Genomic DNA, 56,762 nt, shown 5'->3' on the forward strand with positions numbered 1-56,762 from the left:
TTCCTATGCCCCAACTTTGCAACAGCACCAATAAACTGGCGCCCCGGTTATAAGTTGGGGCGCCAAGTCGATGTGCTCGAGTCGGGGGATGTTAGTGGCCGGTGCCAAGCCGGCCAGACAGTCGGTTCAGCCGGTCCTGACTGGGACCGTCGAGCCCGATAATGGACACGGTTTTGCCTCTGTCCTGGAACTTCTGCGTAATCGCGTCAAAGGTCGCGACCGTGGAGGCATCCCAGATCTCCGCCTCAGTGAGATCAATAGTGATATGACGGGCAGAATCGGTGTAATCAAAGCGATAAACCAGGTCATTGCTTGATGCCCAAAACAACTGGCCATGCACCCGGTAGGTACGAGTATCAATCTGGCCATCGCCATCGCCGTCGATCTCGGAGACCTTTTCAATGGAAACGATATGTGCCACCCGACGGGCGAACATGATCATCGCGGTGACCACACCCAGCACCACACCGATGGCCAGGTTGTGGGTGGCTAGGGTGGCAATAATCGTCACGGCCATAACAATGGTCTCAGGGACCGGCATGAGTTTAAGGGTGCGTGGATGCACCGAGTGCCAGTCGATCGTGCCGACCGAGACCATGATCATGATTGCCACCAGCGCAGCCATCGGGATCATGCCAACGATATCGCCCAGTGTCAGGACCAGGACCAGCAGGAACACGCCGGCTAGCAGGGTGGATAGGCGGGTACGTGCCCCGGATTCGCGGACGTTGATCATGGTTTGACCGATCATCGCGCAGCCACCCATGCCGCCGAAGAAACCGGAGGCAATATTAGCCACCCCCTGTCCCCAGGATTCGCGAGTTTTATCGGAATGAGTGTCGGTGATGTCATCGACGAGCTTGGCGGTCATCAACGATTCCATGAGACCGACCACGGCCATGGCCAGGGCATAAGGCGCGATGATCTGCAGGGTCTCCAACGTCCACGGCACGTTCGGAATAAACAGGGACGGTAAGGTCTCCGGCATCTTGCCCATGTCCGAGACCGTCGGGACAGTCAAACCGGCGGCAATGACCAAACCGGTGAGCACGATAATCGTGACCAGCGGGGCGGGGATCACACTGGTGAGCTTGGGGAAGAAAATCATGATCACCACACCCAAGCCGACGAGTGGGTAGACCATCCAAGGCACGTCAATGAGGTGTTCGAGTTGGGCGGTGAAAATCATAATGCCCAGTGCATTGACGAAACCCAGCATCACCGATCGGGGGATAAAACGCTGAAGTTTCGCCACACCGAGGGCGCCGAGCACGATTTGTAGGACACCGCCCAACAGGACGGTGGCGATGAAATAATCCATCCCGTAATCACGCGCCACAGGAGCAATGACTAGGGCAATAGCCCCGGTGGCGGCGGTGATCATTGCCGGGCGGCCACCGGTAAAGGCGATCGCAATGGCCATGACTACCGAGGAAAACAGACCCACGGCTGGGTCAACACCGGCAAGGATGGAAAAGGCAATGGCCTCAGGGATCAGCGCCAGGGATACCGCCAGTCCGGCCAGAATCTCTATACGGATACGGGCGGGGGAAGAAAATGCGTAACGGAAGGATGCGATGATCCCGGTAGGGGCATCAGCGCCGTCTGGACTCAGGAGGGGGTGGGGGGCCTCCGTGCTAGTTTCAGTCATAGATGTCCAATCTTTGAGGGGATAGGTAACTGGGCGAACGCCCAAAAGGAATCCAACCCTCTAGTAGCTTTAGGGTTGGTGATGGTGGTTATGGTAGCGGGAGTTTTACTCAACCGCCAACCCAGGCACAGGAACCCGTGGGTAACATCACCGTGAAGGAGAACAGGCAATGCAAAACAGTAATTTCAAGATCGGCGAGGTCGTTGACCAGACGGGGTTGTCGATTCCCACCTTGCGTCATTATGACAACGTCGGCCTGATTAGCCCATCGGGGCGTAGCCCTGGTGGGTTCAGGCTTTATAGTGAGGCTGATGTACGTCGTGTTTTGCTGGTGCGACGGATGAAACCGCTGGGGTTTACTCTGGATCAGATGCGGGAATTCCTGGAAGCTGCGGAGATTCTTCATAGTTCAGATGGCGGGCAGGACAGTGATCCCGCGCAGCAGGCACGGAGTAATGCCAAGGCCACCCTTGCCGACATTCGTGAGGAGACGCGCACCCGCTATGAAAAGCTACGCAAGCAAATTACCTACGCTGAGGAATTCCTCGATCTGGTCAACACCCTGGCACCCTAAACTGCCCCCATCCTTCGCAGGGAGAAAAAGACCATCCTATTGGATGTGCTCTGTCGAGTCGCGTTCCAGATGAAGTGGACGAACGCCCGCGGCCTCTCCGGAGTGGATGGCGATAGTGCAGAGGACTGGTGCTGTTGCAAAGTTGGGGGGGAGAGCAGTCGGCATCTGGAATTTGATCTTCAAAAATATTTTGCACTTTTCTCCGCGCAGGAGCTGACGTGATATTCGTGATCATTAGAGACTCATCATGGCACATACCCTTATTCTAAAAATGGGCTGTGCACTTTCCTGGCACTCATGGAATAGCTCCTGCAAAATAAGGATTACTGATGGAAAACTCTGCCCACCAAGCAATCGACAACACGCACGTTCACTACGTATTTATCATCGCCTGCGCACGCACACGCGACTATGCAGACGCAAAGGACGCGGCAGACAACGCCGCACGAACCCTCACCGAACTCGCGGAACTCCTACCGTCCACTTCCCCACTCTTCTCGGAAATGCGCCAATTGCGTTCTATCATTTACGCCGCCCAGCAAAGTCTCGCCCGACAGCAACAGCCCCAGGACTTGGAAAAAGGTCTAGACCTCATCACCACAATTGAAAAGCGCCTAAGTCCAGGCAAATAACACACACCATGGTTGCAATAATTATTGCAACCATGGCGTAGCGATAAGAATCTGTACCCCAACCCCTTTTGTCCACTGTGTCAATCATTATCCAAAGGAGCGGTTAGGTCGAACTACGGCAGGGCGCGCATCATCCAATGAAGCTCACGCACAATTAAAAAAGCCCCTAGGCATCCCCAGGGGCTAAGCCTCAGGCATCCCCGAGACTGGGGGGGTAACCCACAAGGACTACCACCGACCAACCTAATTATAACGCGACATGCAAGGCAAAGGCAATGAACAGACACTACTCGCACACTGCGGTGAAGGCCTTAACCATGGTTGCAATAATTATTGCAACCATGGTAGGGTGATGGGACAGCTTAAAACAGCTGGACAACCACCGAACCAAGCCAGACATGGCCAAAGGAGAATCGCAATGCCAACCGTGAGTATTTTGAACGCGAAAGGCGGAGTAGGTAAGTCAATGACTACCATGTGGCTCGCCGCAGCCGCAGTCTATTCCGACAAAATCACCATGCCCGTCAATATTGTCGATGCCGACGTAAACCAAGGCGATCTAAGCATCTGGTACGAAGATGCCGTTGCCGAGCACAACGAAGATCCAAACAAGCCCTACCTTGATATGCAGCTTCACTCCGGCAACCACGCACAAATCCTCCGCAAGCTACGCGCACTACCTAAAGACCAATTCACCATCGTGGACGGCCCGCCAAGCGATCACTCCATGATTTCGGAAGTCGCCCGACTCTCCGACCTTGTCCTTGTGCCCACGCCTGGTAGCCCTGGTGAAATCGAAAACGTCATGAATACCACCGACATGCTCAAAGCGGAAAAAGTTCCCTATCAGATCATGTTCACGCGCTGGCAAAAATCAGCCAATGTCATCCCCAACACTCGCGCAGTATTTGACGAAATGAATGAGCCATCACTGTGGCCACCCATTGCTCAAAGTACCTACCTACAAAGCGCCAAAGGTACGTGGCCACGCAACCACTTCAATGACCTACGTGGGCACGACGTACTACTTAATCAAGTCCTGGAGCTGCTCAATGGTTAACAAGAGTAACCGTGCTAGTGCTGCCGCCCGGCGACTGGCAGAACGTCGAAACAGACAAGAACAAGAACAAAAACAAGACAAAAAAGTCTCACCAACCGCCGCAGACATCCCTGACTCTCGAAACCGACTTTTAAGCACCACGGCAAAAAGAAGTCCGCACGACTACGCGCAACTTCGTGCCATGTCGGTTACCACCGTGCAACTGCCAGGGGACATCTACGAAGCAATGCAAGAAATCAAAGCTGAGACAGGTGTAGCGCCAGGACGCCAGCTACTTAATGCCCTACGTGTTGACCCGCAAGGCGGTGAAATCTACACACCCGACAAGCACGCCCCGATAGTACGTAAGGGGGCAAAGAGTATTCTCAACCCGCAACGGGTGCAGATCCGAATTCCTACCGAAGAATTCCTCAACGTCCGAGAGATGAGCTTTAGGAAAAACATATCCGTGACACAAATGTTTACCAACGCCTGGAAACGCCAACATAAATGGCGAACCAAAAAGCAAGAAGACTGACTACCAGTAATAAAGCACTCCAGTATGGTTGCAATAATTATTGCAACCATACTTACAAACGCACTCCCTGCTAACTCGACATAGCAGGGAGTGCGACTTTTTATCTTCCCTGAAAACTACACGAACAAAAAGTAAAACAGGAGTACTGATAGCAGTAGAAAACTAGTTAGCAGTGTTCCAATTTCCTCGCATCCGCTGCGGGAATTTCCACACACAATCATTGCCTGACCGCACCAGCGGTACTCGTGGATAACTCCCGTGGAACACAACCCCCAAGATGTGCAGGAAAGCCTTTTTAGTCTTAATAAGCCCTGCGGGCATTGTAGCTGCCACCTCCCTACAGGCAAGCACTTTCGCGGCATAAACCGCTGCGCTATTTATTCCACGATTACTTGCCCTCCAGTCGGCGGCAGCAATGGTGCAAAGCACCTTATTAAGCCAAAAAAGACCAGGAGAGAAACCAGTGCGGAGCCGACGCACGAAGTGCGCTAATTGTGTCATTACCTGCGAAAATGACCAAACGAATGGTTGCAATAATTATTGCAACCATGGTAGGATAAAGGTATCGCACACAGCGGGGGACACCCCACAAGCGATAACCGCCGACCACGTGGAAAGACATTTCCACACCAATCACAAAGGAGCCAGACATGGCCACCGGATTTAACGTCCACGACATAATCCACAACAGCATCCACCAAGGATTGGCTGACATCAGCGCCCAAATGAAAGCGCAAGAAACCGCCGACAAAGAAGGCTGCATCTGCAAACGCTGTCACAAACCAGCTCCCCTCGGTGTCGGTTACATCAGCCACGACCCCAGCATCACCTACGCCGACTCAAAGGCCCGCACCAACTGCCCATGCGGATACTCCCAAAAAATCTAACCCACACCCACCGAAAGGACATCACAATGGAACTCGTTACCGGAACGTTCACCGTCAGCGCTGCACAAAAAGCAGTCATCGACACCATGTGCGCCCCACACTTCTCCCTGACACACTTCAATAACGGGACTATCGGAGTGGTAGACGTTATTGATGACCACACCGTACGTAACTACTCCATCAATCCAGACGGCAGCCACGTCATCGAAGAGCTAGAAGAACTAGGCGGAGGCTGGAAACAAGTAGCCACCAGTTAAACCCCATGCCCCGGACAAAGTCCGGGGCAATACCTTTAATATACTGGCAAAATAGGCAAAACCATGGTTGCAATAATTATTGCAACCATGGTAGGATAAAGGTATCGCACACAGCGGGGGACACCCCACAAGCGATAACCACCGACCACGTGGAAAGACATTTCCACACCAATCACAAAGGAGCCAGACATGGCCACCAAAGAACACCCCTCCATGGCAGAAGCACTAGCCCTCCTAGAAGCAGAACTCGGCGCACGGCCACTCGCCCAGCCCCAGGCGCGGCACGCACACTAAACCTGCCGGGAGGGGCGCGCATTCCCCCACACCACGCGCACTACCAACCGACCACGGCCAGACATGGCCACCACAACATAAACCCACCCCATCGACCTAGACGAAATCACCACCCACACCCACGACATCACCGCCATACAAACCGTGATTACAGACGATCTACAAGGCGCGACGGCACTCGATATAAACGGCCACCCAGTATCGCTACTCGATACCACTGGAGACACCCTCAAAGAAGCCGCACTTGAAATGCAAAACTATTTCAACCTATACGTCCAAGATGTCGTGCGCGACTTTCTCATTGAAGATGTCACCATCGAACAAGACACCATCGTCGTAGTTCTCACAGGAAAAATTTCCCACAGCACCGGGAGCCAATACATCAAAGACCCACAACTATGGAGTCAAGTCGTAATCGCCGCCACACCACGACACCACTAGGGCAGACGAGCACAACGCAAACCAACGCCCTGGAGCAGCTGGTCGCCAACAAGCGAGCAGCTGCTCCAGGGCTATAAAGGCGTGACAGCAAAAGCAATCCGCGAACTTGTACCTGCCGAAGAATGGAAAGCTAGACGAAAAAACGCAACACAACCGCGAACCGCGCGCGGCAGCATCTCATGGAAGGAATGGAGCGGGGGAGCGCGTTCAAGAACTTTCACCGAGCACACCTATAGCGGCGAGTATGAAGTGAAAGGCGACTGGCTCACCTTTACCTAACAAGGAAAACAAATAAGAAAGAAAGCCAGCGAAAACTCCATCACCGTAATTGAGGACAACGCCTAACGCCGAAAACAATCGTTGGCTAAGACTGCACAACTGGCTTAGCCGCCAGATTGAATACCTACAAGACGGACAGGCGGACAAGATACTTATCAGGTGTACGAAGCCAACGCACTTGAAGAGTTAAAAGGCGGCTGCTACTACATTGAGCGCTTAGAAGGGAGTCAGAGGAAATCGGGGAACAATAGCTACCACCGAAAAAATAAGCTGCGCCCGGACACGACGTGTCCGGGCGCTTACTTGTAGTTCGGCTACCAGAGTCGCGACTGATTGTCGTCGAGCACGTTGAAATCGCGCGCAGCCTGCAAGGAATCCTCGTCCCAACCGTCACGCACAGCGTCTCGCACTAACTGCGAACGCAAGGCACGACCGGCACTTCCCGATCCCGGAGAGCTACCAGCATGCCTGCCACGGTCAACTGCCCAAGAAATATTTTCAGCCTGCGTAGCCAAACGAACGTGATACGAACCAGCGCGCACGCACAGCGGCTCGCAGCAGAAATGCTCGCCTACTAAGCCTTGGGGAATTTCTTTACCAGTGGCAATCATCAACGCGAATCGGTGGGCAGAGACTGTTCGCCGGTGTCCGCCAACTTGCCACGAAAAACGGCCGTACCCGTCAGGCGTTGAAATTGGGCCGACCCACAGCCAACACGCTGATCCAGGGCCGCGAACCACGTTCGACCAAAACCGGCGAATAGATTTCTCATCGGGACGCAAGGAAGAATCAAAGGTAACGCCACGACGCACACGGGGGAGAGGAGTCGCGGTGCGTTCTTCTCCTGCGAGTTCGAATAACGGAATGTATTTACCAGACACAAGCTAGATATTTTCCGAAGAATTATCCAACATATTTGACTCCGATGAATCGTCCTCGTCCTCCAGGCGCTCCAATTCCTCTGCCCGTTTGATGATCGCCCGCAGGCGATTAACGCTTAGACCCGTGGAGTCTGCCGCTTCGTCCATTGTTACGCCGCTGTCTTGAAGTTTCCGGATAGCTTTCGCGGACTCAATCGTCGCCAACTCAATTGCTTCTTCTTGTGCGGCAATCTCGGTGAATTGCTCCACTTTCAATTTGAGGACTGCCTGAACCTTCTGGTTCATTTGCTTACGAATGGATGCACGAGAATTTCTTTTTACTGTAGCCATGACCCCACACTACAACGCAACACAACCTAACTCGAGGCCGATATTCTTTTCTCCATTAGTTGATGTTCATCCTAGGCTAAGTCTCCAAAATTCTCACGCCTGGACTTTTTCTCTTTCTCTCACTAAGCCGTTGTTTTTCTCCCGTTGTTTGTCTGGCAGACAAACTCGTTTCCGTCGTTGTTTCGCTTAGCGACGCCCACTTCGGTGTTACACACCTATTGCAGATAATCTGACTTTCGGTTTTTGCCGCTCACAGGCTCGCGAATGGTGGTAGCTGGATTGCTTTGTTTTTGACGCATAAGATGATTGTCATGTTGTCTATGAGGGTCGTTCATGCGGGGGAAGGCTATGCCTACCTGATGAATTCTGTGGCGTCTCATGACGATGAAACTGCGCCGGAAATACGCCTGGGGGATTACTACAATGCCAACGGTACTCCGCCTGGTCGTTGGTTCGGCAAGGGACTAAAAGGTCTTGGAAATACTACGGCAATTGCTGGAACTACGGTTGTTGATGAGCAGATGGCTGCGTTGTATGGCGAGGGTATGCACCCGGATGCTGACGCAATGATCGATGATGGAGCGGAGCTTAAAGACGTACAACTTGGTCGCACTTATCCGTACTTTACGGGCAATGAACCGGTCTTAGATGCGGTGAAAAAAGCTGAGAAGTCTTTTAGAAATGAGAACGGTCGACGCGCTAATTCTGAGGAAAGAAACCGTATTGCTTTCAAGATTTCGACACCTTTTTACTTAGAAGAAACCGGTGCGATTGAAGCACCCGAGCGTGATGTTTTGGCGTGGTTGAATGAGAAGAAGAACCGGGTTAAGCAGCCTACCTCTGGTGTCGATTTAACTTTTTCTCCGGCAAAGTCGGTGTCTTTAGTGTGGGCTTTAGCGGATGATGACACTCGGAAAACTATCGAGAATGTTCATCAAAAAGCTGTGGAAGAAACGCTCGCCGAGGTAGAAGAAGAGTTTCTTTTTACCCGCACTGGTGCCCGTGGCGAGAGGGTTATTAAAGCTCGTGGCATGATTGCTTCGACGTTTATGCACTATGACACTCGTGCTGGTGATCCCGATTTGCACACGCACTGTTTGATTTCTAATAAGGTGCAAGCAGAGCGCGGGCAGCAAGGTTTAGATGATGATCAGGCGGATAAGTGGCGGTCGCTTGATGCTCGTTATCTGTTGAAAAACTCCGCTCGTATCGGTCAGCGCTATCAAGTAAAGATGGCTCAAGCGTTAGGGCGTGAGCTTGATTTAGAGTTCTACGAGCGCGCTTCTGACGATGGAAAAGCACCCGTGTGGGAGATTGCAGGCATTGATGAAGAACTGATTAACAGTGCTTCCCAACGTCGCGCAGGGGCACGTCCGGTGTATGAAGAATACGCCGAAAAGTACCGCACCACCCATGGTCACTTTCCAGATATGCGTACCCGCAACAAGCTGTGGCAAGCGGCAATTTTGGAAACCCGCGACGCGAAAAAGCCCGCCCAGTCACTGGCGGATCACCGTAAACAATGGCTTGAAACGCTTGGCAATGGTGAACAAATTGACCTTGATAGATTGCGTAAGAAGAGCCAGGATTACGCCGTTCGGAGTGAGTTTCCTGTCGATATTTCATCAGAGGACTACGCAATTGCCATTGCTGAACTAGCAGACAATGCCGTCGAAGATACCCGCCAGCGACGTGCAGAATTTAACATCCGCCACCTAGAAACCAGTGTCTCCATGCACCTGACGAAGTGGAAATTTGCCGACGATAGCCATGCTGAACGGGTGCGTTATGAGGTTATTGACCATGCAAAGAAGCATCATTTAACCCAGCTAGGTGTAGTTGATTCTTCTCATCTTCCTGCCGCTCTAGTGCGCGAAGATGGACAATTGATCACCGCCGAGCACAACGGTATTACCTATACCGCGCATGCTACTTTGGCCGAAGAGAATAAGGTTCTGGCAGGTCTTAATGAGCTAACCGGTTACACCATAAGTGATGAAGCAGTCGACCAGGCGCTGCAACGAAATGTGGAAAAGCACGGCTTTGCGCTTAATGATGGACAGGCAAAGATGGCACATTCTTTGCTTGTTACTGGCGAGAAATTAGCGTGTGCGGTTGGTCCTGCTGGTACTGGTAAGACTGCATCAATGGCGGTTGTGGCTGACGCTTGGAAGAATCAGAACCGTCAGGTGATAGGTCTAGCACCATCCGCACGCGCTGCCCGACAGCTTGGACAAGACGCGGATATTACCGCACAAACCTTAGCCGCGTTAACCTATCGCTGGCGCGGAATCATCGGAGATAGCCCCCGAGATACATCGAAGTTGGGCATAGAAATTAACCCTGGGGACATGCTGCTGGTTGATGAAGCGGGCATGGCCACGACCGCAGATCTGGCGGCATTGACGGAAATTGCCGATGAAACAGGCGCAGTGATCCGCATGGTGGGCGACCCACACCAGCTCGACGCAGTAGAAACTGGTGGACTCTTCCGTACGCTGGTGCGCCAATCTAATGCGGTCGAACTCGACACTGTAATGCGCATGGGTGCCGATGTTGAGCAGGCAGATACCTCCACACGGCTGCGTCACGGTGACGTAACTGCACTGGATCTCTACCGTCAACGCGGTTGGGTTCATGGTGGTGCTCGCCAGGACATGATCGCTGATGCTGTTGAAGCACACCTTGGTGACCTTGGTGCCGAGATTGACTCCGTCGTGATTGCTAGTCGCAAAGAAGATGTCGCAACCGCGAATAACTTGATTCAATCCGAGCTAATAAAACGTGGCGTTGTCCGTGCTTTATCTTCTGGAATTGCACTGGCTGATGATGCCCGCGCGCACCTAGGCGATACGATTTTAACCCGCAAAAATGACACGCTGCCAAGCGGTCGCCGCGTGCTCAATGGTGAGCGTTTCGAAGTTGCAGGCCTTTTAGATGATGGTTCTTTGGCGGTTAAAGAGCTAAACGGCAAGAACAAAACCATGGTGTTGCCTGCTGATTACGTTCGGGAACACGTGCAATTAGGCTATGCCTCTACTGTGTATCGCGCGCAGGGCATTACGGTGGAAAATGCTCGGGCGATTGTGGGAGCAGAAACCGATCGCCGCGCGCTGTATGTGGCTATGACGCGCGCCAAGTGGCAAAACCACGTCTATGTGGCCGATGATCTTCCCTTTGATTTCGACGCAGAACAAGCTCACTGGCATATGTCTGGTGAGGATAAGCCGGACTACAACGATATTTTAGAGCGCATTGTGCTGCGCGATTCTGGCCAGCGAAGCGCTAGTGATCAGCATCGAGAACTGGTTAACAAGGCAGAAAGCACGCAGCAGCGACGCGAGCTATTTGCTACCGCCGCAGATATGCTGCACACCGATTACCGACGCGAAGTAGTCGAACCTGCCGTTATCCGTGCGCTAGGTGAGTTGCCTGCAACTATGACCAATGGTCTAGATCATGACCAGGCCGTGGAACGTATTTCTACCTCGATTCAGCGGTTGAACCAGGCCGGTGTCAACGGTCTGCGCGAGCTATCTTTTGCCACCGATGGCTTAGAAGGTGCTGAGGATGTCGGGGCAGTTATCCAGCATCGACTAGAACAACAACGCCCAGAAGCTACTCCTGAACTGGTTGTATTGCCGCCACGTCACGATAATGATGATGGGCAGCTCTATGACTGGGCAGAAGCCGCACGCATTGACCTTGCTGAGGACAAACCACGTCAGCTACGTCCAGTAGACCCACCACTTCCCGAAAGTGGCGAAATCCGCGGTAGAGATTTGCGCTTTGCAGATTTGCGCGGAGTCGAGATAGACCGCTTGAAGTTTGTGGACTGTGATCTGTCTGGAGCAGTCTTTGATGATGCCGATATTCACCGCACCATGTTTGAGGACTGCGACTTGAGTTCCACGTCCTGGCGCAACGTAGGAATCGGTGTTGGTGACTCACCATTTGCCGTCAATCAAATTGTCGGTTGTGAACTGACAGGCGCTGATTTCACCAAGGCTCAAGTTCGTAACTTGCGCTTGGTCAATTCCACTGCGGATAAGACTCAGTTCGGATTATCCGAGCTTGCTGGGCTACACCTAGAGCGGACAGCATTGACCAACACTGACTGGAGTGGCGCTGATATTAAGTCGGCCACGGTTGTAGATTGTCAGCTTGACGCAACGGTACCGGAAGAACTAGCAACAGTAGCGGGCGAGCTAAACGCTCAACGCGAAAAGCGCGCCGAAGCATCCCGACGCGCTCACTACGCAGGGGCCGATAACATTTGGCCAGAAGAACAAGTCACCAGCCAAGAAGCAGAGCCTAGTGTTGGAGAAAGTCCTGAGCTATAGCTCTGCGGAATCAGCCTGTTCTGCCTCAGCAAGTTCATCTAGCACCGCTGCGGAGACGAGTTCTGACTCCACTTCATCAGCGCCAGGAACCATGGCTTCTTCGGGGTTCTCGCCGTTGATACCGGCAGAATAATCCGCTGCTATTAACTTTTCTTCATCTGCGTCGATTTCTTCGAGGTCGGCGGAGTATTCGCTGTGATTTAGCGGGTTAGTTTCTCGGGCTTCTTTCACGATGGACGCTACAGATATCAATGCCCCTGAGCTTTAACCAAATCGAGGGGAATCTACTACACATCCGATTTTCAAAGCACAGCTGACTCTATGCTATCGGCCTTATCCAGCAACTATGATCTGCGCATTGTAAGACTCAACGCCACACCGAGCCGCATAATAGAAGCTGAAAATAACACTGCTGTGATTTAATGGGGAGAAAGAAGCGCGAAAGGCATACATCCCGTGTTCGAGTCCGGGGCGCGCACGTTACCCAAGAAATGGGTAACCCCCCGCATCATAGAGCTGGCACTCTAGCGAGGGGTTCATACAACGGTTCCACCGTTTGACTATAAGCATACACCACAAGCAGGTGTGCAAGTAGTTAAACGGTGGCACCAAGAAAGGACTTCCCTTATGGCACTGCCACCAGAAAAACTCGCACAACTAAAAGCCGCCCAAAAGGCTGCTGCGAACCAAGAACTTGAGCAGTCAAAAGAAATAATCAACGCCCAAGACATTGGCTACACATCCAAGCTCTTCGTCCAAGCATTATTTCCATACCGCAAGACCGACGAAGAAAAGCGAGTCATAGAGACAGCACAAGGACGGATCGTTGTCTACGCCGATGGAGGATTGCCCTACGGCAAATATCCCCGACTAATCATGGCCTACATCATCACCCGCGCCGTGGAAAACGCTGGAAAGCTCAAAGCAGGCAAAATAGACTTTGAGCAAGCAGTGCGCATCCCTCTCGGCCACTCCATGAACCACTTCCTCCAAGCCATCGGCATCCACGGTCGAGGAACCGGTGGGAAAAAAGGAACTCTATCGATTGTGCGCGAGCAACTATTGCGCCTGGCTGATGCTCGCGTGACCGTAAAAGAGGACGATGGCGTACGCGCACGTGGCAAACACACTCAAATCATGGATGAATGGGACTTATGGTTTGATGCACGCGACCCCAATCAAGGAAGCTTCATCGAGTCCTACATCAAACTCACACCACAATTTTTCCAGCACATTGTCGAAGCCCCCATCCCTATCGACCTTGCTGTGCTACGCCAGCTCACCAAGCCACGGTCAATGGACATTTATATCTGGCTAACGGTTAAGCAGTTTTGGCTTAGCAAAAACAACCGAGACTCCTACCTATTTACCTGGGACATGATGGCACAAAGCTTCGCCACCAAACCTCTCACAAGCAGTCAAAACCTCGCCGATTTTCGGCGAGAATTAAAAGCTGCCATTCAAGACGTAATTCTGGTTTGGCCAGATGCTGGTATTGAAGTCTCAACAGGCGGAGTAACTGTCTCAAAGACGGCTCCCTCAGTTGAGAAAAAGCCGCCACGTCCGCAGCTGGATTAGTACTCATCAACGAGTGAGCGCCCCTTGTGGGCGCTTTCTTTATGCCCTGGTCAGGCTGCGCAGATGTTCCCATACGTTCCTGCGCAGATGTTCCCATATAAACATATGCCCTGGTCAGGCTGCGCAGATGTTCCCATACAGTATTTTTGGTTGCGCAGATGTTCCCATACAGTTGCGCAGATGTTCCCATACAGTTGCGCAGATGTTCCCATACAGTTGCGCAGATGTTCCCATACAAGCACAGTTATCCACAGGGTTTGACCAGGGGATTTATCTATTTTCCCTGGTCGCTTATAACTATAAACTGTAGAACCATATCCAGCAGGGGTAAACCAAGCAGTCAACGCTAACGTTAACCAGTAAATAAGTTTCCATCGTGGCTCACGCCCTCACTAGCGTTCGGTTGTGCTGCCGCCCAAATCAATAGATTTGGTTGCCACCGAGACAACCTGGACTACTCCAAGCACCACAGCCTCCAGGACTACAGATAACCAAAGAGCCTTTAAAGAGAAACCACATAGATAAACCCCAGTACTTTCTTCCTCACTGCCAATGCTCACTGGAGTGAACAATCCCTTGTGACTTTTGTCGAAGCTCCGCACAATGGTTATAGGCCGCTTCCCCCGAACGGCCACTATGTATAAGTTCTAGCCCTGCCTCTAGCCCCTCAGGCAGGGCTAGAACTCGTTAATGATTTCTGAGTCAATCGAATACGAACACTTCAGAGTACTAAGAGTGCAACTCCTACGGTAATCATCCGTTCTCGCCACGTAACTACTAGATGAGGGCACCCCTACCGGTAATCACTAATACAGGGTGCCTATCGTGATGATTACTTTGACTGCTGCTCGTCCTTGGCGGCGACAATCATGTGCGCTAGCACCTCCAGGAACTTATTGAGGTTGCCTGGATCTGCCGTGATGGTTTCGAAGACTTCCTGAGACTCCCGGGCCGCCTGCACGAGGGCGCCGAACCCTTTGTTTTTAAAAGCGTCAGTGCCAGCAACCTGTGAGGGGTTATTTTTCCTGACTAATGCCTGCACAGGGGCTGCTAACTGTCTCCGGCGTAACTGAGCACTCCAGCTGGGATTCGTCTGTTCCACTCACCAATCTCGAACGCCTGCGAATCCAGTTGACATGGCCGGCTTCGTACCATGAGCACCAGCGACTGATCGGTGTTTGGTGGTGTCCGGCCCGTACCGGTCGTCACTGCCTTCGCCGACGTGGCAAGGAAGTCCACGGTTCTCATTAGACCGGGACCACTACTCTCCGACGCGCAGCGACACCGTCCAGCGGGTCGCCCCGCAGCATCGTTTCGCCACGAGGCGCATGTCGGACGCTCCAGCCATCGTCTGCAGCACGCGTGCGATGTGGCTCATACGACCACCCCCTTCTTGCGGAATACCTGCCAGGGGTATACTGTTGACTTGTACAGGTACCCGGTAGGGGTACTACAGAGACACAAGGAGGATACATAATGGCTTCGAACAATTACCAGGTGACGGGCATGACCTGCGGGCACTGCGAGATGTCGGTCCGCGAGGAAGTCGGTGAGATCCCCGGCGTCCAGGACATCCAGGTCAGCGCGCAGACCGGCAAGCTTAACGTCACCGCCGAGGGCGAGATTGACGATGCCAAGGTCCTCGCGGCGGTCGAGGAGGCCGGCTACTCGGCGGTGCGTGTCTGATGAAGGCCGGAGGACGGCTTGCGCTCTACGGGGCCGGGCTGGTGGTGGCGTTCGGCGGGGCCTTCGGCCTTGCCGGCGCCGTCATTCCTGACAGCTTCGTAGCAGCATGGGCAGAAGGAAGTGACGTGAACACACACGGTGAAGGACACGGCGGCGCTGCGCAAGAAACTGCGGAGCCCACTCTGAACGGGGTCTCCGCAAGCGCGGACGGCTTCGTACTTTCCCCAGTCCAGGCTCCCACGGCTGCAGGCGAGGATGGAGACCTGAGTTTCCAGATCCTCGACGAGTCCGGCGAAGCGGTGACCGAGTACACTACCGCGCACGAGAAGGACCTGCATCTGATCGCCGTTCGCACCGATGGTACTGGTTTCCAGCACGTGCACCCCGAGCTTGACACGAGCACAGGCACTTGGTCGGTGCCGTGGACCTGGGACGAGGCGGGCACCTACCGCGTGTACGCCGACTTCACACCCGAGGGCGAGGGAGCCGAAGGGATCACCCTGACTCGCGCCGTCGAGGTGGCGGGCGACTTCGCCCCTGTTGAGACCGAGTCACAGACCACCGACGAGGTCGACGGATACACCGTCTCCCTGAATGGCGACCTTACCGCCGGCACCTCAAGCGAGCTCACCATCTCGGTCGAGCGCGACGGTCAGCCGGTGACCACGCTGGAGCCCTACCTGGGCGCGTTTGGCCACCTGGTGGCGCTGCGCGAAGGCGACCTCGCCTACTTGCACGTCCACGCCGAGGGCGACGAGCCCCAGGCCAGGGACACGGCCGGACCCGAGATCGGATTCGCAGCGGAGGCCCCGACCGCCGACCGTTACCTGCTCTACCTGGACTTCCAGGTCGATGGGCAGGTGCACACCGCCGAGTTCGTGATCGACGCCGAGCATGGTGACGGCTCGCAGACAGACGATTCGCATACCGGCGGCCACTGACCCGCAGGGCCTGGCGTCGCACGAGAGATGAAGAGAGAAGGAAGAGGATGAGTACATTAGCGCCCCCCATCGGTGGGCCGGACATCGAGCTGGAGATCGGCGGGATGACCTGCGCCTCCTGTGCGAACCGGATCGAGAAGAAGCTGAACAAGCTCGAGGGCGTCGCGGCCACGGTCAACTACGCCACCGAGAAGGCCAAGGTCACCGTGCCTGCCGGCTACGATCCGGGCCTGCTGGTCGCCGAGGTCGAGAAGACCGGCTACACGGCTGCGCTGCCCAAGCCCAAGGGCACCACGGCGAACACGTCGGAGACCGAGGCCGGGGAGGAGGAAGACACTGAGCTCACCTCGCTGCGCCATCGGCTAGTCGGCGCCATTGTGCTCACGGTTCCCGTGATCGCCATGGCCATGATCCCCGCACTGCAGTTCGTATATTGGCAGTGGGCCTCACTCGCGCTTGCCGCCCCGGTGATCATCTGGGCAGCCTGGCCGTTCCATAAGGCCGCATGGACGAACCTCAAGCACGGTACCGCGACGATGGACACACTCATCTCGATGGGCACCTCGGTCGCACTGCTGTGGTCCGTCTACGCACTATTCTTCGGAACCGCTGGCACACCCGGGATGACGCACCCGTTCGAGTTCACGATCGCTCCCTCGGATGGCGCGGCGAACATCTATCTCGAAGTTGGCGCGGGCGTGACGATGTTCATCCTCGCCGGCCGCTACTTCGAGAAGCGCTCCAAACGCCAGGCCGGGGCCGCGCTGCGCGCCCTCCTGGAGCTCGGCGCGAAGGAAGTCGCCGTGCTCCGCGACGGCGTTGAGGTGAAGATCCCCACCTCTGACCTCCAGGTCGGCGACGAGTTCATCGTTCGTCCGGGTGAGAAGATCGCCACCGACGGCATCGTGGTCTCCGGCTCCTCCGCGGTGGACGCCTCCATGCTCACCGGCGAGTCCGTACCGGTCGAGGTCCGCGAGGGCGACTCGGTCACCGGTGCCACCGTCAACGCGGGCGGCCGCCTTGTCGTGCGGGCGACCCGTGTCGGTTCGGACACGCAGCTTGCGCAGATGGCGAAGCTCGTCGAGGATGCGCAGACTGGCAAGGCCGAGGTGCAGCGTCTGGCTGACACGATCTCCGGCGTGTTCGTGCCGATCGTCATCGTCGTCGCGTTCATCACCCTCGGCGCCTGGCTGGGAGCCGGATTCCCCGTCGCCGCCGCGTTCACCGCAGCGGTCGCCGTGCTCGTTATCGCCTGCCCCTGCGCGCTGGGACTCGCGACTCCGACCGCGCTGCTGGTCGGCACCGGCCGCGGGGCGCAGATGGGCATCCTCATCAAGGGCCCAGAGGTGCTGGAGTCCACCCGCAAGGTCGATACCGTCGTGCTCGACAAGACCGGTACCGTCACCAGCGGCAAGATGACCCTGACAGATGTGATCACCGAATCCGGTGTGGACCGTGCCGAGCTGCTGCGCTTCGCGGGTGCGTTGGAGGACTCCTCGGAGCACCCGATCGCGCAGGCGATCGCCAAGGGCGCCACCCAGGAAGTCGGCCAGTTGCCCACGCCCGAGGACTTCGCCAATGTTGAAGGCAAGGGCGTGCAGGGCATCGTCGAGGGCACCCCGGTCGTCGTCGGACGCGAGTCGCTGCTGGCCGACTGGTCACAGAAGCTCTCTCCGGAGGTCGCACGGGCGAAGGCTCAAGCTGAGGGTGAAGGCAAGACGGTCGTCGCGATCGGCTGGGACGGTGCTGCGCGCGGCATCCTCGTCGTCGCCGACACCGTCAAGCCCACGAGCGCGGAGGCGATCCGCGGGCTCAAGGAGATCGGCCTGACCCCGGTGCTGCTCACCGGTGACAATGAGGCCGTGGCCCGCCAGATCGCCGCCGAGGTCGGCATCGAGGAGGTCATCGCCGAGGTGCTGCCCAAGGACAAGGTCGACGTCGTCACCCGTCTCCAGGGCGAGGGCAAGATCGTCGCGATGGTCGGCGACGGCGTCAACGACGCCCCCGCGCTCGCGCAGGCCGATCTGGGCCTGGCGATGGGCACCGGCACGGACGTCGCGATCGAGGCCTCCGACATCACCCTGGTCCGCGGCGACCTGCGGGCCGCGGTCGACGCGATCCGTCTGTCTCGGAAGACACTTTCGACGATCAAGACCAACCTGTTCTGGGCATTCGCCTATAACACCGCCGCGATCCCAGTCGCAGCGCTGGGCATGCTCAACCCCATGCTCGCAGGCGCGGCGATGGCGTTCTCCAGCGTCTTCGTCGTCGGCAACAGCCTCCGCCTGCGCGGGTTCAAGAGCGTCGCCACGAAGTGACGAACGAGAACCCACCCATCCATACCAATCCGATACAGAACCCACCCATCCATACGAATCCGATACAGAAGGAACACCAGAAAATGAGCAACTGCTGTAGCACGAACGAGACTAACCCCGCCGCCGAGAACGGTGGACGCGAGAACCTGCTCGGCGGGGGCGCCGATGACATGACCACCTGCCCGGTCATGGTCGGCACCCCGGTCAGCAAGAAGACCGCCGAGGCCGCCGGCCTCTACCGCGACTTCAAGGGCGAGCGCTACTACTTCTGCTGCGCCGGCTGCGGCCCCGCATTTGATTCGGACCCCGCCAAATACGCCGCCAACATGGCGTAATCCACCAGCGTGGGGGGGGGGGGGGGGAACGGCGAGGGGGGCTTGGAGCCATGGGGGACGGGACGGAACAAAAACACCTCCGGTGAGCTCCCCCGGCTGTCGGGGGTACCTCGGCCCTCCGCCGCCACCCCGGCACCTGATCGGAGCGAACCGACATGACCACCCCGACCTCAATGACCGAACCTCACATCGACACCTGCCCGGCGGGAGGCGACGGCGATCCGTCCGTCCACGGATACATCAGCGACAAGGCGACGTACCGCAATCGCCTGCGGCGCCTCGAAGGCCAAATCCGCGGCATCGATCGGATGATCGATGAGGACCGCTACTGCATCGACATCTTCACCCAGATCTCCGCAGCCACCAGGGCACTCGAAAACGTCGCCCTCGGACTGCTCGACGATCACCTCAAGCATTGCGTCCTCGACGCCGCCCTCGCCGGTGGACCAGTCAGCGAGCAGAGGCTCGGCGAGGCATCCGAGGCCATCGCCCGTCTCGTTCGCTCCTGACGCCCGCACACCAAATCGATCACGACCTGCAGCCCAGGAGTTTCCCTATGACCACACAACACGTCCTCATCCTCGGTTCAGGAGCAGCCGGAGCCGCAGCCGCCCGCACTCTCGCCACACGTGACGACGTCCGGGTGACGATGGTGACCCGCACCGGGGAGACGCCTTACACGCGAATGCTCATCAAAGGAATCGCGTTCGGCCCGACCCCGCCGGAGATGATCAAGCTCCCGCTACCTCAGATTGAGGTCATCGCCGACACCGTGCTCGATGTCGATACTACGGCGAAGCGGGTCCAACTGACCTCCGGCGCGCAGGTCTCCTACGACGCGCTCATTGTCGCGACAGGGAGCGTGCCCCGCTCTCTGCCCGCGGGTGTACTCGAAGGCGACGACGTCGGACAAGGCCGGGTCACTGCTCTGCACTCCTTGGAAGATGCCATGGGTATCCGCGATCTGCTGACCAGCCTGGCACGGCCGGCGCGAGTGACGATCTATGGCGGCGGAATCATCGCAGCCGAGACCGCTTCGTCGCTGCAAGCCGACGGACACATGGTCATGCTGGTCTCTCGCAGTTCTGTTCCCGGCATCGGAGCGTTTGGGGCGCCGGTGGCTGAGCGCCTCGCCGCTGACCATGCCGCCAAGGTGCAGACTCGATTCGGTCGCACTCTCCAGCATGTCGACGAAACAGAATCCGGTGTTGCCATCACCCTCGACGACGATCAACGCATCGTGGCCGACTTACTCCTCGTTGCGCTCGGCACGACGCCCGCAGCCCCGTCGCCGTGGACGAACGGCATCGACGTCGATGATCGCCTCCGTGCCGCAGCAGACCACGTCTACGCCGCCGGAGGTGTAGCTACGCATCACGACGAAGCACTGGGCGTCTGGCGCATCGACCATTGGGAAGACGCCGCCGCGCAGGGCACGCACGCCGCACAGGCCGCACTGCACGACCTCGACATCAGCGACGATCCGGGCACCTACCTGCCGCGCAGCCCCTACATGGCGCTGGTCTACGGTCAGATGATCTCCGGAGTCGGGTACACCGCTGGTGCAGACGCCCAGGTGGAAGCCGGCGAGGAGTTCATCGTGCGCCACGAGACCGACGGCACCGTCGTCGGCGTCACCGGCATCGACGCGGTCGGCACCGTCTACCAGTGGGGTCAGCAGCTCCACGGCCTGCAGGCATAGACGATGGCGGGCGACTATACGAGGCAGATCCCGCGGCGGGGTTTCGCGCTCGCGATGGCAGCGACCATTCTCATGATGGCGGCTGCCAGCGCGCCGTCGTTGTTCTACCCCCAGATCGCAGAACAGCTCGGACTCGTCCCCGTCGCCACCACACTCGTATTCGCGGTCTACACCTTCACCCTCCTGGCCGCGCTGCTCTACCTCGGACCGCTCTCCGATCACATCGGCCGACGTCCGGTCGTAACCGCCGGTTCCCTGGCGCTGGCACTCAGCCTGGCCATGTTCTGGTTCGCCGACAGCCTCGCGACACTCCTGGTCGCCCGCGCTCTGCAAGGACTCGCAGCGGGTCTGCTCATCCCGGCCCTGTCGGCGATGATGATCGACTTCGAGCCGCCGTCGCATCCGAACATCGCAGCCCTGTGGAACACGATCGGGCCGATGATCGGTCTCGGGACCGGGGCACTCGGTGCTGCGCTGCTCCTCGATCTCACCCCCGAACCGACAGCTGCGGTCTTCGGCCCGCTCGTGCTCGCCTTCCTCACCGTGGCAGCGACGGTGTGGAGCACACCGGAACTGGTCCCCAAGACCCGGATACGACGTGGCGACCTCCGCCCGCGGTTTATGGTGCCACTGCACCTGCGCCGCATGTTCACCGCCGGTGTGCCCGCGATTATCGCCGGGTGGGCGACCAACGGACTCTTCCTCGCGCTCGGAGCCGGCCTCGTCGGCAGTGAGCTCGGGGGCTCCACGCACACCCACGCGGGCATCGTCATCTTCGCACTGGCGATCTCCGGAATCACCGCCTCGTCCGTCCTGCAGCGGCGTTCCGCCCGCACCATCAGCCTGTATGCGACCAGCGCCCTGGCATTCGGCACCGCAGCGAGCATCGTCGCCCTCGCACTCGGTTCCTACCCGGCCTACGTCGTGTCGGTCGCGATCGTCGGTTCCGGGTTCGGCACAGCGTTCCTCGGGGTGCTGCGCACACTCATGCCCCACACGGCATCGTCGGAACGCGCCGCCGTGATGGCTGTGATCTACACGGTCGCCTACCTGGCATTCGGCGTGCCCACCATCGTCGCCGGGTTGCTCGTGCCGGTACTCACCCTGTCAGGAACGATGACAGTCCTCGGTGCGATCATCATCGCCCTCAGCCTTGCAGCCACCGTCCTACGCCTGCGCATTCCTTAGCCGGCCGCAGATCCGGCAGAGACTGACGACTTCTCCGAACTCCCCACCGACTCTCGCCGCCGAACCGCACCCGACCAAGAAGAGCAGCCATGACCTATGCGATCGCGCTTCCCTGCGCGGACGTCAAGGACCGCGCCTGCATCGACGAATGTCCTGTCGACTGCATCTACGAGGGCGAACGCTCGCTCTACATCCATCCCGACGAATGCGTTGACTGCGGAGCCTGCGAACCGGTTTGTCCCGTCGAGGCCATCTACTACGAAGACGACCTGCCCGACGAATGGTCTGACTACTACAAGGCCAACGTCGAGTTCTTCGACGAATTTGGTTCTCCCGGTGGAGCCGCGAAGATCGGACCGGCGGGCTTCGACCATCCCCTCATCGCCGCATTGCCCATCCAACATGAGCAGTCCCTCTGAGAAGGACAATTCGATCGATTCACGCCGGTACAACGCGCAATCCTTGACTAGTACCCCTGGGGGGTATAGGGTAGGTGTCATGATGAAAGGAGCTGACATGCAGAGGAGACTGCGAGCAGGGCTGGCAGCAGGAGTGCTCGGAGTGACACTCGTGCTCGCCGGTTGCAGCAGCGGAGCAGACGAAGACCAGCAGACCGACCCTTCGGCTACTGAGGAGCAGGGCCACGGCGGCGACAATGCAGAAAGCGGAGATGAGGAAATGGATCACTCGATGGAGCACCCGATGGACGGCGGACCGGCACCCGAGGGTATCGCCGAAGCCAGTGACCCCACATACCCGGTCGGCACAGAGGTACAGCTCACGGCCGACCACATGGAAGGCATGGACGGTGCGACAGCGACGATCTCCGGCGCATTCGACACGTACACGTACTCCGTGAACTACACTAACGCAGGTGGCGGCGACCCCGTCACGGACCACAAGTGGGTCGTGCAGGAAGAAATCGAGGATGCCGGCGACGAGCGCCTGACCGATGGCACAGCGGTGACGCTGCTCGCCAAGCACATGGAGGGCATGGAGGGCGCGAGGGCCACCATCGCTTCGTCCACCGATGAGACGGTCTACATGGTCGACTACGAGACGGACGGCATGAAGATGACGAACCACAAGTGGGTCGTCGAGAGCGAGATCCAACCAGCGCCCTGAGCCGACGTTCGCTTGCCCGGCGACCGGGTGAGCGGCATGGCTCGATGACGAAGGAGAAGAACGATGACGGACCCGAACTCACACCAGCACCACGGTCACGGAACCGATGCACCCGCTCACGGCGAGCATCACCACGGGTCTGTGTCCGCACACGCCTCGGCGGAGGCGCACGGCACGCACGAGGGCCAGCACACTGGACACCAGGGCCACGCCATGAACCACGGGCAGCACTCAGACCACACGGGCCTCGATGAGAACGGTGTCCACGGAGATCACAGCGGCCATGGCGGCCACGGAGATCACAGCGGCCATGGCGGCCACGGGGACCACGTTGGCCAGTTCCGCCGGCTGTTTTGGATCAACCTCGTCATCGCCATCCCCGCGGTCACCCTCTCGCCGATGTTCTCCATGCTGCTGGGCTACGAGGTCCCCGGCTGGGCGGGCTGGGTCGCCGCGGTACTGGGCACCGTCATGTACGTCTGGGGCGGCAGGCCCTTCCTCACCGGCGCCGTCAGCGAGTTGAAGTCCCGCAAGCCCGGGATGATGCTGCTCATCGCTCTGGCGATCACGGTGGCCTTCTTCGCCTCCTGGGCCGCGACCCTCGGGCTTGTCCATCACGAGCTGGAGTTCTGGTGGGAGCTGGCGCTGCTGATCGTGATCATGCTGCTGGGCCACTGGATCGAGATGCGCTCCCTGGCCCAGACCACCTCGGCGCTCGACTCGTTGGCTGCACTGCTGCCCGACGAGGCCGAGCGCGTCGAGGGCGAGAACGTCGTTAAGGTGGCCCCAGCCGACCTCGTTGTGGGTGACGTCGTGATCGTGCGCCCCGGCGGCAGCGTTCCGGCCGACGGCACCATCGTCGACGGCCGCGCCGACATGGACGAGTCCATGATCACCGGCGAGTCCCGCCCGGTCTCTCGGGGCGAGGGCGAGACAGCTACCGCCGGCACCGTCGCCACCGACTCCGGCCTGCGGGTGAAAATCACCGCCACCGGCGACGACACCGCCCTGGCCGGGATCAACCGGCTCGTCACCGAGGCCCAGAACTCCTCCTCCCGCGCCCAGCGGATCGCCGACAAGGCCGCGGCCTGGCTGTTCTGGTTCGCTCTCGGCGCGGCGCTGGTCACCGCTGTCGTCTGGACGCTCATCGGCATGCCCGACGAGGCCGTGGTCCGTACCATCACCGTACTCGTCATCGCCTGCCCCCACGCCCTCGGCCTGGCGATCCCGCTCGTGGTCTCCATCGCCACCGAGCGCGCCGCCCGCGGCGGCGTGCTGGTCAAGGACCGCCTCGCCCTGGAGTCGATGCGGCAGGTCGACGCAGTGCTCTTCGACAAGACCGGCACACTGACCAAGGGCGAGCCCACCGTCACCGGCGTCGAACCGACCGGCGACCTCGACGCCGACCAGGTCCTCGCCCTCGCGGCCTCGGCCGAGGCCGACAGCGAGCACCCGCTCGCCAAGGCCATCGTCGCCGCCGCCAAGGACAAGGGCCTCGCCCTTCAGCAGGCCAGCGGCTTCTCATCCTCGCCCGCCGTCGGAGTCACCGCGACTGTCGCCGGCCAGGAGGTCCGCGTCGGCGGCCCCCGGCTGCTTGAGGAGACCGGCCAGCACGAGGTCGGCACAGCCGAGGAATGGCGTTCTGAGGGCGCGATCATCCTGCACGTCCTCCGCGACGGCCAGGTGGTCGGCGGCCTCAAGCTCGCCGACGAGATCCGCCCCGAATCCCGCAACGCCGTCGACGCCCTCCACGCCCTGAGCGTCGAGGTCGTCATGATCACCGGCGACGCCGAGGCCGTGGCGAACGAGGTCGGACGGGAGCTCGGCATCGACCGCGTCTTCGCCGGCGTCCGCCCCGAGGACAAGTCCGCCAAGGTCGCCCAACTGCAGCACGAGGGCAAGAAGGTCGCCATGGTCGGCGACGGCGTCAACGACGCCCCGGCACTGGCCCAGGCCGACGTCGGCATCGCGATCGGCGCCGGCACCGATGTCGCCATCGCCTCGGCCGGGGTGATCCTGGCCAGCTCCGACCCCCGGTCGGTGCTCTCCATCATCCAGCTCTCACGACGCGCATACGGTAAGATGAAGCAGAACCTGTGGTGGGCCGCCGGATACAACCTCATCTCCGTGCCGCTTGCGGCCGGCATCCTGGCACCGGTGGGATTCGTCCTGCCAATGTCGATCGGCGCGATCCTGATGTCGGCCTCCACCGTGGTCGTCGCGCTCAACGCCCAACTCCTGCGGCGCATCGACCTCACACCCGAAGCCAGCACGCGTTCCGTCCTGGAACGCCAGAAGTAAGGACATGCCCATGTCTGTCGACACCGATTCTCATCAGCACGGATACATCAACGACAAGGAGCGCTACCTCGGCCGTATGAAGCGCATTGAGGGTCAAGCCCGAGGGATCGCGAAGATGATCGATGAAGAGAAATACTGCATCGACATCCTCACCCAGGTATCCGCCCTGACCCGCGCCCTCCAGGGGGTCGCGACCGGTCTACTCGACGATCATCTCAAGCACTGTGTGCTCGACGCAGCGAAGCTCAGCGACGAGGCGGCCGTCGAGAAGATACAGGAAGCCACCGACGCCATCAACCGACTCGTCCGCTCCTAATCCCGGACCCCGAGGCCGCGTTCCAGGACACGGCGGGAAGCCCTCACGACGCCCTCCACGCCTGATCCTCACCGACACGCCGTCCGCCCGCGATGCGCCCACTTTCGCTCAACGGGCCAGGCGAGCCGGCGCCCACGGCGTGCGCTTGCAGGCCGCGGCCGGGCTGCTGCGCATGAGTGCGGTGTACCAACGCCCCGTGGTCCGCTCGACCGCACCCCTACGATCCTCGTCCTTCGCACGCTCCATTCCGACCCCGAGCTGCAGTGCGACGTCACCGTCGAAACCCTGACCGCGACCGTCGACCCCCTGTCCCTCGAACTGCCGGAGACCTCGCTGGCACCCGCTTGGACCAGCGTCGAACCCCCACAACACGGGTGGAGATACATTGCGGACGTGTCCAGTCTGACGCTGATGCGTAGCGTCCGTGCCGGCATCGAGGCCGTGGCCCAAGCACTTCCCGACAAACCCGGCGACGATGTCGCCCGCAAGATCCGGGGCATGGTCTGGGGCACCCCGGACACAGCCCTCGCGTCGCTGCCACAAGGCGTCGCGTTCGCCGCCTACGTCTTCGGGTTCCTCAGCTCCGAAGGAGAGGCCGCGATCTCCACCGCCGGCCGCTGGACGCGGTTGACCCTTCCGACTGGACACGTACTCCTGCGCGGACCCGTCGTCTCTGGCCTCACCTCAATCCGCCGCACCCGGCCACGCGTCTCCGAGTCCTTCAAACCAATCGGATAATACTTGATACCCCATAGGGGTAAAGGGTAGGATTGGTGACTATGAGAGAGGCTGAACACGCGCACGCCACGTATGACACACCGCACCTGGATGCGGCCGGGATCGTGAGTCGGCAGCAACGCGAGTCCGGCGACTTCTACCTATTGACCGGTGTACATGCCGGGCATCAGCAGCAGGAACGCATCCCTGCGGGTTCAACCTCGAACTCGCGACCAAACTGACTAAGGAGGCATTATGCCCCGTTTTTCCCGATTGACCCCTGAGACCGCAGTGGGGAGCTCACGAGACTTGCTCGGCGATCTCGTCGAGCGGCACGGCGAGGTCGGAGACATGGTCTCGACGATGGCGCATTCCCCGGCGGTGCTCGGCGGTTATCTCCAGCTGAGCAAAGCCATGCGTCGCGCCAAGCTCGACCGCAAGGTCAGCGAGCTCGTTTCGATCGCCGTGCAGTCGCAGCAAGGATGCGGAATGTGCCTGGCCTCGCACATCAGCGCGGCACGATCACTCGGGGTCAGCGATAACGAGATCGCACTCGCCCAGCAGGGTACGGCGATGACCGGCCCGGTCGCGGCGATGATCGCGCTCGGCCTCCAGGTCTACCGTGAGCCTGCGTCGATCACCGACGAGCAGATCGACGAGCTTCGGGGGTTCGGGTACAGCGACCGTGAGATCTCTGATGTCGTCGGGGTCGTGTCGCTGAACATTCTCACCGGCGCCTTCAACCTGGTTGCCGGCCTCACGCCGGGCGACTGATCTTGCCGGCGACTTGGCGCCTTGGCCGAGAGGATAGGCAGCGGTCTGCAAAACCTTGTACACGGGTTCGAGTCCCGTAGGCACCTCCACTTTCCGCCGAATCCAATAAGGCACGCGTCGCAGGAAGCGGGCAGTCCACCCTCGGGCGCGCCGGAACCTCTGAGCTTCATTTCGCATCGAGCGACAGATCACACTCGACAATATCGTCATAGAGCGATATAATCGCTATATGACTATGAATCAACAAGAGGGGGCAACCCTCGACGAGGTGGCGACAGCAGCGTACGCCCACCTGTTCCAGGCATTTGCAGAACCGACGAGGTTGGCGATCGTGCAGCACCTCGCCTCGGGCGAGCACCGGGTCCGCGATCTGGTCGAGCACATGGGCCTGGCCCAGTCCACGGTAAGCAAACATGTCGGCTTTCTCGTTGAGTGCGGCCTGGCGACGATGCGCCCGGAAGGGCGCTCCACCTGGTACTCGCTGACACAGCCCGAACTCCTGCGTACCCTCGTCGCCGCTGCCGAATGCCTCCTCGATGCCACCGGCACGCAGGCCCTGCTCTGCACGCACCTGCGACTCCCACATACCCACCACGCGACAGATACGGAGAAGAAGTAGACATGGGCGCAGGACACAATCACGGCCCCGCAGCCAGCGAGACCGGGCACCCTGGAGATTTCCGCAAGAAACTCTGGATCGCATTCTCGATCACCGCGACGATCGTCGTCGCCCAGGCCATCGGCTCGGTCATCACCGGCAGCCTCGCACTGCTAACCGACACCGCCCATGCCATCACCGATGCCGTCGGCCTACTGGTCGCACTGATCGCCGGGACGCTGATGCTCAAGCCCGCCAACTCCAAGCGCACCTGGGGGTTCCGACGTATCGAGGTGATCGCAGCCCTCGGACAGTCGGCACTGCTGCTGGTGGTGGGCACGTACGCCGCCATCGAAGGAATCCGGCGACTGTTCGAGCCGCCGGAGGTGCCCGCAAGCGAACTGCTGATCTTCGGCATCATCGGCCTGGTCGCGAACATCATCGCCATCACCATCCTCGCCTCCAGCCGCGGTTCGAACTTCAACATGCGTGCCGCGTTCCTCGAAGTCCTCAACGACGCCCTCGGCTCACTCGGAGTGATCATCGCGGCGATCGTGATCTCCACGACCGGGTTCATGCAGGCCGACGCCATCGCCGGACTGTTCATCGCCACCCTGATCGTGCCTCGCGCGTTCAAGCTGATGCGCGAGACCACCGGCGTCCTCATGGAGTTCACTCCTAAGGGCCTCGACCTCGACAAAGTCCGCTCACACATCCTCGAACTCGACCACGTCCAGGATGTTCATGATCTGCACGCCTCCACTGTGGCGACCGGCCTACCGACCCTGACCGCCCACGTCGTCGTCGACGACGAATGCTTCACCGACGGTCATGCCGCCCAGATGCTCCAAGAGATCAAAGACTGCGTCGCAGGACACTTCGAGGTCTCCGTCCATCACGCAACCTTCCAGATCGAGACCGAGCACATTGCCGAACATGAACCGGAAGTCAGCAAGCACGACTGAACGCAGCGCCCCCTCCCGGGCTCGTACCGGGCGGGGCGCTTCCGCATCACACAGGTAGGCACTACCCCTATGGGGTACTATGGCCAATTGGCACCACGGGCAGGCACGAGAAGGAATCCCATGAAAAACCTCAGGTCATTGCCGAAGTACGGCGGGAAGAAAACCGCTGCAACCACCGTCGTGATCGGCGCTTTCCTGCTCACCGGATGCGCGGCCGCCAACGACTCACCCTCAGCCACCTCGGCCAGCGGAGCCGAGATTCTTGTCGAGAATGGTCTCGAAGGCCTCGACGTGCGGGAGCTGGTCGAAACGCTCGATGCGATCCCGCTGGACGATCGCACGGAGACCTTGACCACGTCGATCACTGCGGAGATGGTCACGCTCACTGATCAGCACGAGCACGCGACAGAGGTGCGGTTGCCCAGTGACGAGATCTACGTATCCGTTGCCCCGTATCGGTCGCAGACCCATGATTGCTACTACCACAGCCCGACCGGATGCCTGGGCGAGCTGCGCAACGCAGACGTGGCCGTAACGGTGACGGATGCGACGACCGGCGAGACGATCGTCGACGAGGAGTTGAGAACCCTCGACAACGGCTTCGTCGGGATCTGGCTGCCCCGAGGCATCGAGACATCGATCTCGATCACCCACGACGGCCAGACCGTCACCTCCGAACTTTCGACCGTCGGCGACGATGCGCAAACCTGCCTGACCACGATGCGACTGGTCTAAAACTAGCACCACGGGAATACCCCCACCGGGTAGGGTGTTGTGATGTGCGCGCGGTCTATCGCACGCGACGTGTAATAGGAAGGAAAGCAGTCCCATGAGCGAAGTCACCACCGTCGACACCCAGGCCTTCGAAGAGGTTGTGCTCCAGAGCGAGGTCCCCGTTCTCGTGGACTTCTGGGCAGCCTGGTGCGGCCCGTGCCGTGCGATCGCGCCGGTCCTGGACCAGATTGCAGCTGAGCAGGATGGAAAGCTCCTCATCGCCAAGCTCAATGTCGACGAGAACCCCGACATCGCCTCACGCTACAACATCAGTTCGATCCCTGTGATGAAGGTCTTCGACAAGGGTGAAATCGTGCGCGAGATCATTGGGGCGATGCCGAAGCCGCAGATCGAGCAACGCCTCGAAGGCATTATCTGAGGCTCGGCCGTCGAACCGTTCCCGAACTCCGCCGACCGTTGCGCGGCAGTTGATGGTCGCCCGACTCAGCGTGATTGCATACGTAATGCAAGACTGCGCAGTGCAACGAGCGCTTGAAGTGGCAGGACCCCGTTACCGAAGGCGGTCTTCTGCTGATTTGCAGTCAGTCCGCCCATCGTGTCGGTAATCCATCTGACTGGCAGATCCATAAGCCATTCCACGAACTCCGGCGACGGGCGTGGCCCTCTGTCCTCGTTCATATACACCAAATACACGGTTTGCAAGAAGTTAAGCAGTGTCACCAGAAAAGGGATTCTTCCATGGCACTGCCACCAGAAAAAATTGCTCAGCTTCAAGCAGCCCAAAAGACTGCCCAAGACCGAGAAGTTAATCAAGCAAAAGAACTTATAAACGCCCAAGACATTGGCTACACATCCAAACTCTTCGTCCAAGCATTATTTCCATACCGCAAGACCGACGAAGAAAAACGAGTCATAGAGACAGCACAAGGCCGAATCGTTGTCTACGCCGATGGAGGATTGCCCTACGGCAAATATCCCCGACTAATCATGGCCTACATCGTCACCCGTGCCGTGGAAAACGCAGGAAAGCTCAAAGCAGGCAAAATAGACCTTGAGCAAGCAGTCCGCATCCCTCTCGGACACTCCATGAACCACTTCCTCCAAGCCATCGGAGTAACTGGACGCGGCACAGGTGGCGCAACAGGGAACTTGGCCAATATCCGCGAGCAATTATTGCGCCTGGCTGATGCTCGCGTGACCGTCAAAGAGGACGATGGCGTACGCGCACGTGGTAAACACACTCAAATTATGGATGAATGGGACTTATGGTTTGATGCACGCGACCCTAATCAGGGAAGCTTCATCGAGTCCTACATCAAACTCACGCCACAATTTTTCCAGCACATTGTCGAAGCCCCCATCCCTATCGACCTTGCTGTACTACGCCAGCTCACCAAGCCACGGTCAATGGACATTTATATCTGGCTAACGGTCAAGCAGTTTTGGCTTAGCAAAAACAACCGAGACTCCTACCTTTTTACCTGGGACATGATGGCACAAAGCTTCGCCACCAAAGAGCTAGTATCAGGGCAAGACTGGGTGAACTTCCGCAACGAAATCAAGAAAGCCATCCACGATGTTCAGGCGATATGGCGTAATTGTGGAATAAAAGCCGACCTCGATGGAGTCACCGTCACTAAGACATCTCCCTCAGTTGAGAAAAAACCGCCACGTCCGCAGCTGGATTAATACTCATCAACGAGTGAGCGCCCCCTTGTGGGCGCTTTCTTTATGCCCTGGTCAGGCTGCGCATATTTACCAATACGGCTGCGCATATTTACCAATACGGCTGCGCATATTTACCAATATCCAAGCAGTTATCCACAGGGCTTGAACTGGGATTTTATCTATTTCCCCTGGTCGCTTATAACTATAAACTGTAGAACTATATCCAGCAGGGGTAAACCAACCAGTCAACGCTAACGCTAACTAGTAAATAAGATTCCATCGTGGCTCACGCCCTCACTAACGTTCGGTTGTGCTGCCGCCCAAATCAAAGATTTGGTTGCCACCGAGACAACCTGGACTACTCACTGACCACAGCCTCCAGGACTACAGATAACCAAAGAATCTTTAAAGAGAACTCTCACAAAGGAACCCCAATAATTTCATCCTTACTGTCAATGCTCACTGGAGTGGGCACGCCCTTGTTACTTTTGTCGAAGCTCCGCAGAATAGTTTGTAGACCGCTCCCTCCCCATTACGTTGTTAGCAGTTCCGTTTGAGGCAACCGTTGATTCATAGTCTATTCCCTGTTTCAGGGGTGGGTTATGTTTGTTCCGTTCCCTTATTCCTTTCGAGGAGATGGAACTAGTCGCTGGTTTTGGTATGGCTTATTCCTGTCCCTGTCTGAAAATGATCCGGGGGGTGATGCCGCCAAAGGCAGTGACATACTCTCAACTGCTAATAGGAACCTGACCCGCACAATCTAGTGTGAGGTCTCAAAGTAATGTGGATGCCAGCGCGAAGTATGTCCGACACCCAGCGATGAGATGACCCAATTTTCGTTTCAATTCGCTAGGAGGTTAAAGATGACATACGACTATGTCATCGGGATGGATGTCGGCAAATATTTCCACCATGCCTGCATCCTCGATTCAGGTGGCAATCAAGTCCTATCTAAACGCGTTAATCAGCACGAGCAGTCGCTGCGGAAGCTTTTCAATTGCTACGCAACCAATGAAGCCAAAACGCTCGTCGTAGTTGACCAGCCGAACAATATCGGGCGGCTGACCGTCGCGGTCGCGCAAGATATCGGCGTAGACGTTCGCTACCTACCCGGACTAGCTATGCGACAGCTATCACGTATTCATGCTGGTAATTCCAAAACTGACGTCCGTGATGCTTACATCATCGCTTACGCTGGGAAATATCTTCCTGAATCACTACGCCAAGTCGACCGAGTAGAAGAAGCTTTCATCCAGCTAAAGGTTCTCAACGGCATCGATGAAGACCTCACCCGGTCCTATACGCGGCTAATCAACCAAATCCGTTCCGCACTGGTTGGAACATATCCCGAATTTGAACATGTGCTGCGTGGGCAGATGATTCACCGGAAATGGATCTTGCACCTGCTAGCCAAATACGGAGGACCGTCAAAGATCAAGCGCTTAGGCAAAGCCCGGGTTAATGCCTTTGCACGCAAACATCGTGCACGTAATCCCGAACCAGTTACTGACGCAATATTTGCCGCCATTGCTGGCCAATCAGTCCAGATCGCAGGTGCGAAATACGCCGAGTTAGGTGTGGCCATGTCGGCAAAAGATGCGCTGCTTAAACTTGAGCATCGCAAAGAAATAGAAGCCGAAGTCACCGAGCTCATCGACGAAATTCCGCAAACACAACTACTTCTATCCATGCCCGGGATAGGACCAAGATCCGCTGCACAAATCCTCATGACGGTTGGCGATATGTCCGATTTTCCTACCGCCGGTCACCTAGCTTCCTATGCTGGGCTATCACCTAAGACCAACCAATCCGGGACATCGATTATGTCCAATTCGCTCAACCGCGCCGGAAACAAGAAATTAAAGAACGCCCTATGGCAATCGTCTTTTGCATCGATCAGATTCCACGAGCGTTCACGACAATTCTACGAACGAAAGCGAAACGAAGGCAAAAGGCATAACGCCGCAGTCGTAGCCCTAGCGCGCAGAAGGCTCAACGTCTTGTTCGCCATGATGAAAAATCACGAGTTCTACCGCGAGCCCCAGTCGGAGGTCGCCGCCGCATAAACGCACCACTACCAGCAAAGCCGATTGGGAAATCCCAACCGGCTACTACCCATGCCCGCAAAACAACACCACGGAAACAAACCAGACGTCTTGATTACCCCTTCAACCCACACCCACAAGGTTGACAAACTATATAGGAACACCCCCCGGACGGTCACTGTCACACTCAAGCCCTGCCTCTAGCCCCTCAGGCAGGGCTTGAGCGATTTAGTGCTTCTTGAGTTGATTCAGCACGAATGCTTCGGCTTCTTCGGTGGCCTGTGTGGACGCTTCCAGCGCTGTAATAAGCGCACGTTGTTGTTGACCATCGAGCCTGTCCCAATCTGCTCGCAGAGCACTGACAATACGTGCGATTGCCATCTCTCCACCACTGAGTGTGCCGTTGTTTGACCCTAACGACGGCACACCAGCTTGGCGCAACAGCTCATCAATTGGGCGAGTCATGACGTTATTGTTGCACACTGCTTCGACATAATCTCCTGGCTTTCGAACAAATGTCTAATAGCCAGAATTTTAAAATAGATCGCCTGGAAAGTGTGGTTTCCGATCTTTATTTTCTGCTGGCCACTGCACCCCATGAAAGGCTAATTCGTCTTTAGTTAGTTGTTCGCCAGCAATGATTTGCTCCAGGAGTTCCTTCTGTTCAGCTTCGAGCTGAATTAAATGGGTAAGCGTAACTAGGAGTTCATGAAATTGCCTAGACCATTGGGTTGGCCAGCTTGTGGTGATGATGTCATCGAGTGGTGAGGACTTTCTTCCTTTAGGTTTTTTACGGCGATAGCCCACCCAGGATTTAATGGTGGAGTTTCCACCCACTGTGTAGCTCCATACTGCTGGTGACACATTCGACCAGGTGCCCTTGCCTAGATGAATAGTTTGCGTCTTTTCGTCATAGGTAACATCGTCCGGCATTCCAACACCAACGGCAGTGTCATAGGTTGGCAACGGCAACGTGCTTTCAACATCAAACAGATTCTGCGCGTTGTTGGGGGCATTGCCACGGTCTCCGAAGGTGTGTAGCCAGATAATGAACTGACCAATCTCCACGGCTTTATCCCACAGCTCTATATCTGCGGTAAGTGGCACATGGTTACTGTCATAGTGCAGCTCTTCATCAAACGCTTCTACATATCCAGGGTGCGCGGAAATACCTGCAATATAAGCAGTAAGTTCTTCCACCGTAATTTCTCTACCGAAGTGTTGCGATAGTGCTGCTAATAGCCCCGGAGCGGTGTTGGGTTGACCATCAGGGTGCAACATAGGAAGCGCTCGCCCACCACGATTATTGAATTTGTCCATATCGGGTATAAGACTGGAGAGCATAAGCCCTGGCCCTGCCTTGGGATAGTGGGCATGTTGTTCAACTAGGAATATCTGCTCTGGTGAACGTGCCGCCCAGAGATCCGGGCTAGCTCGATGAAGAAGTCTGCTGTCTGCAATTATGTACTGGCGGTCGAACGACCTGTACCCTACCTCGACAATTGCTGGCCTACTTGGCCATGCCACGTTGATAATAGGTTTTCCAGTGTCTTGTTCAGTATCTAAGCCAGGCAAGGGAGATTTTGAAGCATCAATTTTTGTAGAACTGGTTTCTTTAAATAGTTCTCGTTTTCTCTCCAGGCTTGTTTCTTGTATGAGTTCATCCCAGCGCTGTTCTAAGATGGCGCGTTCTGGTGCGTACACCCAGGTTTTGTTTGGCTTAACCCCGGGCGCTGTCCATGGATACATATCGTTGAGCGCTGGGTAGTTTCCCCATTGTTCGCTGGCTTTGGGAGTGAATCCATCATCCCAGTTATCGCCAGTGTCTTGAAAGCTATCGCTGTCAAGGTCAAGATTGCTTAATGCACTGAACTTTTCCTCTCGGGTACCGTGCAGGTCGATGTATTTAATCTCCGCTGGTTCAGTATCGTCGTTTTCTTTATTGCGGATAAAAAGGCCGATACCTACGGGCGTTTCGATGTTAAATACGGCGTTTTTTGCAGGTGGCTGTTTTCCTTCTGGGGTGAGATTAATAATCCAACCGCGTGAGGTATTACGACGTATCCATTCACGCATGCCCTTAAATCCAGGACCGTTGAGATATCCGGTCGCTGTAATAAAGCAGACAACACCATCTGTGGAATGGGGGATGCTTTCAAAGACTTTCCACATTGCCCAGCGCCAAAAATAGACATAAAGGTTTTTCAGCACATACTCGTATCTGCCATTGCCTTCTTTGCGGAAATCATCAAGCGGGGTGTGGTTACTATTGGTGCTACCTTTTTCGACCCAGCCGCCCAGGCCCTCGGACTTGTCTTTGTACGGAGGGTTTCCGATACAGACTTGTATAGGAGTTTCTAATTTGACGCGGTTCGCTCGCTGGCGTTGCTGTGCAATAAGTTGCAGCGTATAGCTTAATTCGCGGTTTGTTCCCGACTGTGGATCTTCGAGAGTATCGGCGACGTAAAGGTGCATTCCATTTTCGGGAAGCTGGCCACCGAATTCTTGGATAGCTTGGCTCAGGCGTAGCTCGGCAACCGAAAATGGTCCTGATTGCAGTTCGATTCCGTATAAGCGCTTTGCCACGGAAGTTACTGCATCAGCCACAGCGCCAGGTCCGTACTTTTCTGCTTGGGCTGCAACATGCTGAACAATACTCAAACCGTAGGTGCCGGTACCCATTGCGGGGTCGATGACAGCAACCGAGTCTGCGGATAGCCCCTCGGGGATGGATAGATACTTTTGTAAGGCTTGGTCGGTGAGTCGGGTCATTGCGGCAACGACTTCAGTGGGTGTGTAGTACGAGCCAGACTTCTTGCGCAGGGCTGGGTCGTAGGTATTGAGGAAGTGCTCGTAAAGATGCAGATAGACATCTTGATTACCGCCAGAAATAGCTCGCCAGTCGGTCGCCGAGAGCGTGCGGATAATAGTCTCTAGGACTAACCCGACTGTTGAGCCTTTAATATGCTCGGTTAGCAAGTCCAAAGAACGCCCCAGCAGGCTGTGTTTCGATTGCAGTCCTTCGGCAATATCTCGCAGCTGGATATTGTTAAAGTCCATTCCGTCAGATAGGGCAATAACGAGGGCAAAGACAACTGTTTGCGCGAACCCATCTGCAAACTCTTCATCAGTGGCGTTCGGATACAAACTGGCACGCCAGTCGCGTTTCAGGCCGATAAATGGATAGGAGTTTTCTTCTCGTCCTGTAGCTTTTGCATTGCGCCGGTTGGCTTGAAGTGATTCCAGGACTTCTTCACGCAAAAGCGCAGCAAGTGGCGCAATGGTATCGACTAGGCGAGTAACTGTTGTAATCGGTGTGGGAGTCCAGGACAAAAAGCTCGACAATACGGTGTCTAGCTCAGGTGGCGCAGCAATAGCGCCTTTGAACTTGGTTAACGAGGACGCCGGTAAGTGCGCCATGGCCACGAGTTCGCCATAGCGCCACAACCGCCATTCCAGACCATTGGTGTGAAGCAGGTTAGGCAGTTTACTCAGGCGTTTCCACTGTCTACCGTTGTGCGAGGATTTGCTGTAGGTATCTGGGTCCAGCGATGTTTCAGGCTTTTTTAATTCGACGTGGCCAGACATTAACCCATCGATTCTTACACCAAAGTCTGGCCGCACAGTGCCGGAGTCCTCCCGAACTTCGGCATGCAGGACAACTTTCCTGCTAAGAATCTTTTCGCCGTACTCTCGCAGTAAATTATCTACTGGAGTGGCTAACGCAGCCTCTGGCTCCCCTGGCCCATTGAGACTGTCTTTAGCTGCCGCCCCGAATTGAGCCACGAGAGTATCGAAAACGTCCATATCGCGACTATACAGCGAATTAACTCATCTATTACTGCAGACCAGCGAAGCTAAAGTTGGTTGAACAATCCGGCAAAACTACCTCAAACAGAGTTGGAAGTGCGCTCTATAAGCGGTTTCCTATCTAATAGTTTCTCTTTAGTAAGGTAGAGATGTTGCCGCCCGAGGTCTGCCAGGCGAGAAGTATCAGCAGGCACTCGGGACATCAGGCAACCTTCGGCTTCGCGCGGCGGCTAGCTCCACTGCGAAGTAGAGGGTTAGACGTTGCACGGTGTGGAAAGCCGAAGACGAATATCCTCACGCAAGGAGGTCCAGAAATGGATTCTTATGATGCTGAAGAGGAGCAGAACGAAAAGAAGGCACCACCAGTGGGCATACTGGCAGTGCCTTTCATTCCGGTCATCGTAGCTCTTATCGAGCACGGCCCAGAGTGGATCGAGAAGCTACAACTTCTCGGACTGTTCTAGCTCTCAGGAATGCCCCGTTTGTGTTGACGCACGCGGGGTATTCCCTTTTATCGGACTACACCAGCGGAGGCTTTGTCCATACCTCCAATGTACACCAGACGTAGCGACCGTACCAGACGTAGCGACCGTACCAGACGTAGCGACCGTACCAGACGTAGCGACCGTACCAGACGTAGCGACCGTATATGAGGCACAGGACGAACGGGCTTTACAGTACGACTGCTGCGGTAACTGCGCTGAGTACAATTGCTACTCCAGCAAAGAAAGGAAGTCCGCCTCCTTTGTAGTCTTTATCCTGGGCGGACTCGATAGCCCACATAAATAGAAAAACACCCACGCCACCAACTACTAGCGGAGTCCTTTCAACACTGGTAAACGACACAGCAATGGCAACATAGAGCATGACAAACGAGACTAGCCACCCGCCCGCGCTGCTAAATGCAGATTCAGATACTTTACTCACTTACAGTCACCAACCTCTAAAGCAGTTTTCTTCAATCCCGGAGATCTCAATAAATTCTGCTGCGCGAGCAATCCCCTCCGCTTGTGGCACAACGCTCAAAACTCCGACACGGAGCCACGCAAGCCCAAGGCGGGCTTGGCAATCCGTGCGGAGTTCAAAGGGAAGTTTTGGAACCTACTTTTTATTCTGCCTAAGGAGAATAACTAGGATCGCTATCAGTAACGCCGGAACTAGAAGAGTGACACTCAAACTAGCAATTATAATTAAAAGCTCACCCATAACTTCTCCTTAAGGCTTAATGGTGATACAGGCCCAGTTTCCTGGACCTGCGGAACGCACATGTGCCCTACCACAGACTTTGGTATTTGGGTCAAGGTTCCTCTTTACCTGAAAAGTATGTGTTGTGCGGTAGATAGCACAATTAGGTCCAGATGTGCGGACCTTTCTTTGCCCTTTTTCCCTATAGGCTATCTCAAACTTATCAACGCAAGCATTATCGGGCTTTGTCCCAACTACATATGACATAGCAATATTGTCAACCCATGTCCCCCTGCCGGTTACGAAGAGTGTATTTGCAGCCCCTAAGCCTCCTGGAGCCCAAGTAGAGCCATTAGCTGACTGTGGTTTTATGGTTGGTCCATCTTCGGCGGGTTCGAGGGTGTCAAAATCTGGCGGGAGCGGAGCCGAGGCTTCCGCTACTTGTGTCGTGCTGGAATCTTGAGAAGCCTCGTTTGCACCAGCAATTCCTGCTTGGCTAAGCAGTAGGGCCGAAGCTATTACCGCAAATACTTTCGAGCGCATGGTTTCCCCCTTAAGTGGGATAGAGAAGATGAGTGAAATAGTCGGGCTTTCACCGGCTAAATGCCGATGTATAGCAGGAATACATCTAGCGATACCCCTTAAGGATTGATGGTGAAACAACATGCCTGAAGGATGATAGGGGATGCGGCTACCGTTCGCCGAATGTTTTCGAAGCCGCCGGATCGGTTACACTAACTATCGCATCTTGATTAAATCCCCGTGTCCACTTTCCGGGGTTCGGGCCCGCGTATCGCTTCCTGGATTTCTAGACACGCAGTTTCATCTCGGCGTCGGGATCCAAGTCAGCAGATGTCTCAGTCACCTCGTTGAACGCGAATATCTTCAAGGCCTGTCTCGGCGATGGTGACCTCCTTGTCACCGACCTTCACCCGTAACATGCCCGCCACAGGAACGCCCGGCACGGTCAGGCGTGTGCCGGGCACTATTCCATGGTCAGCCAGGTAGCGCAGCAGCTGCGGGTCCCGGTCATCAATCTGCTCGACTGTGACCGACTCTCCCTCGCCGACCGCGGCAAGGCTGACCCCCTCCACTTTCTTGACCTGCCCCTGGGCGTCCGGGATGGGGTCTCCGTGCGGGTCACGGTCGGGATGTTCCAGATGGGCCTCGATGCGTGCCAGGAACCGGTCCGAGACGGCGTGTTCGAGAAGCTCCGCGTCCTCGTGCACCTCATCCCACGTGTAGTCGAGCACCCGGACCAGAAAGGTCTCCAGCAGCCGGTGGCGCCGCACCATGGCCACCGCCAGCTCCCGCCCCTCCGGGGTCAGCATGACCCCGCGGTAAGGCTCCTGTTTGACCAGCCCCTTGTTGGCCAGACGCCGGATCGCCTCGGAGGCGGTCGTTGTCTTCTGTCCCACTCGAGCGGCCAGTTCCCCGAGGGGGGCGGATCCGCCGGAGTACTCGGTGGCGGTCCAGATCGCCTTCAGATAGTCCTGTGATCGGTCGGGCAGGTCGCTTACGTGCATGCTCCCCAGTTTATCGGACCCCGTCGGGGGTGGAACCCCACTTGCCGAGCGGAAAGTTCATGGTTAGGATTACCGAAAGCTCAATATAATGAACTTTCATATTCATTTCCACCTAGGAGAGTTGATGTGACCCGGAGACGACACCTGCTGACCGCCACCGCCGTGGCCACGGATGGCGATGCCCTCCTCGAGGTGTACGCCACCACCGGTTACCTGGCCGACGCCGTCGCCCACATCGCCCCCGAGGCCGAGGTGGCCCTCATGGTGGGCCCGGGCGGGGACCGGCAGCGGCCGTCGGCGAGCTGCTCCCTGAGGAGCTGCTGATGGATTGGCCCGAGACCGACGATGAGGGCAACGCGCTATTTGGCCCGCGCATCTGGAATGGCCCGGAGGCCTGGTCCCGGGTCGTCGGACAAAACGATGATGGTTGACCAGGCAGCGCAGTAAAGCTGGACAGAACGAAGTTTTTGTAACGACTGTTTGACAAGGTGTGAGACAACGAGATGAGTGCCGGAATCGCCGAGCCCAAAACCCGGGGCCGCAAGACCGCTTGGCTGCTTGGCCCTGCCTTGGTGGCGGGGGTCGCTTACCTTGATCCGGGCAATGTGGCGGTCAATATGTCAGCAGGAGCGCAGTTTGGGTACTTGCTGGTGTGGGTGATTGTTGCGGCCAATATGGCGGCTTGGTTGATCCAGTACATGTCCGCGAAGTTGGGCTTGGCCACGGGGTCGAGCATGGCTGAGCTCCTGGGGAAGCGCATCAAGAGCCGACCAGGTCGGGTCCTATACGGACTGCAGGCGCAGTTCGTGGCGATCGCCACTGATATTGCCGAGGTAATCGGCGGAGCGGTAGCCCTGTGGATCCTGTTCGACATTCCACTCGTGATGGGGGCGATCATCACGGGCTTGATCTCCACTATCTTGCTTCTGGTACAGGCTAGGCGGGACGCGAAGACCTTCGAGTTCGCGATCATCGGCCTGATGATGGTCATCGTGGTCGGATTTTGTTACGGCCTGTTCCTGGCGCCGCCCGAACCCGGTGCTGTCCTTGAGGGGATGATTCCTCGGTTCGATGGTACTCAGTCGGTGCTGCTTGCAGCGAGCATCTTGGGGGCGACGGTTATGCCGCATGCGATCTACGCCCACTCTTCACTTGCCCGTGACCGCTTCGGAATCGATAAGACCTATCCGTTGCCGCGGCTGATTCGAGCCACTCGAGTCGATGTCACGATCGCGCTCACGATCGCAGGATCCGTCAACCTGGTGATGCTGCTCGTTGCTGCGACCGTTCTTCCCGGGGTATCGGGCACCGATACCCTTGAAGGTGCCCACGCCGCCATACAGAATGCGCTTGGAGTTACGGCCGGGTGGATGTTCGCGATCGCACTCCTGGCCTCCGGTCTCGCCTCGACAGCTGTCGGCGCTTATGCTGGGAGCGATATCATGGGCGGTCTCTTCCGCACCCGCCTGAAACTCCTCACCCGACGTCTGATCACCATCATCCCGTCCATCATCGTGCTCGCGATCGGTACCGACCCCACGTATGCCCTGGTGCTGAGTCAGGTGATCCTCTCCTTTGGGATCCCGTTCGCCCTCGTTCCTCTGGTGTGGCTGACCTCGCGAAAAAAGCTCATGGGATCCGCGGTAAATACTTGGTGGACAACGGCGATGGGCTGGCTCGTCACTGCCGGAATCATTGCACTCAACATCGCACTCATCGCGCTCGAAACAGGTATCGTTTGAGCCCATATCGACTGCGCTTTTCATGTCTTTGCGTCCGGCAAGCAACGAATCGGAAGCGGAAGGTTGACGGTTTCCAGTCATCATTGCGAATCCTGACCAGATGAGGGATTCAGATGGTGTGAGGTGGCCTGGGTTGGTCGGAGACTAGGTTTTACCCTAGGAGGAAGATCAGCATGGCACGACCCAGTCAGTACGACGCAGCCACGCAGGACCGCGCGGTGCGCATGTACTTCGAACGCCTGGAGGAAGGCGACATCTCCAAGGCAGGTGCTCGCCGGGAAATCGGCGAGCTTCTCGGCGTGAAGGAATCCACCTTGCGCAACTGGATCCGCAAACAGGAAAAGCAGGCCGAAGCTCCTGAGCCCAGTTCCTTGTCCTACGAGCAACTCCAGGCCGCCTACGACGAGCAGGCCAAGGAAGTGGCCAAGCTGCGACGTGCCAATGAGATTTTGAAGACGGCGTCCTTGGGTTCAATCCGTCAACGCAACATCACTTCGTACTGCTCAGCGGGGGGTACGGAACCCGAGAACCTTGCGGGGACGGTTGTTGAGCTTGTCAGCGACCTCATCAAGATCGGCCTGACTGAAGCCCTTCATCGATGACTTCTTCGGAAAGTACTGCCGCAACAACCGGTTAGTATTCTCGTTTGTTCCACGTTGCCACGGGGAATGAGGATCAGCGAAATACACCTTCATCCCCGTACCGGCAGCGACTTCTTTATGACCGGCCAATTCCATTCCCCGGTCCCACGTCAACGACCGCTTCGCCCTATCCGGCAGATGCCGCAATTCACGAACGAGTCCTGCTGTCACGGATGCCGCATGACGGGAGTGGACGTGCACAACCCGCGTCAACCGAGTCGCGCGTTCGACCACCGTAGCGATCTGCGACTGACCGGAGCCGATGACGAGATCTCCCTCCCAGTGCCCGATCTGGGCCCGGTCATCTCCCTCCGCCGGGCGCTGGGAGATCGGCACGGCGTCTTTGATCTGGGAGCGCCACTGCCCACTGGTCGTGTTGGAGCGTGCCTTCCTGATCGGCCGGCGGGAACGGAGACGTTTCTGCAGGGCTTTCGGCAACACACCCCTGGACTGGATGAACAGTGATTTGTAGATCGACTCGTGAGAGATCTGCATCCGCGAGGTGGGAGAGTAGGTGATCTTGAGTCGTCCGGCGATCTGTTCCGGTGACCAGTCTTCACGCAGGCGCGCGGCCACGTATCCGCGCAGGACCGGGTTCTTGGCGAGTGTGCAGCGTTGCGGTCGTCGGGCACGGCGCCAAGATCGATCATCGGCATCGATGGCGCGGTAAGCCTGACGGCCCTTGTTGCGGTTGATTTCGCGGCTGATGGTCGACGCCGAGCGGTTGAGCATCCGGGCAATGGCGCGGCAGGACATCCCGGCGCTTATACCGCGGGAGATCTCTTCACGCTCTGCCAGCGTAAGAGAGCCTGGGCGGTGTTTCTGCGCGGGAAGATAAATCCCTCCCCGGGGCAGGAGAATGGAAAAGATTGATCCTGGCGGGGAACCGACTTCACGTGATATTTCGCTGAGGGAAGAACCGGTCTTCCATAGATCCCAGACTTTCTGGCGTTGATCTTTGGGTAAGCCTGGCCGTCCGATTGTGGCCATCTGATTCTCCCCTTCATGAGGTGGGCGGAGATGGTGTTGCACTCACGGGTTGAGTCTAAGTCGGCTTTTTCGCTCAGGCGGAGCTCGACCGCAAACTTCGGTGATCGTGGAGTTCATCCGCACCTACCGGAAGCGCTTCGGGGTCGAGCCAATCTGCGAAACCTTGACTGCCCATGGCATCGCGATTGCCCCGAGCACCTTTTACGCCCACCAGGCCCGCGGCTTCGGCCCCTCAGAAGCTGAGCTGGATGAGGCCTACCATGCCCACCGCATCTTTCGGCTGTGGGAGGGAAACCGCAAGGTTTACGGCCGGCGCAAGCTCTGGAAGACCGCCATACGCGACGGCATGACCATCGGGCGTGACCAGGTCGAACGGCTGATGAAGATCACCGGCATCCACGGTGTCTCACGAGGGATGCACTGCAAGAAAACGACCGTGGCCCACCCTGCCCACCGTCGGCACCCGGACCTGATCAACCGGCGGTGGAGCCATCCGACGCGTCCGGATCAGTGGTGGATCGCGGACTTCACCTACGTGTGGACCAGCAAGGGATTCTGCTACGTCGCCTTCATCGTCGACGCGTACTCGCGGATGATCCTCGGCTGGGTGGTCACCCGGATGGTGCTCATGGCCCTGGAACACGCGTTGTTCAGCCGGAAACGGACGCGGATGGGCTTCACCGCCACCGGCATTGTCCATCACTCCGATGCCGGTGCGCAGGGTGGATTCAATCGGTCGTCGCAACACCTTGACAACGGAGGTGTTTGGTGGCGAGGAAAGACTGGATTGCGAAGACCGGAGATGCGCCCGAGAGGGTTCGTCGGCAGTGGCGGGCAGACCGGGCGCTGCGGCCGCCGATGCGGTCGCCTGGACGGCCTTCTCCGTCGCGGGTGGTGCAGCGGCAGTTCTGGCGGCTGATCGCGACCGGGGTGACGACGGCGGAAGCGGCGAACGCGGTGGGCGTGTCCGTCCCCGTCGGGATGTGCTGGTTCCGCCACGCTGGCGGTATGCCACCACTGAGTCTGGCCGAACCATCGGGCCGATACCTGTCGTTCGAAGAGCGTGAAGAGATCGCACTGATGCGCGCCAAAGACAAAGGCGTGCGCGAGATCGCCCGTGAACTGGGGCGTGACCCGGCAACGCTCTCCCGAGAACTGCGCCGCAACGCAGCGACTAGGGGCGGAAGGTCCGAGTATCGAGCGCTAGTGGCGCAGTGGAAGGCGCAGGAGACCGCGAAGCGCCCGAAAGCCGCGAAGTTAGCCGTAAACGACGCGCTGCGGCAGTACGTGCAGGACCGTCTCGCAGGCAAGGTGCACCGGATTGATGGCACCGTGGTCGATGGGCCAGCGGCGTTCGCCTTGGAAGGGGTTGAACAAGCCTCATCGGGCTGACCGACGGTGGTCGCTAGCGTGGAGCCCGGAACAGATTTCCCACCGATTGACGATCGATTTCCCCGATGATGAGTCCATGCGTATCAGCCCGGAGGCAATCTACCAGTCGCTCTACATCGAGGGACGCGGCGCGCTCAAACGCGAGCTGGTAACCTGCCTGCGTACCGGGCGGGCGCTGCGCCAGCCGCGGAAACGGTCACGGAACAAGCCACAGGGACACGTCACCGAGGATGTGGTGCTCTCTAAACGACCCTCTGAGGCCGATGATCGCTCGGTTGCCGGGAATTGGGAAGGCGACCTGATAATCGGCACCGGTCGCTCGGCGATCGGGACCCTCGTCGAACGCTCCAGCCGCTCCACAATCCTAGTGCATCTGCCTCGCTTAGAAGGTTGGGACGAGCAGCCCGTAGTGAAAAACGGTCCCGCGCTGGGCGGCTATGGGGCTCTCGCGATGAACGCCGCACTGGCGACGTCGCTGTCTGCTCTGCCTCTCCAGTTGCGCCAGACCCTGACCTGGGATCGCGGGAAAGAGCTCTCCGGGCACGCGCAGTTCACCCTCGATACTGGCACGAGAGTGTTCTTCGCCGACCCCCACTCGCCCTGGCAGCGCCCGACGAACGAGAACACAAACGGGTTGTTGCGGCAGTACTTCCCGAAAGGCACCGACCTGTCTCGGTGGTCGGCCGAGGAACTCGAAGCAGTTGCTCTCGCGCTCAACAACCGGCCCCGGAAAGCTCTCGGCTGGCGTACGCCCGCGGAAGTATTTGCCGAGCAGCTACGATTACTTCAACAGACCGGTGTTGCATCGACCGGTTGAACTCACCCAGTACACGTCAGCGTCGTTTAACTCATGTTGTCAGGCTCTAGGAGTGACCCAGTCCATGGGCGCGGTCGGTACCAGCGCTGATAATGCTATGGCGGAATCTTTCAATGCCACGATGAAAAGAGAGGTTATCCGCGATAGGAAAGTCTTTGCCAATCCGCTGCAATGTCGTCAAGAGGTCTTCCGCTGGTGCATCAGATACAACACCCGACGCCGGCATTCATGGTGCGGACAGATACCACCTGACGTGTTTGAGTCACGATCTACTACACTGAACAAGGCAGCATAACTGCCCCCAACTTGTCTACTTTTCGGGGGTCAGGCCCTTCAACGCCCCATCCAACCCAGGACGGTCGGTGGACGAACCGCTGACAGTATCGTCGAAGATGCGAAAGCACTTTTCTTTCTTCAACGCTGCGGTTTGCCGCTCCAGATTCTGATCTTTAGAGCTAACCCGCGCATAGCCGACCTTTTTCCCGGAAATAACCTCGGAATGTTCAGGAATGTCTAGAGGTAGTGACGGTTCTGTTCCATTATCCATAACACAACCCTAGTGAACATTAAGTTTGCGAGGGGGGTTGTAATTTAAAAACTGTTCTTTTGGGGTGTACTCCAGCCGGGCATAATTGCTCTTTGGTAACGTAAGCGCGTATCTTAATTTGTAAGACTTGAATACATAGCGAATTGAGGGAAATTATGAAATCCATAACCATCCGCATTCCCGACGAGCTCAAGGCCCTTATTACCAAGGAGGCCGAAGGAAACGGCCAATCCCAGAGCGATTACCTTCGCCAAATCCTCGAGGCGCAAGTCGGGCAGATCAACGAAGAAGAGTTCCAAAGGCAACCCCAGCAGAATTTTTCCTTAAGCGTCGTTGAACGCAAGACCTTGTCCCTGGGGTGTCAACTTTTACTCGCCGCTCACGGTGACCTACCTGACGAGCTATATGACGCGGAATCCATCCAGGGCACGATGAAAGCACTTGAATACGGGTATGCAGGAGAATATCCCCGTATATTTTCCGGCGCCAATGACGGATTAACCTATGAGGAATGCAAGCTTGTGTGGGACATCCTTGACATGTTTCGGGTGATTAAATACAGCATCCAAGACCTTGGTAGAAACGGTTGGGAACAGACCGGTGTTGTCGACGCTGAATACTACGGTTCTTTCCGAGGGTTTGATTACCAAATCGATCTTGAATCCAAGCTCGCTGGCTACGTGGGCTATCTTGTCGAAACTTGCCGCTGGGAGGAACAGAAAGAGTTCCTTCAAACTCAAGGTGGCAACTCCCACAGTGAGATGTTACCGACCTATCGCGCCATGCTTGCAGAATTTAAGCCGGCATGGCGCAAGGCCGCGAGTCGAGGCGCCCGTTCCAACCTTAATGCGAAGGAAATTAGTCGTGTACTGTTAGCCGCCCCGGGAGCCCAGCTTAAGTAAAAACAAAAAGCTGTTCACGACGGACGTAAGACATAATGCACAATACTGCAAACTAGACCAACGGTTGTCATTAAAAACGAAAAGCGGCCCTGAACTATAAGCTCAGGACCAGAATTTCTTTTAATTTGCAGGTGATTCCTGCTCAGTAAGAAATACTTTACCTCCCCCTCCGCAATGACGCAAACCTGAAAACCGCGAAAGCTAGATAGAAAACCAGCATGAGAGCCTCAACCCGCCAACAACTCATCAATAACATCCCTACCCCGAGATTCCAGACCTATCTCGCCGCAGCAAACCAAGATCCGGAGAAAGCTCTTGCCCTGTATCAATGGAACATCGATGTAGCTGCCGCGGTGACCAGCACTCTAGCTATCGTTGAGGTTGCCCTTCGCGACACCATTGATCAACAGCTGAGAGAATGGAACACCATCCAAGGCGGAACCCATGAATGGATCACCAGACCCCAAGTACCACTTTCTCACATTGTTCGACCCACTCCGCCCCCAAACTGGTCAAAATCTCCCCACCGTAAGCCAGGGGATTTACACGGAAAATGGTGGGAAGCCAAAGCACAGGGAGGCATGAAAGACCCTCAAGGGAACCGTACGAACCTATCCCCCACCCATGATGACCTAGTGGCATCCCTAACATTCGGGACATGGCGACATCTTATTCCAAAACCCATCAGTCTCGGCGGGCGCTCCACCGCTCCGCAAATTGACATCTGGAACGAGGCAATAAATCTAAAAACAAACATCTGCGGTACAGGTAAAGGATTTAATGCTTCAGCGGGCACGGCCTACTACTGGTGCTCAACCCTGCTGCACGCGAGAAACCGTGCTTCACATCTCGAACCACTACTGGATGTCGCTACACTGCGCCACTGGCACCGGATCTCTGGTCGCACTGTCAACGCACTGTGGCCAGGAGCGGAAGTATGGGTTACTGGCCCTGCCCGAATACCCGACGTCATTAGGCGTAAACCTCAATGATCAACAGGCCTAGAATCAACGAGCGACAGCGGAGAGTTAAAGCTTTTCACCTGGTAAACAGTTGTTTTGGGGTGCCGCGAGAGTAGATCCACTCCCCCATCCCCGCATCCAACATGGACCTTGAAGTTCTTTGTGTGCGTGGTTGTGTTGATATCAATTGTGTATCCACCAGACCTGCTCGCAGTCCGGAAGTCAAGACGTGTTCCATCATTTAAGAACACCGTGCTCGGGCTTACAACCGCATTTTGTCCTGACTTTTGCTGCAAAGTGGCCTTAATAACTTTCCCGTAGTCGAGTATTGTCTCCTTGCTGCTTGGAGATCCCTTCTAGGGCTGTAGTGCTTTGCTGGTGATTCCATAGGGACCCTGGCAGCTCCCGAGATATCTTGGCTCTTCGCGTTTCGGAGTGCGTAGGTGAGCCCAGGGCGACCTATCCGGAGGAGCTCCGGCCCGACCAACAAGACCATAACCCAGGCCACCCTGGAGCACAGGAGGGCCTTCCCCTGGTTCATATTCGGTCGTTCTAAACACAGGGAAGTTGAGGCCGTCCCCCTCAGATCCGGAAGGCTGGGATCAAGACGGGTCTGTACGTGCGAGGTCTTTTCTCCCCTTGCGTAGTCCAATCTCATAGGAGGTGAAGGCGATCAGCGTGACAATAACCAGCGGGAGGATGAACCCCGCCATCACGGCGGTAAACCCCTTCAGGGCATCGTGCTCGGTAGCCGCAAGAACAAGATAACCCGTGTAGGCCACATAGAGTCCGAGAAAAGTGGCCCCCTCCCACCGGGACACCACAAATCCGGTGAAGACAACAGGTAACAGGGCGGCCGCGGCGGCCAGCATCACCGGAAGATCAAAGGCCACTGCGGCACTGGACACCGGGATGCCCTCAAGGGAAATCAGGGCGGGTAGTCCGAGCACCACTCCAATGTTGAAGATATTGCTGCCCACGATATTGCCCACCGCGATGTCCCGTTCGCCACGGCGCACCGCGGTAATGGAGGTCACCAGCTCAGGCAGGGACGTACCGATAGCAACGACGGTCAATCCGACCACGAGACTGCTAACACCCAGCCCGGTAGCGATGTTGACCGCCCCGTCGACCAGTAGTGTGGCCCCGCCCACCAGCAGCGCGATCCCGCCCACTATGAACAGGAGGGACTTGGTAGTTGATGCGACGGGTGATTTTTCATCCCCATCCCCGACGTCGGAGGTAGACGAAACAGCGGCGGACTCTGCGGCACCGACCGGTAATCGTGTTCTGCGACGGCTGGTAGCAATGGTCCACACCGTGTGCGTGACGACCACGCCGAACAGGATCAGACCGTCGACCGGGCTGATTACTCCATCAAGGGCCATCACAAGCAACCCCGCCGACAGGGCGACCATGAGGGGAACGTCGAATCGCACTAGTCCGCGTGTGACGATCAGGGGGAGGATCAGGGCGGAGAGGCCGAGAATGAACAAGATGTTGACGATACTGCTACCCACCACGTTGCCGACGGCCAGCCCGGGTTCATCCTGCCAGACGGCCCCGATGGTCACCGCCAGTTCCGGTGCGGACGTGGCTGCTGCTACCACGGTCAGCCCGACCACCAGAGAGGAGATTCCCACCCGGCGGGCCAGCACTGAAGCACCTCGCACCAACAACTCCCCGCCCACAATCAACAACACCAATCCCATAATGATGCGTCCCACATCCAGAAAGTCCATGGGACCGGAGTGTACCGGCTCTTCGCGTTTCGGAGTGCGTAGTTGACCGCGGGGCGGGGTTCGGGGTGGCACAACATGTAGGGGTCCTGGCCGGTACAAAATGAGAGTTACGACGCTTTCATCCAACCGAACCAGGACCCTACTGTGCATTCTAGTGGCAACCTCGTGACCGACACCATCTGCCGGACCGCCGAGATCGGATTGACGATCACCGGTGCCGCCAATGCTGGAAACATCACCATCATCGATGCCGCACCTGTGGCCGTCAGCGACGCCTGTCCTGAATGCTCCCAGCCCGGCACCAAGCGTGTCCACTTTCCGGGGTTCGGGCCCAGTCCCCATGACCCCCGCCGGAGGTCATCCGCGACAGCCTCGCCGACTACCGTCGGCAGCTCGATCGCCTGGACGAATCGACATGGCGAATACTGCGCCTGAACGAGTATCAGCTCAAAGCTGAGTACCAGGACATCATCGCCATTGTCGAGCGGGCCGCCTCGTAAGGCACCAGCTAGCAGTCGAGAGGGTCCGGTGACCCGCCCAGTGGAAGCGGCCCTACTGCCTAGGGCATGAAAACGCATGCAGGGCAGGTGAAAGAAACGTAATGGTGCCCGCCACAGCGAAGCGGGCCTGCTTTGCTACGCCTGCCCCCCGGATTCACCGGCTCCGGGGGGGGGAACTTCCTACCGGCAAGATCTTCCACTCGTCAACGCGGGATGATCATGCCCCTGCCTGGGGTCGGGATTATTTTCTCACTGGTTTCCGGGCCGTGGCCTAACTGGCCACCGGATCAGGAGCCGGACTCACTGCCCCCGGCGATGTCGGCCAACGCTGCCTGGAGCCGGGCGTCAGCGTCGGCGGCGACCTCCCGGACCTGGTCACTTTCGCCTAGTTTCACCATGGTCTGCGGGTCGATCGCCTCGACGGTAGTCCCGTCATCCCCTGGGCCCCGCCGGACAACAACGTTGCACGGCAGCAAAGCCCCCAGCTCCGGTTCCGCGGCCAGGGCTTTACTGGCCAGGGTGGGGTTGCAGGCGCCGAGAATGACGTAGTCTCCCACTGCCTCGGCGGCGTCGGTTCCGAGTTTCTTATCGAAAGTGGCACGGACATCGATCTCGCTGAGTACGCCGAATCCGTGCTCAGCCAGGGCCGCACGGGTACGTGTGACAGCGTCCTCGTAGGACAGGGACACGGTGACACTGTGGGTGTAGGACATGCTCTGACTCCTTAAACATAGGTGAACTCGGCACTGACATCACGCCCCAGTCTGACAGTGGCTGGCGGATCACGCAAGGGAGAGGAAGAGCTTCTCCATTTCCTTTTTGTCCATCGACTCCTCCGGGTTGGCCAAACACTGCTCGAGTCCGGTGGCGATGATCGCAAAACCCGCCCGGTCGAGCGCCTTGGTCACCGCCGAGAGTTGGGTGACAACTTCCTTGCACTCGCCCCCCTCCTCAAGCATGCGCACCACGGCAGAAAGCTGCCCTTGGGCGCGCTTGAGGCGGTTGATAACCGGCTTCATTTCGCTGGATTCGAGTTGCATCAGGACTCCTTGTGCAGGGTGGAAACGTACTTTCACCCTATACGGAGAGGGGCATTTTGCATACCCGCACCCGTATCTTGCATACCCCGGGGGGTATATGGCAGACTGGGTGAAGCTCCCAGTAACAGCCTTGAAAGGATCTCCATGAACTCGCCTTCTACCACCATTACTACCGTCGAGCCGGCCACCGTGCGCCAGTGGATCACCGACCACAAGGACCTCGTTGTCATTGACGTGCGCTCCCCGGCTGAATTTGAGGCCCTGCACATCCGTGGTTCCTACAACGTGCCACTGTCGCTAGTCTCCGAGCACACCGAACAGCTCGCCGAGCGTCTCGGTGAGCGCGTGATCCTGGTCTGCCAGTCCGGTGTCCGCGCGGAGCAGGCCCGTCAACGTCTCGGCGCCGCCGGGGTGGAGACCGCCCATGTGCTCACCGGTGGGGTGAACGCCTTCGCCGCCGCCGGCGGTGACGTCGTCCGAGGTGCCCAGCGTTGGGACCTCGAACGTCAGGTGCGTCTGGTCGCCGGTTCCCTGGTCGTCACCGGCCTGGTGGGCGGTAAGTTCCTCTCCCCGAAACTGCGCACCGTCGCCGGAGCCATTGGCGCCGGCCTGACGTTTTCCGGGGTGACCAATACCTGCGCGATGGGCAAGGCCCTGTCGGTGATGCCCTGGAACAAGACCACCGCTGCTCCCACCGCGGCCGAGGCCATCAACCAGATCCCCCACCCGTTAGCCTAATCCCCACCCTCTACCCCCCTAAGCGCCATAAGGAGAACGACCATGGCAGAAATCACCGTCCCCGACGCCCAGAAGCGCTACACCCAGGATCAAATCCTCGACGTTCGGGAGGGCTTCGAGGTAGCCGAGGGCATGATCCCCGGTGCCCTTCACATTCCGATGGGTCAACTGGGCTCCCGACTCGGCGACCTTGATAAGGACCGGCCCATTATTGTCGTGTGCCGTAGCGGTAACCGCAGTGCGGCGGTGGCCGATGCCCTCAACCAGGCGGGGTACACAGCCGATACCATGGCCGGCGGGATGACCGCCTGGCAGCGGGCCGGCCTACCCACCCGCTGACCCAGGCCCCGGCTACCCGACTAGGACACCCCATGACCATCACGCTCATCCTCACCCTGTTGTTGTCGATCCTGATCGGCCTGTCGCTCGGCCTGCTCGGCGGCGGCGGATCGATCCTCACCGTGCCCATCTTGACCTATGTTGCTGGACTCGACCCGAAGGAAGCCATCGCCGCCTCCCTGTTCGTCGTCGGCGTGACCTCCGCGGTCAGCGCGATCAACCACGCGCGCAACCGCCGGGTAAAGTGGCGCACCGGCGTGATCTTCGGCGCCGCCGGCATGGCGGGTGCTTTCGGCGGCGGATTGCTCGGCGGGCACATCCCCAGCGTGGTGTTGATGATCGCGTTCGCGTTGATGATGATCGCCACCTCCATCGCGATGATCCGCGGCCGCAAGGGCTCCGCGGGTGAGACCAAGGACCGTGACCTGCCCCTGGGCAGGGTGATCCTCGACGGTCTGGTCGTCGGCGTGATCACCGGTCTGGTGGGCGCGGGGGGTGGGTTCCTCGTTGTCCCCGCGTTGGCTTTGCTGGGTGGGTTGTCCATGCCGGTGGCCGTGGGCACCTCCCTGGTGGTCATCACCATGAAGTCGTTTGCCGGCCTGGCCGGCTACCTCACCTCCGTCGAACTGGACTGGGCCCTGGTGGGTGCGGTCACCGTTGCCGCCGTCCTCGGCTCGTTGCTCGGATCCCGCCTGGCCGGGCGTATCCCTGAAGCACTGCTGCGCAAGGGCTTCGGCGTCTTCGTCCTGGTGATGGGCGTCTTCGTCCTCATTCAGGAGCTCTTCGCCACCACCGGGGTCGCTGCTATCGCTGCCGCTCTCGTGGCCGTCGCCGCAGCGGTTTGCTGGTTCACCGTTCCCGCCTGCCCCCTGCGGAGCACCGCCGCAACCCGGTAGGAACCCACCACTTCCCCATCTCCGGCGCCCGCGGCCACCACCGACAGGTGCACTCGCCCACTCAACCCAGCAGGACGTGTTCCCGATCCGTCGACCGAGGTGCCACCGACCTTATGGCCACGGAACCGAGAACACGTCCTGCTGGCGTTTCCTGCGCACACCACCACCTCACCCATGCGGTGGTCCGGCGGATCCGCACGCCTTCCTCGATGCCCCTGACAGGAGTTTTCCATGTTCTCTCGTCCACGACCGGTCCCCGTGCTGGGCCTGCGGGCCAACGCCACCCAGTTCACCCTCCTGGTGGTGGTCAATGCCCTGGTCGGCGGCATGGTCGGCCAACAACAGACCGTGCTGCCCCTACTCGCCGAGCACGAATTCGGCCTGACCGGTTACACCTTCGTGTTCACCTATATCGCCGCCTTCGGGGTGACCAAGGCCGCCGCCAACTGGTTTGCCGGAACGTGGTCGGACCGGTACGGACGCAAACCGGTCCTGCTGATCGGCTGGTTGATCGCCCTGCCGGTGCCGGTGATGCTCATCCTCGCCCCGACCTGGTGGTGGGTGATCGCCGCCAACATCCTACTCGGGATCAACCAGGGTCTGACCTGGTCGACGACTGTGGTCATGAAGATCGATCTGGCCGGACCTGCCCATCGGGGCCTAGCGATGGGGCTTAACGAGGCCGCCGGTTACGCCGCGGTCGCGGTCACCTCCCTGCTCGCCGGCCACCTCGCCGAGCAGTATGGACTGCGCCCAGTGCCGTTTCTACTGGGTTTGGCCTATGCCGTCCTCGCCCTGGGCATCAGCACCTGGTGGGTGCGTGAAACCCGGGACCACGCCACCTTGGAGGCCGCTGGAACCAACCACCCCGACCCTGATGCCCCTATCCCGGTACGGACCAATCGGGATATCTTCCTCGATACCAGCATCCGCGAACCAGCCCTGTCCGCCGCCAGCCAGGCGGGACTGGTCAACAACCTCAATTTCGGCCTGTCCTGGGGCCTGTTCCCCCTGCTGTTTGCCACCGCAGAGCTGAGCCTGACCCAGATCGGGGTGCTTTTCGCCCTCTACCCGGGAGTGTGGGGGGGTGGGCAGCTGGTCACTGGTGCGGCCTCCGATCGGTGTGGCCGCAAACCCTTCATCACCAGCGGCATGGCCACCCAGGCTCTTGGACTGGTGGTCATCGCTCTCAGTGACGGTTTCACCGGTTGGGCGATCGGCGCGGTCGTCTTGGGGGCAGGCACCGCTCTGGTCTATCCCACCCTGTTGGCCGTGGTCGGTGATGTCGCCCACCCCGCCCAGCGTGGCCGCACGGTGGGGGTGTACCGGGTGTGGCGGGACCTCGGTTATGCGGCTGGCGCCTTGCTCGGTGGGATGGTCGCCGACCTCGTGGGCCTGCATGCCGCCGTGTGGGCGGCTGCGGCCGTTAGCGCGGTCTCAGCGCTGGTGGTGGCGGTACGCCTGTACGAGACACACCCGCCGGTGCGTGCCATGATCCCGGCCTGAGCACTCCTGATGCCGGCGCCTGGTTTCGCCCCGTCCTTCTGTGTCGTGGGAGGTAGAGGACGGGACCGCGGTGGTGCCGCTGGGCACGAATTCACCTCCCAGCGAGCGTGAGCCACCTAGTCTCGCTTAATCCCCACAGCCTTCTCCGGGAAGGAACGAGGCTGAATCGAAAGAGGGACCGCCCCCGATGGGACGGTCCCTCTTTTTGTCGCGGTCTCAGATTTAGCGCTGGGTGGCGCCCACCTTGGCCTGGTGGTCACGCCACGCCTCGTAGGAGCCTTTCAGCTCGACCACGTCATAGCCGGCATGGCGCAGTCCGTTGGCCGCCACCGAGCTGCGGGTACCGCTCTGGCAGTAGGTCACGATGGTGCCCTCCTCGGGAAGCTGGTCGAGGTTCCACAGCACCCGCCCGCCATGCAGCTGAGTAGCCCCGGGGACGTGCCCGTCGTCGTATTCACTCTTGGCGCGGACGTCGAGGCGCATCACCGCGTCGAAGGACTCGAGCTCGGCGGGGCCGATCACCCGCGGCGTGGTCTGCGGCAGACCCTCGAGGCCGGTCACGTAACCGGCGACGGCGTCAATGCCGACACGGACCAGGTGGTCCCAGAACTCCTGCGCGGACTCCTGGTCGTCGGCCAGCAGAACCAGCGGACGGTCGTCGTTGTCGGGGTCGACGACCCAGGCGGCGTAGGTGGCCACCGAGCCCCCGGCCGGGATGTTCAGGGCCCGGGTGACGGTGCCGGTGTGGACCTGATCGGCGGAGCGGGTGTCGACGAAGGTCACCTCATCGGCCTCCAGCTGGGCGGCGACGGTCGCGGTATCCAGCTCGGTCAGGGGGGCACGCTCGCCCATGATGGCCGGGCCACGGCGGTTGTGCACCTTCATCCTGCCGAAGTAAGCCGGGGCATCAGGCTGGCCGTCGAGCAGCTCATCGATGAAGCCCTGCTCGTCGTTGTCGGCCAGGTAGTGACCCCACCAGGAGTACTTGCGCTCGTAGCCGACTGTGGTCGACGGCAGGGCGCCCAGTGACTTGCCGCAGGCCGAGCCCGCCCCGTGGCCGGGAAAGACCTGGATGTGGTCGGGCAGGGTGAGGAACTTGTCCCGCAGGCTGGCGAACATCTGCTTGGCTCCCTCGAAACGGGTGTCCACACCCCCGGCGGCCTCATCCAGTAGATCGGGTCGGCCCAGATCCCCGGCGAAAACGAAGTCACCGGTGAGCATGTACCCGGGCTCGTCGGCGAAGGCGCCGTCGGTGACCAGGAAGGACAGGTGCTCCGGGGTGTGGCCGGGGGTGTGGACGGCCGCGATGGTGATGTTGCCGATCCGGATCTCATCGCCATCGTGCAGCCGCTTGGCGTCGAACTCGTACTGCCAGTCCTGGCCGCCTTCACCCGAGACATAAACATCCGCCCCAACGGCTGCGGCCAGCTCCCGGGTGCCTGAGAGGTAATCGGCGTGGATGTGGGTCTCGGTCACAGCGACGATCGTCATACCGTTCTTTTCTGCCATTGCCTGGTAGACGTCGATATCTCGGCGGGGATCGACTACCACGGCCGTGTTCTTGGCCTGACAGCCGATAAAGTAGCTGGCCTGAGCCAGGTCCTTGTCGTAGATGCGCTCGATAAGCATGGTTTCTCCTTCACAGGAAATCGGGGGCAACCGGGGAAGTTCTCCTCGGTCATACACCACAACCATAATACCCCACGGGGTATTCCGCAATGGTGGAGCTCCCCTAAGAACGTAGCTTCAGACGCCCCGTGCGGGCTCTGTTCGCTCGCTTTTTGACGATGCACATGCAAGACCTGCCCCTGTAGCACCAAGACGTCTCCAGCGAGTCACATGTCCCCCTGCCCGGGAAGCCTCAAGAACCCGAAAAGCTCCGTCGGCTCAACCGGTCGAGACCAAGGCAGGTCAGACAGGGAATCTGCTAGATGCAGCCACTGAGTAACGCCCCGGTGTAGGACGCGAGGACGACGGCACTGACTGCACCCAAGATGAGAAGCTGGGCGGAGGCTGCCGCCGCCGGAAAGTATCCCCGCCTACCGACTTCGGGGCGGACCAGGTGCGGAATGCGATCGGGGCCGGCCGCCAACAGCGGACCGGAGGCAGGGTCAGCGACTCCCGCCGGTGTCGTGCGGTCGCCGAGGACAAGGAGGGCCCGGACCATAGCCGGGGTTCCCGCCTGTCGGCAGGCCCGCTCATCTGCCGCGATTTCCAGATAGGCCGGCAGCGCCGCGGCCGCCTCCCGGATAAAAGGCACCCAGCGCAGGTGGGCGGCGATGCTGGCCACCAGGTCGGAGACCACGTGGTGGCGTTGCCGCAGGTGGGCGGCTTCGTGGGCGAGGACAG

General features: G+C 58.3%; 57 protein-coding genes, 1 tRNA gene, 3 pseudogenes and 1 other annotated feature (1 of these 62 running past the window's edge). Of the genes and pseudogenes, 44 read left to right on the top strand and 17 right to left on the bottom strand.

Annotated elements, in window-relative coordinates; all coding sequences use genetic code 11:
- Positions 1 to 91: 91 nt before the first annotated feature.
- The gene (locus ACG98I_RS11645) at positions 92 to 1,651 is read right to left on the bottom strand and encodes a SulP family inorganic anion transporter (protein ID WP_394720523.1); all 1,560 of its coding nucleotides are present in this window, start codon (positions 1,649 to 1,651) and stop codon (positions 92 to 94) included.
- 169 nt (positions 1,652 to 1,820) lie between these two features.
- Between ACG98I_RS11645 and ACG98I_RS11650 the strand changes: the two genes are divergently transcribed.
- The 8 genes from ACG98I_RS11650 to ACG98I_RS11685 all read left to right on the top strand — a co-directional run bounded on the left by ACG98I_RS11650 (position 1,821) and on the right by ACG98I_RS11685 (position 6,592).
- Positions 1,821 to 2,225: a MerR family transcriptional regulator gene (locus ACG98I_RS11650; protein ID WP_018297443.1), complete on the top strand. Its 405-nt coding sequence runs from the start codon at positions 1,821 to 1,823 to the stop codon at positions 2,223 to 2,225.
- Positions 2,226 to 2,554: 329 nt separating this feature from the next.
- Positions 2,555 to 2,857 (top strand): hypothetical protein, encoded by a 303-nt coding sequence (locus tag ACG98I_RS11655; protein WP_394720829.1) that lies wholly within the window; start codon positions 2,555 to 2,557, stop codon positions 2,855 to 2,857.
- A 418-nt stretch (positions 2,858 to 3,275) separates the two neighbouring features.
- Positions 3,276 to 3,917, top strand: a complete 642-nt coding sequence (locus ACG98I_RS11660) for a ParA family protein (protein WP_394720828.1) — start codon at positions 3,276 to 3,278, stop codon at positions 3,915 to 3,917.
- Positions 3,910 to 4,434, top strand: a complete 525-nt coding sequence (locus ACG98I_RS11665) for a hypothetical protein (RefSeq protein ID WP_394720827.1) — start codon at positions 3,910 to 3,912, stop codon at positions 4,432 to 4,434. Before ACG98I_RS11660 ends, ACG98I_RS11665 begins: the two co-directional genes overlap by 8 nt.
- 650 nt (positions 4,435 to 5,084) lie before the next feature.
- Complete coding sequence (locus tag ACG98I_RS11670) at positions 5,085 to 5,321, top strand: hypothetical protein (protein ID WP_394720826.1); 237 nt, start codon at positions 5,085 to 5,087, stop codon at positions 5,319 to 5,321.
- Positions 5,322 to 5,347: 26 nt separating this feature from the next.
- Positions 5,348 to 5,578, top strand: a complete 231-nt coding sequence (locus tag ACG98I_RS11675) for a hypothetical protein (RefSeq protein WP_394720825.1) — start codon at positions 5,348 to 5,350, stop codon at positions 5,576 to 5,578.
- Positions 5,579 to 6,016: 438 nt separating this feature from the next.
- Entirely contained in the window at positions 6,017 to 6,313 is a 297-nt protein-coding gene (locus tag ACG98I_RS11680) for a hypothetical protein (protein WP_394720824.1), read from the top strand.
- 81 nt (positions 6,314 to 6,394) lie between these two features.
- Positions 6,395 to 6,592, top strand: coding sequence for a hypothetical protein (locus ACG98I_RS11685; protein ID WP_394720823.1), 198 nt, complete (start codon positions 6,395 to 6,397; stop codon positions 6,590 to 6,592).
- Between the two features lie 314 nt (positions 6,593 to 6,906).
- Here ACG98I_RS11685 and ACG98I_RS11690 read toward each other — a convergent pair whose 3' ends face one another.
- Positions 6,907 to 7,473, bottom strand: coding sequence for a hypothetical protein (locus ACG98I_RS11690; protein ID WP_394720822.1), 567 nt, complete (start codon positions 7,471 to 7,473; stop codon positions 6,907 to 6,909).
- A 3-nt stretch (positions 7,474 to 7,476) separates the two neighbouring features.
- A complete protein-coding gene (locus ACG98I_RS11695; protein ID WP_394720821.1) occupies positions 7,477 to 7,803 on the bottom strand; it encodes a hypothetical protein in 327 nt (108 codons plus the stop codon).
- Between the two features lie 320 nt (positions 7,804 to 8,123).
- Here ACG98I_RS11695 and mobF point away from each other — a divergent pair, with 320 nt between their 5' ends.
- Entirely contained in the window at positions 8,124 to 12,146 is a 4,023-nt protein-coding gene (gene mobF / locus ACG98I_RS11700) for a MobF family relaxase (protein WP_394732571.1), read from the top strand.
- Here mobF and ACG98I_RS11705 read toward each other — a convergent pair.
- Positions 12,141 to 12,398, bottom strand: coding sequence for a hypothetical protein (locus ACG98I_RS11705; protein WP_394720820.1), 258 nt, complete (start codon positions 12,396 to 12,398; stop codon positions 12,141 to 12,143). The two genes, mobF and ACG98I_RS11705, sit on opposite strands and share 6 nt — an antisense overlap.
- A gap of 375 nt (positions 12,399 to 12,773) precedes the next feature.
- Between ACG98I_RS11705 and ACG98I_RS11710 the strand changes: the two genes are divergently transcribed.
- Positions 12,774 to 13,724, top strand: a complete 951-nt coding sequence (locus ACG98I_RS11710) for a replication protein RepA (protein ID WP_394720819.1) — start codon at positions 12,774 to 12,776, stop codon at positions 13,722 to 13,724.
- A gap of 832 nt (positions 13,725 to 14,556) precedes the next feature.
- Here the strand turns inward: ACG98I_RS11710 and ACG98I_RS11715 are convergent.
- Entirely contained in the window at positions 14,557 to 14,685 is a 129-nt protein-coding gene (locus ACG98I_RS11715) for a hypothetical protein (protein ID WP_255510501.1), read from the bottom strand.
- Positions 14,686 to 15,200: 515 nt separating this feature from the next.
- On the opposite strand from ACG98I_RS11715, the gene ACG98I_RS11720 reads away from it, so the two are divergent.
- From ACG98I_RS11720 to trxA, 19 genes are all read left to right on the top strand, one after another.
- Positions 15,201 to 15,410 (top strand): heavy-metal-associated domain-containing protein, encoded by a 210-nt coding sequence (locus ACG98I_RS11720; protein WP_070478508.1) that lies wholly within the window; start codon positions 15,201 to 15,203, stop codon positions 15,408 to 15,410.
- Positions 15,410 to 16,351 (top strand): hypothetical protein, encoded by a 942-nt coding sequence (locus tag ACG98I_RS11725; RefSeq protein ID WP_070478510.1) that lies wholly within the window; start codon positions 15,410 to 15,412, stop codon positions 16,349 to 16,351. Before ACG98I_RS11720 ends, ACG98I_RS11725 begins: the two co-directional genes overlap by 1 nt.
- A 47-nt stretch (positions 16,352 to 16,398) precedes the next feature.
- Positions 16,399 to 18,669, top strand: coding sequence for a cation-translocating P-type ATPase (locus tag ACG98I_RS11730; RefSeq protein ID WP_070478511.1), 2,271 nt, complete (start codon positions 16,399 to 16,401; stop codon positions 18,667 to 18,669).
- A complete protein-coding gene (locus ACG98I_RS11735; protein ID WP_306345856.1) occupies positions 18,666 to 19,004 on the top strand; it encodes a YHS domain-containing protein in 339 nt (112 codons plus the stop codon). The genes ACG98I_RS11730 and ACG98I_RS11735 overlap by 4 nt, the downstream gene beginning before the upstream one ends.
- Positions 19,005 to 19,159: 155 nt before the next feature.
- Positions 19,160 to 19,513 carry a metal-sensitive transcriptional regulator gene (locus tag ACG98I_RS11740; RefSeq protein WP_083290896.1) on the top strand — a complete coding sequence of 118 codons (354 nt, stop codon included), beginning with the start codon at positions 19,160 to 19,162 and terminating at the stop codon, positions 19,511 to 19,513.
- Between the two features lie 47 nt (positions 19,514 to 19,560).
- Positions 19,561 to 20,706: an FAD-dependent oxidoreductase gene (locus ACG98I_RS11745; protein ID WP_070478515.1), complete on the top strand. Its 1,146-nt coding sequence runs from the start codon at positions 19,561 to 19,563 to the stop codon at positions 20,704 to 20,706.
- A 54-nt stretch (positions 20,707 to 20,760) separates the two neighbouring features.
- A complete protein-coding gene (locus ACG98I_RS11750) occupies positions 20,761 to 21,894 on the top strand; it encodes an MFS transporter (protein WP_234461439.1) in 1,134 nt (377 codons plus the stop codon).
- Between the two features lie 89 nt (positions 21,895 to 21,983).
- Complete coding sequence (gene fdxA / locus ACG98I_RS11755) at positions 21,984 to 22,313, top strand: ferredoxin (protein ID WP_070478519.1); 330 nt, start codon at positions 21,984 to 21,986, stop codon at positions 22,311 to 22,313.
- A 97-nt stretch (positions 22,314 to 22,410) separates the two neighbouring features.
- Positions 22,411 to 23,019: a YdhK family protein gene (locus tag ACG98I_RS11760; RefSeq protein ID WP_070478521.1), complete on the top strand. Its 609-nt coding sequence runs from the start codon at positions 22,411 to 22,413 to the stop codon at positions 23,017 to 23,019.
- 213 nt (positions 23,020 to 23,232) lie between these two features.
- A complete protein-coding gene (locus ACG98I_RS11765) occupies positions 23,233 to 25,320 on the top strand; it encodes a heavy metal translocating P-type ATPase (protein WP_202032245.1) in 2,088 nt (695 codons plus the stop codon).
- A gap of 10 nt (positions 25,321 to 25,330) precedes the next feature.
- Positions 25,331 to 25,636, top strand: coding sequence for a metal-sensitive transcriptional regulator (locus ACG98I_RS11770; RefSeq protein ID WP_070478524.1), 306 nt, complete (start codon positions 25,331 to 25,333; stop codon positions 25,634 to 25,636).
- Between the two features lie 393 nt (positions 25,637 to 26,029).
- Positions 26,030 to 26,374 (top strand): hypothetical protein, encoded by a 345-nt coding sequence (locus tag ACG98I_RS11775; RefSeq protein WP_099299415.1) that lies wholly within the window; start codon positions 26,030 to 26,032, stop codon positions 26,372 to 26,374.
- Between the two features lie 41 nt (positions 26,375 to 26,415).
- Positions 26,416 to 26,595 carry a hypothetical protein gene (locus ACG98I_RS11780; RefSeq protein ID WP_099299416.1) on the top strand — a complete coding sequence of 60 codons (180 nt, stop codon included), beginning with the start codon at positions 26,416 to 26,418 and terminating at the stop codon, positions 26,593 to 26,595.
- A 67-nt stretch (positions 26,596 to 26,662) separates the two neighbouring features.
- Positions 26,663 to 27,127 (top strand): carboxymuconolactone decarboxylase family protein, encoded by a 465-nt coding sequence (locus ACG98I_RS11785; RefSeq protein ID WP_228073733.1) that lies wholly within the window; start codon positions 26,663 to 26,665, stop codon positions 27,125 to 27,127.
- Between the two features lie 15 nt (positions 27,128 to 27,142).
- Positions 27,143 to 27,216: transfer RNA gene (locus ACG98I_RS11790), tRNA-Cys, on the top strand.
- Between the two features lie 140 nt (positions 27,217 to 27,356).
- Positions 27,357 to 27,746 carry a helix-turn-helix transcriptional regulator gene (locus ACG98I_RS11795; RefSeq protein WP_070478528.1) on the top strand — a complete coding sequence of 130 codons (390 nt, stop codon included), beginning with the start codon at positions 27,357 to 27,359 and terminating at the stop codon, positions 27,744 to 27,746.
- A 2-nt stretch (positions 27,747 to 27,748) separates the two neighbouring features.
- The gene (locus ACG98I_RS11800) at positions 27,749 to 28,690 is read left to right on the top strand and encodes a cation diffusion facilitator family transporter (protein WP_070478530.1); all 942 of its coding nucleotides are present in this window, start codon (positions 27,749 to 27,751) and stop codon (positions 28,688 to 28,690) included.
- Between the two features lie 120 nt (positions 28,691 to 28,810).
- A complete protein-coding gene (locus tag ACG98I_RS11805) occupies positions 28,811 to 29,425 on the top strand; it encodes a CueP family metal-binding protein (RefSeq protein ID WP_180965366.1) in 615 nt (204 codons plus the stop codon).
- A gap of 94 nt (positions 29,426 to 29,519) precedes the next feature.
- A complete protein-coding gene (gene trxA, locus ACG98I_RS11810) occupies positions 29,520 to 29,843 on the top strand; it encodes a thioredoxin (RefSeq protein ID WP_099299417.1) in 324 nt (107 codons plus the stop codon).
- A gap of 65 nt (positions 29,844 to 29,908) precedes the next feature.
- Here trxA and ACG98I_RS11815 read toward each other — a convergent pair whose 3' ends face one another.
- On the bottom strand, positions 29,909 to 30,145 hold the full coding sequence (locus ACG98I_RS11815) for a hypothetical protein (protein ID WP_180965365.1): 237 nt from the start codon (positions 30,143 to 30,145) through the stop codon (positions 29,909 to 29,911).
- Between the two features lie 18 nt (positions 30,146 to 30,163).
- On the opposite strand from ACG98I_RS11815, the gene ACG98I_RS11820 reads away from it, so the two are divergent.
- Together ACG98I_RS11820 and ACG98I_RS11825 are read left to right on the top strand one after the other, a co-directional pair.
- The gene (locus tag ACG98I_RS11820) at positions 30,164 to 31,114 is read left to right on the top strand and encodes a replication protein RepA (protein ID WP_099299418.1); all 951 of its coding nucleotides are present in this window, start codon (positions 30,164 to 30,166) and stop codon (positions 31,112 to 31,114) included.
- 842 nt (positions 31,115 to 31,956) lie between these two features.
- Positions 31,957 to 33,159, top strand: a complete 1,203-nt coding sequence (locus tag ACG98I_RS11825; protein ID WP_191374401.1) for an IS110 family transposase — start codon at positions 31,957 to 31,959, stop codon at positions 33,157 to 33,159.
- Positions 33,160 to 33,366: 207 nt separating this feature from the next.
- On the opposite strand, the gene ACG98I_RS11830 is transcribed toward ACG98I_RS11825, so the two are convergent.
- Both ACG98I_RS11830 and ACG98I_RS11835 read right to left on the bottom strand, forming a co-directional pair.
- Entirely contained in the window at positions 33,367 to 33,603 is a 237-nt protein-coding gene (locus ACG98I_RS11830; protein ID WP_144691027.1) for an antitoxin, read from the bottom strand.
- A 69-nt stretch (positions 33,604 to 33,672) separates the two neighbouring features.
- Positions 33,673 to 36,945: a type ISP restriction/modification enzyme gene (locus ACG98I_RS11835; protein WP_394720818.1), complete on the bottom strand. Its 3,273-nt coding sequence runs from the start codon at positions 36,943 to 36,945 to the stop codon at positions 33,673 to 33,675.
- A 317-nt stretch (positions 36,946 to 37,262) separates the two neighbouring features.
- On the opposite strand from ACG98I_RS11835, the gene ACG98I_RS11840 reads away from it, so the two are divergent.
- A complete protein-coding gene (locus tag ACG98I_RS11840) occupies positions 37,263 to 37,412 on the top strand; it encodes a hypothetical protein (protein ID WP_156845171.1) in 150 nt (49 codons plus the stop codon).
- A 208-nt stretch (positions 37,413 to 37,620) separates the two neighbouring features.
- On the opposite strand, the gene ACG98I_RS11845 is transcribed toward ACG98I_RS11840, so the two are convergent.
- Positions 37,621 to 37,875 carry a hypothetical protein gene (locus ACG98I_RS11845; protein ID WP_075723971.1) on the bottom strand — a complete coding sequence of 85 codons (255 nt, stop codon included), beginning with the start codon at positions 37,873 to 37,875 and terminating at the stop codon, positions 37,621 to 37,623.
- Positions 37,876 to 38,990: 1,115 nt separating this feature from the next.
- Entirely contained in the window at positions 38,991 to 39,659 is a 669-nt protein-coding gene (locus ACG98I_RS11850; protein WP_034375509.1) for a metal-dependent transcriptional regulator, read from the bottom strand.
- Between the two features lie 503 nt (positions 39,660 to 40,162).
- On the opposite strand from ACG98I_RS11850, the gene ACG98I_RS11855 reads away from it, so the two are divergent.
- Entirely contained in the window at positions 40,163 to 41,401 is a 1,239-nt protein-coding gene (locus ACG98I_RS11855) for an Nramp family divalent metal transporter (protein WP_075722081.1), read from the top strand.
- A gap of 173 nt (positions 41,402 to 41,574) precedes the next feature.
- Complete coding sequence (locus ACG98I_RS11860) at positions 41,575 to 42,003, top strand: hypothetical protein (RefSeq protein ID WP_156845069.1); 429 nt, start codon at positions 41,575 to 41,577, stop codon at positions 42,001 to 42,003.
- Here the strand turns inward: ACG98I_RS11860 and ACG98I_RS11865 are convergent.
- Positions 41,905 to 43,032: an IS30 family transposase gene (locus tag ACG98I_RS11865; RefSeq protein ID WP_156845068.1), complete on the bottom strand. Its 1,128-nt coding sequence runs from the start codon at positions 43,030 to 43,032 to the stop codon at positions 41,905 to 41,907. The two genes, ACG98I_RS11860 and ACG98I_RS11865, sit on opposite strands and share 99 nt — an antisense overlap.
- 61 nt (positions 43,033 to 43,093) lie before the next feature.
- Positions 43,094 to 43,225: a sequence feature (AL1L pseudoknot), on the top strand.
- On the opposite strand from ACG98I_RS11865, the gene ACG98I_RS11870 reads away from it, so the two are divergent.
- From ACG98I_RS11870 to ACG98I_RS11880, 3 genes and pseudogenes are all read left to right on the top strand, one after another.
- Positions 43,139 to 43,951, top strand: a complete 813-nt coding sequence (locus ACG98I_RS11870) for a DDE-type integrase/transposase/recombinase (RefSeq protein WP_394720816.1) — start codon at positions 43,139 to 43,141, stop codon at positions 43,949 to 43,951. (Overlaps the previous feature by 87 nt.)
- 89 nt (positions 43,952 to 44,040) lie before the next feature.
- Positions 44,041 to 45,241, top strand: a pseudogene (locus tag ACG98I_RS11875) (IS30 family transposase).
- 10 nt (positions 45,242 to 45,251) lie between these two features.
- Positions 45,252 to 45,536: pseudogene (locus ACG98I_RS11880) on the top strand (integrase core domain-containing protein); the annotation flags it as partial.
- Positions 45,537 to 45,551: 15 nt separating this feature from the next.
- On the opposite strand, the gene ACG98I_RS11885 reads toward ACG98I_RS11880, so the two are convergent.
- Entirely contained in the window at positions 45,552 to 45,788 is a 237-nt protein-coding gene (locus tag ACG98I_RS11885; protein ID WP_075722080.1) for a recombinase family protein, read from the bottom strand.
- A gap of 155 nt (positions 45,789 to 45,943) precedes the next feature.
- Here ACG98I_RS11885 and ACG98I_RS11890 point away from each other — a divergent pair, with 155 nt between their 5' ends.
- Together ACG98I_RS11890 and ACG98I_RS11895 are read left to right on the top strand one after the other, a co-directional pair.
- A complete protein-coding gene (locus ACG98I_RS11890) occupies positions 45,944 to 46,690 on the top strand; it encodes a YfbU family protein (RefSeq protein WP_394720815.1) in 747 nt (248 codons plus the stop codon).
- A gap of 218 nt (positions 46,691 to 46,908) precedes the next feature.
- Positions 46,909 to 47,682 (top strand): hypothetical protein, encoded by a 774-nt coding sequence (locus ACG98I_RS11895; protein ID WP_394720814.1) that lies wholly within the window; start codon positions 46,909 to 46,911, stop codon positions 47,680 to 47,682.
- 572 nt (positions 47,683 to 48,254) lie between these two features.
- On the opposite strand, the gene ACG98I_RS11900 is transcribed toward ACG98I_RS11895, so the two are convergent.
- Entirely contained in the window at positions 48,255 to 49,394 is a 1,140-nt protein-coding gene (locus ACG98I_RS11900) for a calcium/sodium antiporter (protein WP_394720813.1), read from the bottom strand.
- 144 nt (positions 49,395 to 49,538) lie between these two features.
- On the opposite strand from ACG98I_RS11900, the pseudogene ACG98I_RS11905 reads away from it, so the two are divergent.
- Positions 49,539 to 49,709 (top strand): annotated as a pseudogene (locus ACG98I_RS11905) (ISL3 family transposase); the annotation flags it as partial.
- Between the two features lie 472 nt (positions 49,710 to 50,181).
- Here ACG98I_RS11905 and ACG98I_RS11910 read toward each other — a convergent pair.
- Both ACG98I_RS11910 and ACG98I_RS11915 read right to left on the bottom strand, forming a co-directional pair.
- Complete coding sequence (locus ACG98I_RS11910; RefSeq protein ID WP_394720812.1) at positions 50,182 to 50,607, bottom strand: DUF302 domain-containing protein; 426 nt, start codon at positions 50,605 to 50,607, stop codon at positions 50,182 to 50,184.
- Positions 50,608 to 50,676: 69 nt separating this feature from the next.
- Positions 50,677 to 50,934, bottom strand: coding sequence for a metal-sensitive transcriptional regulator (locus ACG98I_RS11915; RefSeq protein ID WP_394720811.1), 258 nt, complete (start codon positions 50,932 to 50,934; stop codon positions 50,677 to 50,679).
- Positions 50,935 to 51,078: 144 nt separating this feature from the next.
- Here ACG98I_RS11915 and ACG98I_RS11920 point away from each other — a divergent pair, with 144 nt between their 5' ends.
- The 4 genes from ACG98I_RS11920 to ACG98I_RS11935 all read left to right on the top strand — a co-directional run bounded on the left by ACG98I_RS11920 (position 51,079) and on the right by ACG98I_RS11935 (position 54,413).
- Positions 51,079 to 51,672 carry a rhodanese-like domain-containing protein gene (locus tag ACG98I_RS11920; RefSeq protein WP_394720810.1) on the top strand — a complete coding sequence of 198 codons (594 nt, stop codon included), beginning with the start codon at positions 51,079 to 51,081 and terminating at the stop codon, positions 51,670 to 51,672.
- Between the two features lie 42 nt (positions 51,673 to 51,714).
- Positions 51,715 to 52,011 carry a rhodanese-like domain-containing protein gene (locus ACG98I_RS11925; protein ID WP_003848340.1) on the top strand — a complete coding sequence of 99 codons (297 nt, stop codon included), beginning with the start codon at positions 51,715 to 51,717 and terminating at the stop codon, positions 52,009 to 52,011.
- Between the two features lie 32 nt (positions 52,012 to 52,043).
- Positions 52,044 to 52,907 (top strand): sulfite exporter TauE/SafE family protein, encoded by an 864-nt coding sequence (locus ACG98I_RS11930; RefSeq protein WP_394720809.1) that lies wholly within the window; start codon positions 52,044 to 52,046, stop codon positions 52,905 to 52,907.
- A 231-nt stretch (positions 52,908 to 53,138) separates the two neighbouring features.
- Complete coding sequence (locus ACG98I_RS11935; RefSeq protein WP_394720808.1) at positions 53,139 to 54,413, top strand: MFS transporter; 1,275 nt, start codon at positions 53,139 to 53,141, stop codon at positions 54,411 to 54,413.
- Between the two features lie 222 nt (positions 54,414 to 54,635).
- On the opposite strand, the gene ACG98I_RS11940 is transcribed toward ACG98I_RS11935, so the two are convergent.
- Positions 54,636 to 56,042 (bottom strand): rhodanese-like domain-containing protein, encoded by a 1,407-nt coding sequence (locus tag ACG98I_RS11940; RefSeq protein ID WP_394720807.1) that lies wholly within the window; start codon positions 56,040 to 56,042, stop codon positions 54,636 to 54,638.
- Between the two features lie 298 nt (positions 56,043 to 56,340).
- Positions 56,341 to 56,762, bottom strand: partial view of a M56 family metallopeptidase gene (locus tag ACG98I_RS11945; RefSeq protein WP_168939857.1) — the end only. 565 nt of this gene lie beyond the right edge of the window; the window shows 422 of its 987 coding nt (coding positions 566–987); its start codon lies off the right edge, out of view; the stop codon is at positions 56,341 to 56,343.

The sequence above is a fragment of the Corynebacterium sp. L4757 genome (assembly GCF_043673995.1).
GTDB lineage: Bacteria > Actinomycetota > Actinomycetes > Mycobacteriales > Mycobacteriaceae > Corynebacterium.

Coding starts and splice junctions, on each gene's coding strand:
- ACG98I_RS11645 (WP_394720523.1), bottom strand. CDS start 1,651: ATGACTGAAACTAGCACGGAGGCCCCCCACCCCCTCCTGAGTCCAGAC.
- ACG98I_RS11650 (WP_018297443.1), top strand. CDS start 1,821: ATGCAAAACAGTAATTTCAAGATCGGCGAGGTCGTTGACCAGACGGGG.
- ACG98I_RS11655 (WP_394720829.1), top strand. CDS start 2,555: ATGGAAAACTCTGCCCACCAAGCAATCGACAACACGCACGTTCACTAC.
- ACG98I_RS11660 (WP_394720828.1), top strand. CDS start 3,276: ATGCCAACCGTGAGTATTTTGAACGCGAAAGGCGGAGTAGGTAAGTCA.
- ACG98I_RS11665 (WP_394720827.1), top strand. CDS start 3,910: ATGGTTAACAAGAGTAACCGTGCTAGTGCTGCCGCCCGGCGACTGGCA.
- ACG98I_RS11670 (WP_394720826.1), top strand. CDS start 5,085: ATGGCCACCGGATTTAACGTCCACGACATAATCCACAACAGCATCCAC.
- ACG98I_RS11675 (WP_394720825.1), top strand. CDS start 5,348: ATGGAACTCGTTACCGGAACGTTCACCGTCAGCGCTGCACAAAAAGCA.
- ACG98I_RS11695 (WP_394720821.1), bottom strand. CDS start 7,803: ATGGCTACAGTAAAAAGAAATTCTCGTGCATCCATTCGTAAGCAAATG.
- mobF (WP_394732571.1), top strand. CDS start 8,124: ATGAGGGTCGTTCATGCGGGGGAAGGCTATGCCTACCTGATGAATTCT.
- ACG98I_RS11710 (WP_394720819.1), top strand. CDS start 12,774: ATGGCACTGCCACCAGAAAAACTCGCACAACTAAAAGCCGCCCAAAAG.
- ACG98I_RS11720 (WP_070478508.1), top strand. CDS start 15,201: ATGGCTTCGAACAATTACCAGGTGACGGGCATGACCTGCGGGCACTGC.
- ACG98I_RS11725 (WP_070478510.1), top strand. CDS start 15,410: ATGAAGGCCGGAGGACGGCTTGCGCTCTACGGGGCCGGGCTGGTGGTG.
- ACG98I_RS11730 (WP_070478511.1), top strand. CDS start 16,399: ATGAGTACATTAGCGCCCCCCATCGGTGGGCCGGACATCGAGCTGGAG.
- ACG98I_RS11740 (WP_083290896.1), top strand. CDS start 19,160: ATGACCACCCCGACCTCAATGACCGAACCTCACATCGACACCTGCCCG.
- ACG98I_RS11745 (WP_070478515.1), top strand. CDS start 19,561: ATGACCACACAACACGTCCTCATCCTCGGTTCAGGAGCAGCCGGAGCC.
- ACG98I_RS11750 (WP_234461439.1), top strand. CDS start 20,761: ATGGCAGCGACCATTCTCATGATGGCGGCTGCCAGCGCGCCGTCGTTG.
- fdxA (WP_070478519.1), top strand. CDS start 21,984: ATGACCTATGCGATCGCGCTTCCCTGCGCGGACGTCAAGGACCGCGCC.
- ACG98I_RS11760 (WP_070478521.1), top strand. CDS start 22,411: ATGCAGAGGAGACTGCGAGCAGGGCTGGCAGCAGGAGTGCTCGGAGTG.
- ACG98I_RS11765 (WP_202032245.1), top strand. CDS start 23,233: ATGAACCACGGGCAGCACTCAGACCACACGGGCCTCGATGAGAACGGT.
- ACG98I_RS11770 (WP_070478524.1), top strand. CDS start 25,331: ATGTCTGTCGACACCGATTCTCATCAGCACGGATACATCAACGACAAG.
- ACG98I_RS11780 (WP_099299416.1), top strand. CDS start 26,416: ATGAGAGAGGCTGAACACGCGCACGCCACGTATGACACACCGCACCTG.
- ACG98I_RS11795 (WP_070478528.1), top strand. CDS start 27,357: ATGACTATGAATCAACAAGAGGGGGCAACCCTCGACGAGGTGGCGACA.
- ACG98I_RS11800 (WP_070478530.1), top strand. CDS start 27,749: ATGGGCGCAGGACACAATCACGGCCCCGCAGCCAGCGAGACCGGGCAC.
- ACG98I_RS11805 (WP_180965366.1), top strand. CDS start 28,811: ATGAAAAACCTCAGGTCATTGCCGAAGTACGGCGGGAAGAAAACCGCT.
- trxA (WP_099299417.1), top strand. CDS start 29,520: ATGAGCGAAGTCACCACCGTCGACACCCAGGCCTTCGAAGAGGTTGTG.
- ACG98I_RS11820 (WP_099299418.1), top strand. CDS start 30,164: ATGGCACTGCCACCAGAAAAAATTGCTCAGCTTCAAGCAGCCCAAAAG.
- ACG98I_RS11825 (WP_191374401.1), top strand. CDS start 31,957: ATGACATACGACTATGTCATCGGGATGGATGTCGGCAAATATTTCCAC.
- ACG98I_RS11830 (WP_144691027.1), bottom strand. CDS start 33,603: ATGACTCGCCCAATTGATGAGCTGTTGCGCCAAGCTGGTGTGCCGTCG.
- ACG98I_RS11835 (WP_394720818.1), bottom strand. CDS start 36,945: ATGGACGTTTTCGATACTCTCGTGGCTCAATTCGGGGCGGCAGCTAAA.
- ACG98I_RS11840 (WP_156845171.1), top strand. CDS start 37,263: ATGGATTCTTATGATGCTGAAGAGGAGCAGAACGAAAAGAAGGCACCA.
- ACG98I_RS11850 (WP_034375509.1), bottom strand. CDS start 39,659: ATGCACGTAAGCGACCTGCCCGACCGATCACAGGACTATCTGAAGGCG.
- ACG98I_RS11855 (WP_075722081.1), top strand. CDS start 40,163: ATGAGTGCCGGAATCGCCGAGCCCAAAACCCGGGGCCGCAAGACCGCT.
- ACG98I_RS11860 (WP_156845069.1), top strand. CDS start 41,575: ATGGCACGACCCAGTCAGTACGACGCAGCCACGCAGGACCGCGCGGTG.
- ACG98I_RS11865 (WP_156845068.1), bottom strand. CDS start 43,032: ATGGCCACAATCGGACGGCCAGGCTTACCCAAAGATCAACGCCAGAAA.
- ACG98I_RS11885 (WP_075722080.1), bottom strand. CDS start 45,788: ATGGATAATGGAACAGAACCGTCACTACCTCTAGACATTCCTGAACAT.
- ACG98I_RS11890 (WP_394720815.1), top strand. CDS start 45,944: ATGAAATCCATAACCATCCGCATTCCCGACGAGCTCAAGGCCCTTATT.
- ACG98I_RS11895 (WP_394720814.1), top strand. CDS start 46,909: ATGAGAGCCTCAACCCGCCAACAACTCATCAATAACATCCCTACCCCG.
- ACG98I_RS11900 (WP_394720813.1), bottom strand. CDS start 49,394: ATGGACTTTCTGGATGTGGGACGCATCATTATGGGATTGGTGTTGTTG.
- ACG98I_RS11910 (WP_394720812.1), bottom strand. CDS start 50,607: ATGTCCTACACCCACAGTGTCACCGTGTCCCTGTCCTACGAGGACGCT.
- ACG98I_RS11915 (WP_394720811.1), bottom strand. CDS start 50,934: ATGCAACTCGAATCCAGCGAAATGAAGCCGGTTATCAACCGCCTCAAG.
- ACG98I_RS11920 (WP_394720810.1), top strand. CDS start 51,079: ATGAACTCGCCTTCTACCACCATTACTACCGTCGAGCCGGCCACCGTG.
- ACG98I_RS11925 (WP_003848340.1), top strand. CDS start 51,715: ATGGCAGAAATCACCGTCCCCGACGCCCAGAAGCGCTACACCCAGGAT.
- ACG98I_RS11930 (WP_394720809.1), top strand. CDS start 52,044: ATGACCATCACGCTCATCCTCACCCTGTTGTTGTCGATCCTGATCGGC.
- ACG98I_RS11935 (WP_394720808.1), top strand. CDS start 53,139: ATGTTCTCTCGTCCACGACCGGTCCCCGTGCTGGGCCTGCGGGCCAAC.
- ACG98I_RS11940 (WP_394720807.1), bottom strand. CDS start 56,042: ATGCTTATCGAGCGCATCTACGACAAGGACCTGGCTCAGGCCAGCTAC.